The following is a 44,672-nucleotide window of genomic DNA, read 5'->3' on the forward strand; positions in this document are numbered from 1 at the left end:
CTTGTCGGCCACTTGGCGTGCGTCCTTGGCGGCGATCTGGCGGTGTTCTTCCGAGGTCGGCGCAAAGCGGCGCGACTGGCCGTGGGCGAGTTTCTGCCCGGCGAGCGTCCAGCCGATGGTGCCGTTGCGCAGGGCTGACACCGGGTTGGCCACGCCGGCGTTGATCAGCGACTGGGTGCCGATGATGCTGCGGGTGCGCCCGGCGCAGTTGACGATGATGCGGGTGGCCGGGTCGGGCGCCAGTTCACGGGCGCGCAGTACCAGTTCGGCACCGGGCACGCTGATGCCGGTGGGGATGCTCATGGTTTGGTATTCGTCGAAGCGGCGGGCGTCGAGCACCACCACGTCGGCCTGGCTGTCGAGCAGTGCTTGCACTTCTTCGGCGGCGAGGGAGGGCGTGTGCCGCTCACTCTCGACCAACTCACCGAAAGCTTTGCTCGGCACGTTCACGTCGATGAACAGTTCGCCACCGGCGTTGCGCCAACCTTCCAGGCCGCCTTCCAGCAGGCTGACCTGGGTGTACCCCAGTGCAACCAGACGCTCGGCGGCACGGGCGGCCAGGCCTTCGCCGTTGTCGTACACGGTGACCTGGGTATCACGCCGTGGAATGCGCGAATTCACCTCCAGCTCAAGCTTGGACAGCGGGATATTCGCGGCAAACAACGGGTGGGCTTCGGCAAACGGCGCTTCTTCGCGCACGTCCACCAGGGCGACTTCTTCATGGTCCAGCAGGGCCTGGCGAATCTGCGCGAAGCTGCGGGTCGATACGGTGGTCATAGGGCAGGGCTCTTTTCTTTGGACAAATCCCAGATGTTCGGGAGGAAGGCGTTGGAATAACCGGAGATAAACAGTTTCTCGCTGCCGTCGGGCTGATACACCGCGCGGCGCACGGCACCGATATTGGCGCCGTAGACATGGATGCTGATGGACACCTGGTCGCTGTGGGCATTGCTCACTTGATGGATATCGCCGACCTTGGGCGAGACCGCTTCCACCTGGCCTGGCACCAACTGGATGGGCTTACCTTCGGCAACCAGGCTGCCATCGGGGGCGCGTTCAAAACCCTGGGAGAATTCAGCGCCGCGCAACATGCCGATCAGCCCCCACACCCGGTGATCATGAATCGGCGTGCTTTGCCCGGGCCCCCACACAAAGCTGACGATGCTGAAGCGCTGGCGCGAATCGGCATGCAACAGAAATTGCTGGTAGCGCTCGGGGTCGGGTCTGGCGAATTCGTCGGGGAGCCAGTCGTCATGGCTGACCAGCTGCGCCAGGAGCTTGCCGCCACGGTGCAACAGGTCGCCTTCGCGTGGGTTGCCGTCAATCAATTCCGCCAGGGCGCCTATGAAGGCTCTCAGTCTCTCGGGGTGCTTGGCCTGGGTCATGACAACTCCATCGTGTGGTCGGTGGTGATGGGTTTATCTAAGCATAATGTTTATAGTTAATATGCTATTTTTTAATGATTAGCTTATAGCTGTAGGTAATTTAGAACCGGTCTGAATAGTGTTAGACGTTATCGATAGGTCGGTGGGCTATCCAGACCGTGTTCCGACAACTATGCTTCGCACACATCTTAATGACTGTTCTCTATGTGCGGCCCAAATGAAAATTGACGATATCGATGCCTTTGTCGAAGTGATTCGTTGCCAGTCCATTAGCCACGCCGCCGAGTCGCTGCAACTGACCCAGCCGGCCATCACCCGCCGCGTGCAGAACTTCGAGCAGGCGCTGGGGGTGGAGCTGTTCGACCGCAACACCAAGCCCCTCAAGCCTACGCTGATCGGCACTCGGGTGTATGAACAATGCCGGCTGATCCTGCGCGAAATGGATGCCCTGCGTGAGCTGGTCGCCACCGACGCGCCGCCCACCGGCCTGCTGCGCCTGGGCGTGCCGCAGACCATCGGCGATGTGGTGCTGCTCGATGCGCTCAAGCACCTGCGTACCGAATACCCCGACCTGCGCGCCCAGGTCGCCACTGGCTGGGGCAGCCAGTTGGTGGGCAAGATCGAGCGCGGCGAGCTGGACGCGGCGGCGGCGTTGTTCCCGGCAGGCAAGATCTTCCCGGACAATATCGTCGGTGAGTCCATCGGCAAGATGGAACTGGTGGTGGTCTGCGCCAAATCCCAGCTGCCGAAAAAGCCCTGCAAGCTGGCAGACGTGTACCAGAACGGTTGGATCCTCAACCCCGACGGTTGTGGTTTCCGCGCCGGTTTGCAGCGCACCTTGTCGGATCAGGGCCTGGCGTTGCGGGTCAACCTGGAAACCTTCGGCACCGAACTGCAACTGGGGCTGGTGGCCGACGGCCTGGGCCTTGGCCTGGTACCGCGCCCGCTGCTGGAACGCAGTGCCCACCGCGAGCACCTGGCGGTGATGCCCCTCAAGGATTTCAAACCGGTGATGGACCTGTGGCTGATCTACCCGCACTTTCTCGGCAACCTGCAAGGGCCGGTGGACGCCTTCGGCAAGCTGGTGGCGGCTTCACTGCACAAGGTCCGCAACGCCGCCTGACCCCTCGGGCGATGCGGCCCCTGAATTTTCGGTGGCCTCACGGCCGCCATCGCCGGCAAGCCGGGCTCCTACGGATTTGCGGCGTGCACAAGAATATCGATACCCGCAACCCTTGTAGGCGCCGGCTTGCCGGCGATGAGGCCCTTGGATTTTGCACGCATCTCGCGGCCGCCATCGCCGGCAAGCCGGGCTCCTACGGATTTGCGTCGTGAACAAGAATATCGATGCCCACAACCCTTGTAGGAGCCGGCTTGCCGGCGATGAGGCCTTTGGATTTTGCACGCATCTCGAGGCCGCCATCGCCGGCAAGCCGGGCTCCTACAGGGTGTTTGACGCTGTTATGGTTATGAAAAAAAATAATAATTAGCTTAGATTAAAATGTGCTTTTTATTATTTTTTTGCACCCCGTAGGCTTGCCTGGAAGTCCTTAAGGCCATCCAGGAAGTTTTGCCATGAGCAGCGTCACCTCGATTTCCAGCGTTTCCAACAACGTTCGCCAACGCGTCACCCCGGAAGAATGGGAAGTGCGCGTCAAACTGGCCGCCGCCTATCGCCTGGCGGCCTTGTACAAATGGACCGACCACATCTACACCCACTTCTCCGCCCGCGTGCCGGGCCCGGAGGAGCATTTCCTGATCAACGCCTTCGGCTTGCTGTTCGATGAAATCAGCGCCTCCAACCTGGTCAAGGTTGACCTCGACGGCACCATCGTCGACGACCCCACTGGCCTGGGCATCAACTACGCCGGCTACGTGATCCACAGCGCCATCCACGGCGCGCGGCATGACCTGCAGGCGGTGTTGCACACCCATACCCGCGACGGCATCGCGGTGTCGGCGCAGAAGGACGGTTTGCTGCCCATCTCCCAGCATTCCATCGGCTTCTCCGGGCGCGTGGCGTACCACGGCTACGAAGGCGTGGCGTTGGACCTGGACGAACGTGAGCGGCTGGTCGCAGACCTGGGTGACAAAAGCGTGATGATCCTGCGCAACCACGGCCTGTTGACCGCGGGTGTCAGCGTCGAGCATGCCTTTCAGCAACTGCAAGGGCTGGAGCGCGCGTGCAACATTCAGATCGCGGCGCAGGCGGCGGGGAATGCGGAGTTGATCTTCCCGCCGGCCGAGGTGGTGGCCAAGGTCGAGAAACAAGCCGAAGTGTTCAAGGCCGGCGATGGACCGGGTGTGGCGCGGCATTGGAACGCGCTGATCCGGCAGTTGGAGCGTACTGATACGGACTACAAAAACTGATCCACGGTACACAGCAGATCCAAAAATGTGGGAGCTGGCTTGCCTGCGATAGCATCAACTCGGTTCATCTGAACAACCGAGGTGTCTGCATCGCAGGCAAGCCAGCTCCCACATTTGATTTTGCAGTGTTCTGAATTAAGCGACCTGTTTGGCCTGTTCGCGCTCAGCAATCAGCTGGCGGGTGAGGGGGATCAGGCGCTTGCCGTAGTCGATCGCATCATTGAGCGGGTCGAAGCCGCGGATCAGGAACGTGGTGATCCCCAGGTCGTAGTAATCCACCAGTGCTTCAGCCACCTGTTCGGCGGTGCCCACCAGGGAGGTGGAGTTACCCTGCGCCCCGAGCAACCCGGCGATACCGGTCCACAGGCGCTTGTCCAAGCGTGTACCTTGCGCCGCTGCCGCGAGCAGTCGACGCGATCCTTCATTCGGCGGTTCGCGCCGCACAAAGCCATTTTTCTCAGCCAGCGCAGTGGCCTGTTGCAGGATGCTGTCGGCACGCGCCCACGCCAGTTCTTCGGTCTCCGCGAGGATCGGCCGCAGTGACAGACTGAAGCGAATCGTGCGCCCATGCTTGGCTGCTTCGGCGCGTACCTGGGTCACGATTTCGCGCACTTGCTCATAGGTTTCACCCCACAACGCATACACGTCAGCATGCTTGCCCGCCACCGCAATCGCGGCCGCCGAAGACCCACCGAAGTACAGCGGGATATGCGGCTGTTGCGGCGACTTTACCGTGGAGTGCGCGCCTTCGACCTGGTAGTAAGTGCCGTCGAAATCGAACGGTTGCTCGCTGGTCCATTCCTGGCGCACCACGCTCAGGTATTCGTCGGTGCGCGCATAGCGTTCGTCCTTGCCGATATGGCTGCCGTCGGCACGCAACTCACGGTCGTCGCCGCCGGTGATGATGTGCACGGCGGTGCGCCCGCCGTTGAACACATCCAGCGTGTTGAACTGGCGGGCGGCGAGGGTGGGCTGGGCAAAACCCGGGCGGTGGGCGATCAGGAACTTGAGCTTGCTGGTCACGCTCGCCGCGTGGGAGGCGATCAGCGTGCTGTCGGGGCTGTTGGAATGGAACGCCACCAGGGCGCGGTCGAAACCGGCTTCCTCGTGGGCGCGGGCCACGGTTTCGACGTAGTCCGGTTGCAGGGTCGGGCCGCTGCGCGGGTGGATTTCGGAAGCGTGGTGGCCGCCGATATAGCCGATGAATTCGATGCTCATGGTCTTTCCTTGTTCAGTGCGTGGTGGTCACCTCCACCGGGCAAGGGGTCGGTTATTCGCCTTCAAAGTAGGGGCAGGGGCAAGGCCTGTAAAATGCCGATTGGTTCTAACCTAATTATTAAAATAAAGAATGATCATTTTTTTGTGTATCAGTAATATGCATTTTGTGGCTGCATAAAAAATGCCCTTTGCATTCCCGCGGTTGAATTGGTGTTGAGAGTGGTTATCATCACGCCTCGTTCATCAGCCATTGGGAATGCCTTCATGACCACCGCCGATCCGTATGCGTTATCTGCCGAATTCTACGATGTGCTGTGCGAGCAGCAGTGGTTGCAACGCGGCGGGCCTATCGCCCGGGCGTTGCAGGAAGTGGACCCCAACGGGGTGATTCTGGATGTCGGCGCCGGCACCGGGCCGTGTGTTCAGGTGATCGCCGAGGCCTTGCCCAACGCGCGCATTCTTGCGGTGGAACCTTCGGCCGCCATGCGCGCGGCGTTGGTGGGGCGGATCATGCGCAGCAGCGATTTGCGCCAACGCGTCACCGTGTTGGCCGGCACCCTCGAGCAGGTCACCTTGCCGTCACGCCTGTCCGCGGCGGTCATCTGCGGCACCATTGGTTACCTCGATACAGCACAGCGCCACCACCTCTGGCAGCAACTGGCCGAGCGCCTGGATGAGCGCGGCCTCGTCATCGTCGACGTGATGATGCTCAAGGCGCCGCAAACGGTGCCGCTGATGCAGGTCGCCAACGCGGACATCGGCGAACACACCTACCACGTCGCCCTGCAGGGTGAGCCCGCCGGCGGCGACCTGATGCACTGGACCCTCGACTATCAGGTGCGTGCCGGCGAGCAGGTGCTGCGCCAGTTCCAGGCCGACCATCACTGGCACACCTTCGGCCTCGAACAGGTCGCCGAAGAGGCCGGCGCCGCAGGGTTTGTGCTTGAGCCTTTGGGCGATGCGCTGATCCCCGCCGCAGTCTTGCGCAAGCGCAGTTAATCCCGATTCGGGGGGCCGTTGCAGGTTACGGGCGGCGCCCCTTTGGCGGATCCCGTTAGATGGGCTTTTTCAGCATTTGGGGCAGGGTGAACACATGCAATCGGTTGTCGAGACTTCCCCCGCCAGCCCGCGCGCGGCGGTGACGCGGGATTGGCGAATTGTGCTGGTGGTGGCCGGTCTGTACCTGGCCCAGGGCTTGCCGGTGGGACTGGCGTTCCAGGCGTACCCCACGCTGTTGCGCAACATGGGCGCCTCCCTCGACCTGGTGGCGTTGACCCCGTTGGCGAGCCTGCCGTGGGTGGCCAAGCTGTTCTGGGCCGCTGCCGTGGAAAACCGCTGGAGCCCGCGCCTGGGGCGGCGTCGCAGCTGGATTCTGCCGTTGCAGGCAGGCTCGGTGCTGACCCTGGCGGCCATGGCGCTGGTGCCCTTTGATGTGCCGAACATGGGTCTGTTGCTGGGCCTGATTGCCTTGCTCTCGCTGTTCAGTGCCACCCAGGACATCGCCGTCGATGGCCTGGCCGCCGAGCGTTTGCCGAGCGCCAGCCTGGGGCGCGTCAACACCTTCCAGGTGGCGGGTTTCATGGTCGGCATGCTGCTCGGCGGGCCGGGCACGATGCTGCTGTTCGATCACTTCAGCGCGCCGCTGGTCTTTACCTTGTTGGCGGCTGTGGTGCTGCTGTGCAGCCTGCCGGTGCTGTTCTGGCAGGAGCCCGCTGCATTGCCGGCGGCAGACAAAGCCAGCCTGCGGCGCTTCTTCAAACGTCGGTTTTCCGGGCGCCTGACGGCCCTGGTGATGCTGGTGACTCTTGGCGGCTCGACGTTCTTCGGCCTGGCCAAATTGATCCTGCTCGATGATGGCTGGTCGGTGAGTGATGTGGGGGTGCTGGCCGGTGTCGGGCAGTTGCTCACCATCATCGTTGGCTGTGGCGTGGCCGGGTTGTTGCTGCGCCATTACTCGCGCTGGAGCACCTTGCTGACGGGCCTGGCGATGGTCGGTTCGGCCGGAGTGCTGTGGCTGGGTCTGGTGCTGCAACCGGGCCTGTCGGGCATGGGGTATGTGAGCGTGGCGACAGTGCTGGGCGGGCTGGGCATTGGTGTCACCAGCGTGGCGTCCTACACCTTGGCGATGCGCTTTGCGCAGTTGGGCGAACAGCCGGGCACGGACTGTTCGGTGTTCCAGGGCTTGCAGACCCTCGGCGATATCCTGGTGTCTTCGGTGGCCATCGGCGTGGCGGCCAGCTGGGGTTACGCCAGTGGCCTGGGCGTCGGCTTGCTGGCCCTGGCTGCTGCGCTCGGCATGCTCTGGCATGTGCGGCGCAGCACCCGTGGGCTGGGGTTGGACGACGCCTAAGGCATTTCAAGGGCCTGGGAGTGATTCACCCCCAGGTACCGGCTGACACAGCGCAATACCGCCTCACGCTGGGGCACCAGGTAAAAATGCCCGCCTTCAAAGTGGTGCACCTGCAGGCCTTCACGGGTTTCCTGTGCCCAGGCCTCGGCATCCCCGGGGTTCAGCTCTCGATCATCACGCCCCACCAGCACCTCGATGGGCACGTTCAAGCGCGCACGCTCGGGGGCGGGCCGGTACGTCTCGATCAACTGGTAGTCATTGCGCAAGATCGGCAAGGCCATGGCCTGCAGTTCCGGTGAGGTTTGCAAGGCCTTGGGGCTGCCACCCAACGCGGCAATGTCTGCCAGCAACCGCGCATCGTCCGCCAGGTGCAGGCAGCCGCCGTGATGACGTTCAGGGCCTTCGCGGCCTGACACCATCAAGCAGATCGGCAGCCTCAGCGCCTGGCGTTGCAAGGCCAGGCACAGCTCATGGGCCACCGCCGCGCCCATGCTGTGGCCGAACAGCGCATAAGGGCGGTCGAGCCATGCGGGCACGGCCGCCATCAGGGCATTCACCAGCGCATGCATGTGTGGGATCAACGGCTCATTGATGCGCTCTTCGCGCCCGGGCAATTGCACGGCGATCACTTCAATACTCGGCGGCAGCAGGCGCGCCCAATCGGCAAAAAAACGGGCGCCGCCGCCGGCATGGGCCAGGCAGAACAGGCGCTGGCGGGCCAGGGGGCGCGGTTCGAAACGGCGCACCCAGCGTTGCTGATGCTGTTGCAGGTGCAGGATTTCATTGAGCACGGGGCAGGTTCCTCGTTGGGGCAACCCAGGCCTGCATGGCCAGGGGCACCGGGGGCTCGGGGTGGATGGCTTGGGCGGGGCCCAGCACAGTGCCCAGTTGCTGCCAGGCTTTGCAGCAACTGAGGTGGAACTGTGCCAGGGCCGAGTCGTTGGGCTGTCCGATTGCGGCGTGTACCCGCAGCAAGGCGTGGGCGATGCTGTCGGGCCACAGGTCGCTGAACACCTCGCGCAAGGTCGGTGGCTGCGGATGACCGATCAGGCTGCTCACCGCCAGGTCCAGGGCTGGGGCGTCGCCGTCCATTTCCAGCACGCCCTGGGCATTGCGGTGCACGTGGGCGCGGGGGCTCCACAGCACGCTGGCGTGGGTGTCGGTCAGGCTCAACGTGCCGCCACGGGTGCCCAGCACAATACGGTGCAGCAACTGGGTGTGGTTGTCCGGATCGCCCGGGTGCATCTGGTTCTGCACCCGCAAATGCAGGGGGATTCCGGCCAGTTCGCCGCTGATGCTCATGAACGGCCCCACGGCTTCGGCGTGCAGGTTGAAGGCCCAGGGGCGCAGGCCGCCGAGGGCCTGGCCGAGCATCTCCACCAGCGGGAACAGCACGTGCACGCTGCAGGCGGCTTCGATGTACTCGGCTTCACGCAGGCTCAGCACATGGCGCGCCGCGTCGATAAAACACCGCACGGGCGCCAGGTCGCTGTAGAACGGATTGAGCCGGTACAGCACGCCGTGCTGCCGGGCCAGGCGCAGGCAGTCGACCACTTCGTCGTGATGCACCGGGTGCTCCTGGACCACGTTGATGCCTCGGGCCAGCAATGCCTTGGCCAGCTCGGTGCCATGGCCGCCGACCACCGCCGAACGCACGGCCACGCAGGCCAGGTCCACCTCGGGCAGCTCCTCGACATTGCGGTACAGCGGCACCTGCCAGCGCCGGGCACAGGCCTCGGACGCTGCGCTGCCGCGTCCCAGGATGCCCACCACGTGGTAGTGCGCCGGCAATCGCGCAAGGCCTTGCAGGTAGACATTGCCGAAGGTGGTGCCGCATACAATCACCCTTAATACCGTGCTCATAACACGCCTTCCTCTTCGGCCGTGGTCGTCTGCGCCGCCAGGTTGACGATGCTCAGGGCCTGGCACGCAGAGTCGGCTTGCACGGCCGTGATCACGTCGTCGGGCATCAGGCAGTCACCGGCCCAGTGCGCGCCACGCCAGGACGGATCGCGCAGCAACTGCAACGTCGCACACACCGCGACGCAGGCACTCAGCCCATAACTGTCCTGGCTGCTCAGTACCGCGCGTTGGCGCACGGCTTGCCCGCCACGCCAGCCGCTGAGTTCCACGCTCAGCCGGTAGTACGGGCGACGGCCGAGCAATTGCAGTTCAGCGGCGTGCACCAGTTGCGCCACCGCAGCGGGCAGGGCGCTCGGGTCCTGGCTCAGGCGTTGGCATGACGCAGCGATCAGCGCCGGGATCTCGGCCTGGTCGAATACGTTATGAAAGCTCGCCCGGGGCACACCAAGGGTGCGCGCCAGGCGTTGCAGTTCATCGGTGAGGTAGGCACTGCAAAACACCGCTTCGGGAAAGCCCGCCAGGCGCTGAGCCTGCTGCTCGATTGGCGATGCTTGCACACGGCCTTCTACCCATTGGGCGTTCGGCGTACCAAAGCCGCCCAGGGCGCTGAGCAACACATCGGCACCGCCGGCCTGGCTGCAATGCTCGCGGCCACCGGCGTGAATGTGCAGGCTACTGACCCGGTCGAAGCCCCGATTCGCCATCCAGCGCGGCAGCAACGCAGTAAGGCCCGGAAACACCCCGGCGCCGATGATTGAAGGCTGACGGGCACCCTGTAACGCCGTCAGCAACGCCGCATTGCCAAAGGCATCCACATACGCCGCACCCGCCGCCTGGGCGGCTTGGGCCACGCGGTCACCCACTTGCCACGACGGCCCCGCGCAGTTGAGGACCACCTGGCAGCCGCTGCAAAACGCCGCCAGTGCCTGTGGGTCGAATACATCCAACACCCCTCCATCGACATCTTCTGGCCAGCTTTGAGCCCGGCGCTGGCCTGCACGCACGTGCACGTCCGCCTGCCGCCGCAACTGAGCCAGCGCCGCGCTGCCCACGGCCCCTCCGGCGCCGACCAGTCCAACCAAACGCCGGCTCATGCGGGCACCTGCGCGCCCAGCAGCACGGGCAACAGTTGGCTGACATGGGGCGCCTGCATGCACGACACATGGTCGCCGCTGATGGTCTGCAAGCTGATGTCGCCCAGCGCCAAATCATTCCAGAAACCGCGCATATCGCCTTGCAGGCCCGGCAGGAAATGCAGGGTCTCGTCGTCGAGCAGGATGCGCAGGTCACCGGTAAACGGCGCCGGTTGGTAACGCGCCACGGCATTGAGGCTGTGGCGGAACACGCGGAACAGCGCCTGCACTTGTTCGGCTGGCATCGGCTCGGCTTGGGTCTGTACCTGAGCGGCGAGGGCTTGCAGACGCCTGTCGCTGGGTTGCTCGGCGAGCTGGCGGTAGCTGGCCGCGATGGGCGCCCATTCACCATCCAGCTGTTGCAGGCAATCGGCCGGGAGTTGCCGGCCGTGGCGCTCGATCAAGTGCGCCAGGGCACTGTGTAAACCGGCGTCGTCGACCGCATGCCCGGCCGCCTGGATATCGGCCCCGAGCAAGCGGCCGAAGGCGCGTTCCAGCAACAGTTCATCGGCGATTTCATAGCGGAAGCGGTCGCTGCTGATTATGCTCACGGTGCCCACCTGCGCACCGGCTTCCAGCAAGCAGCGGGCGACCTCAGTGGCCAGCAGGCCGCCCATGCAATAGCCCACCAATTCGAAGCGCAGGTTGCCGTGGGCCAGCAGTTCACTGGCATACCGTGCGCCCAACTGTTCGATCAATTGTTCGGCGTCCACCTTCAGGTACGCCGCTTCATCCAGCAGGCTCAGGCCCAGGATCGCACCTTGGCGTTGCGGCGCCGTGCGCAGGGCGGCGAGCAGGCTGCGGTAAGGGGCGAGGGTGCCGCTGCCGTCGTGCAGCAACACATGCACGGTGCTGCACGCCGGGTCGCGAGCCGGCGCCAGTACGCTCAAGCACGATGCGTCGGTGGCGTGGCCGGTGGGCGCTTGCGCCGGCGCATCCTGCAAGCGTGCGGCGATGGCCTTGACCGTGGGTTCACGCAGCACTTCGCGCAGCAGGCGATCCCATTCCCAGCCTGAGGTTTCCGGCAGTTGCTCGCGCATCTTGGCGACGATCTGCGCCACCAGCAGCGAGTCGCCACCGGCTGCGAAAAAGTCCTGGTCCCGGGCCAAGTCGGTGCAACCCAACGCTTGGCTCCAAAGCTTGGCGATACGTTGTTCCAGATCGGTTTGCGGCGCTTCACCGCTGTCCATCACGCTGCTGCCTTGAGCCTGCAGGCGCTGGGCCAGGCGTGCGCGATCGACCTTGCCATTGGCCGACAGGGGCAGGCTTTCGAGCACTTGCAGCTGGCTTGGCACCATGTAGCCGGGCAGGCGCTGGTGCAGGTAGTCCTGCAGTTGTTCACTCCCCAGCGCCACGCGACGCGCCGGGAAGCGTGTGACAAATGTGGTCTGGCCCGCGCAATCGAGCACGTCCTGGGCCTGGGGCCACGCGGCCACCAGTTCGGCGCCGGCGTCGCTGAACAACGCCTGCCATTGGGCGCGGCTGATAAAGGTCTGGTCACTGCCGGCGCGCAAGTCGGTGAAGCCGTCCAGGCCTTCCTTGAATTCCATGGAGGTCAGCAATGAAAGGATCTCGCGGGTGGCCTCCATCACCAGCAAGTGCCCACCGGGCGCTGCCAATTCGCGCAGGCTGTTCAACACCGTGGGCGCATGGCGGGCGTTGTGAAGCACGTTGGCGCAGACGATCAGGTCCCAGCTTCCCGCGTTCAGCCCCTGGGTCAGGGCATCGCTGTTGATGTCGAACAGGCCGAAGCGCACCCACGGTCGGTCGGCAAAATGCTCACGTGCTTCGTTGATAAAAAACGTCGAGACGTCGGTGAACAGGTAATCCACGGCAAACCCATCCAGGGCCGGGATCAAGTCGCGGCTGGTGCCGCCCACCCCGGCGCCGATTTCCAGCACCCGTAGCGGCAGGCCGAGGGCGGCGCGCTCACGGGCAATGTGCTGGGCGCTGGCGCAGATCACCTGGTTCATGCAGCGCATCAACAGGTTTTCGTGATAGGCCGCCAGCGCGGTGTCCATGCTGCCCTGGGGGAACAGCAGCGCCAGCGGGTCGACCTCGCCACTGAGCAACTGCGGCAGGCGCTCGCTGGACTCGTGCAAATAACGCAGCAGTTCGGCGCCATAGTTCAGGCGTTGCTCCAGGGCATTCATGGCCTGCCAGCACACGGCGCGCTGGTCGGCCGCGGGGGCTTCGCCCAGGCGGTAGCCGTCGGCGTCTTGCAACAGCCAGCCTTCGTTGACCAGCGCCTTGAGCCAGCGGCGCATCAGGCGTTGATGGGCCGGCGCAACACGGCATTGCTGCTGCACCTGGGCCAGGCTGTGGCGGGCCTTGGCATCGGTGAACAGCCCGGCGTCGCGCAGGGTCTTGAGGATGTCGAGCAGGGCGATACGGTTGGCCATCGCCACCCATTCGGCGAACAGGCTGCGGTCCAGCTGTTCGGTGGCCTGGGCGCCACATGCCAGGGCACTGTCGGCCAGGGGCGCGGCGCTGCTGTCGGTGTTCAGGTGGCGCGCCTCGACGAACGCGGCCAGGCGGCGCTCCATCGGGTTGTCACCGCTGAGCAGCACCACGCCGTGGGCCACGTCCGGGTGTTCGTTGAGCAGGCTTTCGATTTCGCTGAGTTCGATGCGGTGCCCGCGCAACTTGACCTGGGTGTCTTCGCGGCCGAGGAACTCGATCTGCCCGTCGGCACGGTAGCGGCCGAAGTCGCCAGTACGGTACAGCCGCGCGCCGCTGTGGGGGTGGCGGACAAAACGCTGGTCGCTGCGCTCGGGGTCGTTGAGGTAACCGTCTGCCAGGCCCACGCCGCCGATGTACAACTCGCCGGCCACGCCGTCCGGGCGGTCCTGGAATTGTTCGTCCAGCACATGGAACTGCTGGTTGGCCAAGGGGGTTCCGTAGGGAATGCTGCGGGCGTTGGCGGGGACGCTGTCGATCTCATGGCCAATCGACCAGATCGCCGCCTCGGTGGCGCCGCCCAGGCTGATCAAGCGCAACCCAGGGCAATGGGCCTTGATCGCACCCGGCAGGCTGACGGCGATCCAGTCGCCGGACAACAGCGCCACGCGCAGGCATTTGGGCGCGGCATAGGGTTCGGCCTCCAGGTAGCTGCAGAGCATCTGCATCTGCGCCGGCACCGAGTTCCACAGGCTGACCTGATGCAGGTTGATCAGGCCGGCCCAGTGCGCCGGGTCGCTGCGTTGGGCCGGGTCGGGCAGCACCAGCGTGGCGCCCGCGAGGAAGCTGCCGAACAGGTCGTACACCGACAGATCGAAGCCGAGGTTGGCCAGGCCGAGCACGCGGTCCTGTGCGCTCAACGCCACCCGCTGGTTGATATCGAGCAGGGTGTTGAAGGTGGCGCGGTGGCTCATCATCACGCCCTTGGGCCGCCCGGTGGTGCCCGAGGTGTAGATCACATAGGCGAGGCTGGCCGGATCGGTTTTCACCTGGGGCAACTGCTCGAAGGGCAATGGCGCCAGGCGCTCGACGGCGATTAACGTGGCATGCTCTGGCCAGATACGGTGTTCCGCCTGGGCGGTGTCGGTGAGCACGTAGCGGATGCCCGCGTCTTCAAGAATCGCGTCACGGCGTGCCTCTGGCTGGCCGCTGTCGATAGGCACATACACCGCGCCTCGCAACAGCGTGCCGAGTACGGCGGCCACCTGGTCCACCCCCTTGTCGAGCACGATGGCGACCTTGGCACCCACCTGGCAGCCTTCGCGGTGCAAGGCTTGCGCCACGGCGTTGGCCCGTTCGGCCAGGGCGTGGTAGCTGAAGGTGCCTTCATGGGTGATCAGTGCCGGGGCCTGCGGCGTGCGTTGCAGGCTGTCGACAAACCCGTCGTGCAGGCAGCCTTGGGGCCAGTCGACCTCGGTAGCATTGCTGTGCAAGTGGCGTTCGGCCATGGCCGCGGGCAACTGCGAGGGGCTCGCGGCCTGCCAACAGGCCGGCTGTTCGGCCAGCTCGCGCAGTAACTGTTCGAAGCTGACAAACGCGGCCTCCACCAGGCCTTCGGGGAACACGCCGCTGCGCACGTCCCAGTTCACTTGCAAGCCTTGCGGGCCTTCGCTGACCTGGCAGTCCAGCCACACCTGGGGCGTCTGGGTGATGCCATAGCCCAGGGTGGCACCGCGCATGAACGGGCGCGCTTCGCCCACGCCCAGGGTGCTGGTGAACACCACCGGCATCAGGCTGCGGCCGTGGACCCGGGCGCGCTCACGCAGCACTTCTATGCCGGAGAAGGCGCCATGCTCCAGGTCTTGCCACAGCTGTTCCTGCAAGGCACTGGCGCGTTGGTGAAAATGGCTGTCGGCGGGCGGCTGCACCGCCAGCACGTTCACCGCGGTGAAGTCGCCCAGCACCTTGTCGATGTCGGCGTGCAGCGGCGGGCGCTTGAGCACGGTGACACTCAGGCTGAACGCCGGTCGGCGTGACCAGCGCCCCAGTGTCTCGGCGAAGGCGGCAAGCACGGCGGCCGAGGGCGTGAGGCGTTGTTGCGCGGCGTGGGCGCAGAAGCGTTGCCACTGCGCAGGGGAGAGGCCGGTGGCATGGCGTTTGAAACGCGGCGCCTGGCCCTCTACCGGTTCCAGAGTGGGCAATTCGGGTGCCGGCGGCAATTGCTCGAGGCGTGCCAGCCAGTAGTCGCGGTCACGGCTGTGGCGGGCTTGCGCGGCGGGGGTGTCGAGGGCCGCGCGCTCGGCCAGCAGGGCATCGCGAAAGGTCAGTTCCAGCGCCGGCAGCGGCTGCTCGGGGGCGTGATAGAGCTGGTCCAGCTCCCCCAGCAGGCACTGGATGCTGACAAAGTCGGCCACCAGCAAATCAATCGACAAGTGCAGGCGACTGCCGTTGTTGCGTTGGCTCAGGCGCAGTTCGTACAGCGGCCAGGCGTCGGCGGCGTACACGCGGTGGGCCAGGTCTTCGCGGGTGGCCAGCAGCGCCAGTTGCTCGGCATCGGCAGGCAGTGCACGCAGGTCCTGGCTGTGCAGCGCCGGCAGTTCCACCTCGGGCAGTACCTGCTGGTGGCCAGCTTGGGCAATCACCGCACGCAGCATCGGGTGACGCAGAATCAGTTGGTGCCAGGCGCGCTCCAGGCGCTTGGGGTCGAGGGCCGGGCCATCGAGTTCCACATAGCCGTGGCAACCGACACCGCCGTAGTCGTAGGCATCGCTGCGACCCACCAGGTAGGCGGCTTGCACATCGGTGACGGCAAAGGGTTGGAACTGGTTGGCCGGGTCGGCAACCACCTCTGCCTGCTGCGGGCTGAACCACTGCAACAGCAGCTCCTTGTGCTCGCGCAGGCGTTGTTTGAGGGCGTCGTCCAAGGCGCCGGCCGGTGCGCGAAACCGCAGCTGGCCGGCTTCGGCCCACAGGCGGATACCCAGGGCTTCGCATTCAGCGAGAAAGTGCGACAGGTTCAATGGGGAATTCATAAGGTGCCTTCCTCGAAATGCTCGGCGTGTTGTTCGGTAGGGCTGCCCAGGTAGTCGCACAGGGCGGCGATGCTCGGATGAGCGAAGAGTTCGCGCAGGCTCAGCGGGGCCAGGCACACGCGGCGGCGCTTGAGGGTTTCCACCAGGCGCGTGGCGCTCAGGCTGTCGCCCCCCAGCAGGAAAAAATCACTGTGGCGCCCGGGGATCGGGCGTTGCAGCACCTCGCTCCAGATCTCCGCCATTTCCCGTTCCTGCGCACCTTGCGGGGCATCGCTGTGTTCAGTTGCGATGTCCGCCAGGCATTGACGCAGCGCATTGCGGTCGGCCTTGCCGTTGGCGCTCAAGGGCAGCTCGTTGAGCAGGTGCAGGCTGGCGGGCAGCATGTAGTCCGGCAGGCGCTGGCGCAGCTGTTGACGCAGCACTTCCAGCGACACCTCGCCGTCGACCACCACGGCGGCGGCCAGGCTTGGCGGGTTGCCCAGGGTTACCGTGAGCGCCTGGCGTACCTGCGGGCAGGCGAGCAGGGCGTTGTCGATTTCCCCCAATTCAATGCGATGGCCGCGCACTTTTACCTGTTGGTCGCGGCGGCCGAGAAACTCCAGGCTGCCGTCCGGCCAGTAGCGGCCCATGTCGCCGGTGCGGTACCAGCGCTGGCCGTCATGCTCGACAAAGCGCTCGGCCGTCAGCTCGGCTGCGCCGCGATACTCCATGGCCACGCCGCGCCCGCCAATCCACAGCTCGCCGGTGACCCAGTCCGGGCAATCGCGCCCTTGGCTGTCCACCACGCGATAGCACTGGTTGCCCAGCGGGCGGCCGTACGGGATCGATTGCCAGTGGCGGGGCAACGGCAGGCAAACGGGCTGGTAGTTGGACCAGATCGCCGCTTCGGTGGCACCGCCCATGGCGATCAACTGGCAGCGACCATGACTGGCCGCGTGCAGGCGCGCCGGCAGGTCGAGGCCGATCCAGTCACCGGACAACCAGGCCTGGCGCAGCGGCAAGGTGTCGGCCACGGTCAGCAACATGTCCAGCAGCATCGGCACCGAGTTCCACAGGGTGACCTGGTGTTGCTGGATCAGGCGCTGCCAGGCCGAGGCATCGCGGCGCTGCTCTTCATCCAGCAGCACCACGCTGCCGCCCACCGCCAGCACGCCGAAGAGGTCGTACACCGACAGGTCGAAGTCCAGCGCGGACACGGCCAGCAAGCGGTCTTCGGCACCGATGACGAAGCGCTGGTTGAGGTCGTCCAGAGTATTACAGGCGGCGCGATGGCTGATCTGCACACCCTTGGGCTCACCGGTGGAGCCGGAGGTGAAGATCACGTAGGCCGGGCTGTCGACGCTGACGGCGACGGGCGCGGGCAGTGCTTCGCTGTGCAGGGCCAGGGCCAATTGTTCGGCATCCAGGGTCAGGCGAATGGCTGCGCGCTGTTCGATGCGTTGGCGGCGCTCCAGCGGTTGGCGCATGCCCATCGGCACGTAGCAGGCGCCGGCGGCCAATACGCCGAACAGGGCGATCACCGCGTCAGCCCCCCGGGGCAGGTGCACGCCAATGGCGTCGGCGGGTTGCACGCCCTGGGCCTGCAGCCAGGCGGCCACCCGCAGGGCGCCTTCACGCAATTGCCCATAGCTGACGCGGCGCTCGCCGTCGATCAGGGCCAGGCGTCGGGAGGCGATGGCGAAGGGCGCGTCGAGCAGGGTCCGGGGGGCAATCTCGACGGCAGTGGCATTAGCCTGGGCGCGTATTTGCGCTTGGTTGCCTGGCAGTGGCAAGGCCAATGGCGCCTGCCAGTCGGCGTCGATCAGCCCGAGCAAAGCCTGAGTGTAGCTGGCAAAGGCGGCGTCCAGCAGGCCCTCGGGAAACAGCGCATCTACCGCATCCCAGCACAGCACCAGCGCGCCGCGATGTTCATAGAGCTGGTGGTCGAGCCACACCTGCGGGGTTTCCGACAGGCCGCCAGCGACGATGTCCGGGAAGCCTTCGGGCAGGTCTTGCAGCAGGTCATCGGCCAGCCCCAGGGTGCTGGTGAACACCACCGGCAATGCGGCGGCCTGCGGTCCGACTCGGCGGGCGCGTTCGCGTTGCACCCAGATGGATGAGCACGCTGCGTGTTGCAGCACATCGGCGACTTGCGCCTGCACCGCCTGGGCTTCGCTGAGGAAGCTGGCGTGGGCGCGCGGGTAGACACTCACCGGCGCCAAGGACGTGAAGTCCCCGAGCACCTGGCCAATCTGCGGGTGCAGGTCCTGGCGGTCGAACAGCGTCAGGTTGAGGGTGTGCGGCTGGCCGTCGCTCCAGCGCGCCAGGGTCTGGGCATATACGCTCAGCAACAGCACCGAGGCGGTGATGCCAGACTCGCGCGCCCGTTGGCGCAAGGCTTGCCACTGCGGCGCGGCCAGGCGGAATTCGCGGCGGCTGAAGTGCACCTCGCCCAACTGCTGCGGCGCGGTGTGCAACGGTAGCGCCGGCGGGCCGGGCAGGTCGTCCAGGCGTGCCTGCCAATAGGCCTGGGCGAGTGCAAGGCCCGCCGGGTCGGGTTGGACCTGCAGCACGTAATCGCGAAACGACAGGTCCAGCGCAGGCAGTTGCGTGTGCGGCTGGGTGTAGAGCAGCGCCAGTTCCGCCAGCAGGCGCTTGATGCTCAGGCCGTCGAGGGTCAGGTAGTCGAAGAACAGCCCGACACGCCAGCCGTGCTCGCCATAGCTGACGGCATGCACCTCGAACATCGGCCACTGATGGCGCGGGCGCGATGCCCAGCACTCGGCCAGGCGCTGACGGGCGGCGGCCGCGTCAGGCGCCTGGTGCCGATGCACCTGCATCGGCGGCACCTCGGGCAGGATCACCTGCTGGTCATCGCCCACCAACTGCGCACGCAGCATTTCATGGCGCTGAATGAGGCGGTCCCAGGCCTGTTCGAAGCGTGGAATGTCCAGCGCTGCGCCGTCCAGTTCGATCAGGTAGGTGGTGCCGCACGACAGCGGCAGGCCCTGGCTTTGTCCGCGCCAATAAGCTTGTTGCACTTCGGTGAGCGGGAAGGGTTGATGGCGTTGGCCGGGGTTGGCCACCAGGCGTTGCTCGGCCTGTACACCGGGGGTTTGCAACTGCGCCACGAACTCCGCCAGGCGCGGCGTGGCAAACAGCTGCCGCAGGCTCTGCGCATTGGCCAGGCCAGCGCGGCGCAGGCGTGCGCTGCATTGGGTGGCGAGCAGGCTGTCGCCGCCCAAACGGAAGAAATCACTCTGGCGATACACCTGGGCACCGGGCAGCAGCTCGGCCCAGATCGCGGCAACCTGTTGCTCGCGTTCACCGCACGGCGCTTCGTTGGCGGTGGCATGTTGCGGGTGAGCCTGCTCGGCCAGTGTCACCAGTGCGTGGCGGTCGAGTTTGCCGTTGGCACTCAGGGGCAGCGTGTCCAGCAACAGCCATTGGCTGGGCAACATGTAGTCGGGCAGTTGCGTGCCGAGGGCCTGGCGCAGTTCCTCGGTGCACAGCGCCCCTTCGGTCGGGACCACCGCCGCCAACAGGTGCAACGGCGTACCCACCGCCAGGGCCACCGCCTGGCGGATGCGCGGTTGCACGAGCAGGGCGTTTTCGATTTCGCCCAGCTCGATACGGTGGCCGCGCACTTTCACCTGGTGGTCGCGGCGGCCGAGGAATTCCAGGCGGCCATCGGGCCAATAGCGGCCCAGGTCACCGGTGCGGTACCAGCGTGCGCCCTGGTGTTCAACGAAGCGCTCGGCGCTCAGGTCCGGCGCACCTCGGTAACCGTCGGCGACGCCCGCACCGCCGATCCACAGCTCGCCCGCCAGCCAATCCGGGCAGTCGCGGCCCAGGCTGTCGACCACGCGATATTGCTGGTTGCCCAACGGCGTGCCGTAAGGGATCGAGCGCCAGTGCGCCGGCAAGGGCAGGTCCACCGGTTGATAGTTGGACCAGATCGCCGCCTCGGTGGCGCCGCCCATGGCGATCAAGCGGCAACCGCCGTTGCTGGCCGTGTGCAGGCGTGCAGGCAGGTCGAGGCCGATCCAGTCGCCGGACAGCCACGCCATGCGCAGCGGCAGCGTGTCGGCCACGGTCAGCAGCATGTCGAGCAGCAACGGCACCGAGTTCCACAGGGTGACCTGGTGTTGCTGGATCAGGCGGTTCCACATCGAGGCGTCGCGGCGTTGCGCTTCGTCCAGCAGCACCACGCTGCCGCCCACGGCCAGCACGCCAAACAGGTCGTACACCGAGAGGTCGAAGTCCAGTGCTGACACGGCGAGCAAGCGGTCGTTTTCAGTGATGGAGAAACGTTGGTTCAGGTCGTCCAGAGTATTGCAGGCAGCGCGATGGCTGATCTGCACGCCCTTGGGTTCGCCGGTGGAGCCGGAGGTGAAGATCACATAAGCCGGGCTGTCGGGGCTCACCGCCACAGGTGCCGGCAGCGGCGCGAAGGCCAGGGCGTGATCCAGCCAGGCAGGGTCGATCAGCGTGTCGATGGCGGCACGTTGGCAGATGCGTTCGCGACGCGCCTGGGGCTGGCTCGGGCTGAGGGGCACATAACACGCGCCCGCCGTGAGTACGCCATACAACGCCAGCACCGCACGATGGCCACGGGGCAGGCACACGCCCACCGCGTCACCCGGTTGCACACCCTGTTCCAGCAGCGCTGCAGCAATCCGCAGGGCGCCCTGTTGCAGCTGTGCGTAGGTGATGCGCTGGTCGCCATTGATCAGGGCCAGGCGCTCACCGCTGATGGCAAACGGCGCTTGATGCAGCGTGCGTGGAGCAATCGCGGTGGCGGTGGCGTTGACCTGTTGGCGCACCTGGTGCTGCTGCGCTGGCAAGTGTGCGAAGGCGGGCGCATCCCAAGCATTGTCGTGTTGCAGGTTGTGGAGCAGGTCCAGGTAGGCGCCGAACATGGCGTCCAGCAGGCCCTCGGGAAACAGCGCGTCCTGGGCATCCCACGCCAGTAGCAGGGCGCCGTCCTCTTCGTAGACCTGGTGGTCGAGCCACACCTGCGGCGTCTGGGAAATCATCTGGGTGAGGGCGCCGAGGGTTTGCGCGTCCCTTTGGCCCAACAGCGGCGTGCCGAGGTTGCAGGCAAACACCACCGGCGAAAAACTGCGCTGGCCCGCACCACGTAGGGCGAGGTCGCGTTGCACCTGCACCCCGGAATAGTCGGCGTGGGCCATGTCGCGGTGGAACTGCGCCTGCACCTGCATCAGTTGCTGGGCGACGCTGCCGGGCTGGCGCAGGTCGACTTCGAGCAACAGCAGGTTGGTGAAGTCCGCCACGACTTGATCCAGCCCCGGCGTGTCGCCCTGGCGATCGAACAGCGGCAGGTTGAGCAGAAAGTGCGGCACCTCGCTCCAGCGCCCCAGCACCTGGGCGAAGGCCCCGGCGAGCAGCATGGCCGGGGTGAGCTGGCGCTTGGCGGCGGCCTCCCGCAGGCGTTGCCACACCGCTGGCGTGAGGCGTTGCTGGCGACGGGTAAAGCGCACCTGCTCGATGGCCTCGGGTTCGCAGGCCAAAGGCAGGGCGGGGCCGGCGGGCAGGTGGTCCAGTCGCGCCTGCCAGTACTGCGCGGCGCTGGCTTTAGGGGCCGGGCGTTGGGCCAGGTAGTGCGCGAAATGCCAATCGCGCCCGGCCTCGGTCAGGCGTTCGCCACGGTACAGCGCGGCCAGGTCACGCAGGATCAGGTGCAGGCTGTGCACGTCCGCCACCAGCAGGTCGAGGTCGAAGTGCAGGCGCGTACGGCCCTCGGGCAGCAGGCTAAGTTGCAGCCCGGCGACTTCGCCGTGTTCGACCGCCAGTTGCCGGTGGGACAGGCTGTCACGCGTCGCCTGCAAGGCCTGTTCCCGGGCCGCCGGTGCCAGGCCGCGCAGGTCGTGAACCTGCAGCGCGGACATGCCGTCGTCGAGGATCTGCTGGCGGCCTTCGTCATCAAACCGCGCACGCAACATGCCGTGCCATTGCTGCAACCCTTGCCAGGCAAAGGCTAGTTGCTGCGGGTCGAGGGCGTCGCCGTCCAGCTCCAGGTAAGCGTGACAACCGACGCCGCCCAGCACCTGCTCGGCGCCTCGGCCAATCCAGTAGGCGTGTTGCACGTCGGTGAGGGCGAAGGGCGCGGCAGGGTCGATCACGACAGCCGCGTTGGCCGCTTTACGCGGGGTGGCCGTGAGGCGTGGCAGCCAGTGGGCGAGGGTCGGTTGTTCGATCAGGTCGGCGAAGGTCACGGGGGCGCCGGCCTGGCGCCATTGGTTGACCAGGCGCATCAGGTGCAGGGAGTCCAGTCCCAGCTCGATCAGGTTGGCTTGATCGTCCAGCGCCGGGCCACCGTGCAGCAGCGCGCCAATCTGTTCGCGCAGGTGTTCGACCGTCAGCGCACTCATGGCTGCACCTCCGCGGCGCGCTGGGTTTCAACGGCCAGCACGCGCACATGGGGGGCGATGCTGGCGAGTTTTTCGCGGGTTTCTTCCAGTTCCCGTTCGGGCAGCGACAACGAGACAATCCCCGCGCCGGCCTGCACCCAGGCCTGGCCCTGGTCTTCGAACACGCTGCGCAATACCAGGGCGGCGTCGAGGCTGCCGTCGCTGTCGGCGATCAGCACGCAACCGCTGTAGAGGTCGCGGCTGCGGCCCTCGTGCTCGGCAATCGCGGCGATGGCTTCACGCTTGGGAATGCCCGATGCGGTCACGGCGGGGAACAGCGCGGCGAAAGCGTGCCAGGCATTGCAGTCGGGCTTGAGCCGGCCTTTGAGGCGCGAACTCAGGTGCTGCACGCTGCCTCGCCGCGAGATGCCCATGAACTCGCTGACCCCCAGGCCTTGTGGCTCGCAGATCGGTTGCAGCTCTTCAAACGCCAGCTTGACCGACACCGCGTGCTCGGCGATTTCCTTGGGGTCCTGGTACAGCGATTGGCGCAGGCGCGCTTCCTCTTCCACGTCACGGCCCAGCGCGCGCGTGCCGGCCAGGGGCTGGGTGCTCACGGCGCCGCCGGCACTGACTTCCACCACGGTTTCCGGGCTGAAGCCTACGCAGGAGAACCCGCCCTGATGATGGATGAACGAGCGCGCCGGCGTGTTGGCGCGCCGCCCGGCGCGGTAGCTGGCCACCAGATCGACGCGACCGTCGAGGGGCACTTTGCGCGACAGGATGATCTTCTGGTAATCGCCACGGACGATCTGCGCCACGGCGCTTTCGACCTGGCTGCAATACCGCGCAGCGTCATGCCCGGCGACGTCCACTAAGGCGGCGCGGGGCAACGGTTGATCCAGGGCGCACTCGGCGTCCAGCGCCTGCACGCGGCTTTGCGCGGCGGCGAGGGCGGCCGGTTGCAGGGCGCGAATCAGCGCGCAGCCTTCGCGCAGGCGGATCTCCAGGGTGGGGATGTCCAGGTGCAGCAGCGGGCGTGTGCTGGGCAGGTCTGCCAGTTGGTAAAAGCGTCGCGCCAGTTCAAAGGTAGCAGTGCCGTAGGCGCGCCACTGTTCGAAGGGCAGGGCCTGGGCGGCTTTTTCCAGGGCCAGCGGGATGTCGTCGGCGGGCCAGCTCCAGCGCTGGCCGGCCACGCTCAATTGCACGGTGCTGCCGCTGAGGCGTACCTGGGCGATGCTGCCCACACCGAGGGACCATTCGCCCTGGTGCTCGTAAAGGGTCAGGTCCTCGGGCAGGTAGACACCGGCCAGGGCGGCCGCCAGGTCCTGCGGTTCGGCACTGATCGGCACGCGGCATTCCAGGTAGCGCTGGCGGGGTTCGGCATTGCATTGGAAGCGTTGCTGCAATTGGCGTTTGTCGAGTTTGCCGACGCTGGTCAGGGGCCAGCTGTGCAGGATTTCCAGTTGGTCCGGCCACTTGTGGCGCGGCAGGCCGAGGCCCTGGAAATGCTGGTGCAGGGTGCTCAAGGCAAAGGGTTGCGGCGTGTGCAGGATCACGCAGGCGCACACCCGTTCGCCCAGGCGTTCGTCGGTGAGGGCGACCACGGCGGCGTCTTGCACCAGCGGGTGTTCGCGCAGCAGTTGTTCGATTTCGGCAGCGGCGATTTTTTCGCCGGCGCGGTTGATCTGTTCCTTGATCCGCCCCTCGACCACCAGGTTGCCGTCGGCGGTCCAGCGCGCCAGGTCGCCGGAATGGAAGAAGCCTTCGGCGTCGAACACCTGGCGGTTGTGGGCGTCGGCACGGTAATAGCCGGCGATGGTGTAGGGGCCGCGCACGATCAGCTCGCCGACTTCGCCGGGGGCGACGGGGGTGCCATTCGCGTCCACCAGGCGCACGTCGTCGGCGCTGCACAGGGGCCGGCCTTGGGTATTGAGCACCACCGATTGCGGGTCATCCAGGCGGGTGTAGCAGAGCAAGCCCTCGGCCATGCCGAACACTTGTTGCAGGGCGCAGCCCAGGGCGGGCGCGACACGTGCGGCAACGTCGCTGGACAGCCGCGCGCCGCCGACCTGCAACAGGCGCAGGCTCGACAGGTCACTGTGGTCCCACTCGCGCGCCTGCAGCCACAGCTTCACCAGGGGCGGCACCAGGGCGGTGTGGGTCACGCGGTGGCGGGCGATCAGATCGAAGGCTTCATCGGCCCCGGCCGTGCGCGAGAACACCACGCGACCGCCGCTGGACAAGGCACCGATCAGCCCCGGGCAAGCCAGTGGAAAGTTATGCGCGATGGGCAGGGCGGCGAGGTACACCGAGTTTTGGTCGAACCCGCAGAGTTGCGCAGACGCCATGGCGTTGTAGGCGTAATCGGCATGGCTGCGCGGGATCAGTTTGGGGGTGCCGGTGGTACCGCCGGACAGCAACAGCAACGCGGTGCTGTGGGGGTCGACCTTCGCCGGTTCGCGCAGCGCGCCGTTGACGCTGGCCAGGGTCACGCCTTGAGCGGCCACGGCACCGGCGATGATCAACTGTTTCAGGGACGGGCACAGCGCCAATTGGCGTTCGGCCATGGGCCGGTAATCAAAGCCCAGGAAGCGCTCGGCGACGATGTAGGCACTGGGTTCGGCCAGCTCGCACAGGGCCTGGATTTCCCGTTCGCGGTGCGCCGGCATGGCCAGGATCGGCCATGCGCCCACCCGCAACAGGGCGAACAGGGTGCGGGCGAAGTCGATGCCGTTGGGCAGTTGCACCAGTACGCGGTCGCCGCTGTGGATGCCGAGGTCGGCCAGCCCACCGGCGAGGCAACACACTTGATGTTCGAAGTCGCGGTAGCTCAGTTGTTGCTCGCCTTCGATCAGGGCGATGCGTGGTCCGAAGGTGCGTGCCCAGCCTTGCAGGTGCTCATTCAGGCTTTGGGGTTGCCACAGGCCGCCTCCGGTCAGGTGCTGGGCTTGAGTGTCGCGCCAATGAAGAGGGTGCATGGTTCGGGCTCCTTGTGAGGGTCGCTGGAAAGCTGGTTTGTTGAGAATCATTCTCCTTATTCAACGAATGGACTGCCCGAAACCGAACGTCATGGCCCTGATCCGAATTTTTTGGTTACAACCTTATGCCCAAAAGTGCGCAGCGCCGGGCCAGCAATAATTCCCATCCGGGGCCTGTGCGAACCGATCAGGGGAGCCGTCGACCGGCCGCTTGATCAATCATCCCGGGACACTCGAATCAGGCTGGGGATGGCGATGAAAACTGAACAGGCCGACGCGCCAACGCCGAGCTGGCGTTGGCTGCTACGGGGCCAGGGGCGACGATTGGGCCTGGCGGTGGCCATGGCGGTGCTGGCAGCGGCGGTGGAGTTGCTGCCGTTTTTCCTGCTGGCCCAAGCGGTGAACCGCGTGGTGCAGGGCGGGCCTGGCGTGGGGGCTGACCTGTTCACCCTGGCCGGCTGGATGGCGGCGGCCCTGCTGGGCAAATACCTGCTGTACACCCTGGCGTATTACCTGAGCCATGTGGCGGCGTATCGCGTGTTGCTCAACACCCGGCGTGCGTTGGTGCGGCATTTGTCGTGGGCGCCGCTGCCGTGGTTGAGCCGCTTGAGCAGCGGCGAACTCAAGCAGCGGGTGATCCAGGATGTGGAGCGCATGGAGCAATTTATCGCCCACCACAGCGTCGAGTGTGTGGCGGCGTTGTTGAGCCCGATCTGGGTATTCATCGCCCTGTGCCTGCTCGATTGGCGCCTGGCGTTGTGTGCCTTGTTGCCGGTGCCGTTGGCGCTGCTGGCCCAGGCCTGGATGATGCGCGGCCTGGGTGAGCGGCTGGCGCAGTACGCCGGGGCGGTGGATGACCTGGACGGCGCGACCCTGGAGTTCTTGCGCAGTGCACCGTTGATGAAAGCCTTCCGCCAGGACGCCCGTTCGTTCAAGCGCATGCGCGAGGCCTTGGCCCATTACCGGCAATTGATAGGCCGCATGATCGGCATGACGGTGCCCGGCTGGTCGGTGTTCGTGGTGTTGCTGGGGGCCAACGTCGTGGTGCTGTTCCCCGTGGGGTTGTGGTTGTACGGCGCGGGGCAGTTGACCCAGGCCGAGCTGGTGCTGGTGTTGATCCTGGGCACCGGCATGCTGCGGCCGTTGTTACGGGTGGCGCGGCTCAATTCCCAGGTGCAGGAAATCATGGGCGGCGTGCGTCGGTTCGCGCCGTTGCTGGTGTGGCCGCAGCCTGCGGGCGGGCGAGATCAAGCCTTGAGCCCGCCGCTGGAGGTGATGTTTGAAGGGGTGTCGTTCAGCTATGACCCGCAGCCCGTGTTGCAACACATCGACCTGCACTTGCCTGCCGGGCAGATGACTGCGTTGGTGGGGCCCTCTGGCAGTGGCAAAAGTACCCTGGCCTGGTTATTGGGTGGGTTGCTGGACGCTGAAAGCGGGCAGGTGCGGGTGAACGGTGAGCCGTTGTCGGCACTCAGCGAGGCTGCCCGCGCAGCGACGGTTGGGGTGGTGTCCCAGGACGCGTTCATCTTCCAGGGCACGTTGCTGGATAACCTGCGCATCGGCAGTCCCGACGCGACCCTCGAACAAATCGACAGCGCCCTGCGCGTGGCCCAGGCCGAGGACTTTGTACGGGCCTTGCCAATGGGGCTGAACACGCCGATGGATGAGCGTGGCGTACGTTTGTCCGGGGGCGAACGCCAGCGTATCGGCCTGGCCCGGGCGCTGCTGGCGCAGACGCCGATCCTGGTGCTGGACGAGGCCACGGCCTTTGCCGACAGCCGTACGGAGCAGCGCTTTTACCAGGCGCTGCGCGCCACCTGGCCGGACAAGACCTTGCTGGTGATTGCCCACCGCCTGACCAGCATTTGCGACGCCGAACAGATCGTGTTGCTGGAGCGCGGGGTAATCCAGGCATCGGGCACTCACGGCCAGTTGCTCGCGCGCAGCGGCACTTATGCCACGCAATGGCAGCACCAGTTCGACAGCGAAGACTGGACCATCCGAGAAGGGAGTACGCAGCATGCACGGGTTGATTGAAGGGCTGCGCCAAGTGGTGAGCATTGCCGATACGCGCTCGCCGCGCCTGTGGTGGGGCTTGGGTTTTCGCGTGTTGGAGCGGGCGTGTGCGATTGCGCCGTTCTTTCTCGGGTTTGTGTGGCTGCTTGAACCCGCGATGCCTTCACTGGTGTGGCTGGGCGTGGGCTTGGCGGCACTGTTGGTAGCGCAGTTGGTGTGTTCGCACTTCGGCCAGCTCAACAGTTTTCTCGGCGGTTATGAGTTGATGCACGGTTACCGGCGCCACTTGCTCGACCATGTGGCGCATCTGCCGTTGGGCGCGCTTCGCCAAGAGAGGATCGGGCAACTGGGTGAGCGCTTGACGGAAGACGTCAAGCGTATCGAAACCATTTTCACCCACGTGCTCGGTGAGTTGCTGGCATCGCTGGCGGTGCCGTTGCTGTTCATCGGCGTGCTGGTGTGGGTGGACTGGCGCCTGGCCCTGGCGCTGCTGGTGACGTTGCCCTTGGCGTTTGTGTTGTTGAACCGCTTGAGCGGGTTTTTCCTGGCGGCGGGCCGGCGCAAGCAGCACAGCTTTATGCAGGCGGCGGGGGTGCTGGTGGAGTTTATCGGCGGGCTGCGCACCTTGCGTCTGTTCAATCGCGCCGGGGCGTGGCGCGAACGGTTGGACCAGCAGTTCGGCGAGATTGAACGTCACAGCCTGGGGGTGGAAGTGTGGGGCGGCAGCGCCATCCAGTTGTACCGGTTGTGCGTGGACTTGAGCCTGGTGCTGCTGTTGCTCGTGGCGGGCCTGCTGGCGAATGCCGAGCAACTGCCGGCGCTGACCTGGATGTTGTTCGCGCTGGTGGCGCCGCGTTTGCTCGACCCCTTGCTGGATGTGGCGGCGTACCTGAGCGAACTGCGCGGCCTGGCCCAGGCGCAAGCGCGGTTGCAGGCCTTGCTGGAGATGCCTGAGGTTGCCGAGCCCTCGCAGCCGGTGGCGCCACAGGGCCACGGCGTGCGTTTTTGCGAGGTGGGCCTGCGTTATCCCGAACAGCCGGAGTGGGCGTTGCAGGGGTTGGATTTTGCCGTGGAGCCAGGGCAGATGCTGGCGATTGTCGGGCCTTCCGGCGCCGGTAAAAGCAGCGTGCTGCATTTGCTGGCGCGCTTTTATGACCCGCAGCAGGGGCGTATTGAACTGGGGGGCGTGGACGTGCGCGACATGCGCCTGGACCAGCTGTACGCCGCGTGCAGTTTCGTGTTCCAGGACGTGCAACTGTTTGACGCCAGCGTGCTCGACAACGTGCGCCTGGGCAAGCCCGACGCCAGCCTGGCGCAGGTGAGGCACGCCTGTGCCCAGGCCGGTTGTGATGAGTTTATCCAGCGTTTGCCCCAGGGGTATGACACGCCCATCGGCGAGAACGGCCAGCGGTTGTCGGGGGGCGAACGTCAGCGTTTGTCGATCGCCCGGGCGTTGCTCAAGGACGCGCCGATTCTGTTGCTGGACGAAGCCACGGCGTCGGTCGACCCGCTGGCGCAGCATGAGATCCAGCGCGCGCTGTCACGCCTGGCCCAGGGCCGTACGCTGATCATGGTGGCGCACCGTTTGCGCACGGTGCGCCATGCCGATGTGATTCTGGTGCTGGACCAGGGGCGTATCGTCGAGCGCGGCCGCCACGCGCCGTTACTGGCACGTGGCGGGCTGTATGCCGAGTTGTGGCAACAGCAGGCGGGGTAAGGGTTATTCCAGCGCGCCGCGCCGGGCATCGCGCGGCAGTACGCCGTACTGTTTGCGAAACGCCACGCTGAAGTGGCTGATGTTGCTGTAGCCGAGCATCGAGGCGGTGTCGGTCACCCCATGGTGCTGCAGCAGTTGGCGCGCCTTGCCCATGCGTTCGCGCTGGAACAGCGCGTAGATGCTCACATCGAACATGGCCTTGAACCCACGCTTGAGCTTGAGCTGGTTGAGCCCGGTCTCGCGGGCCAGTTGCTCGATGGTGGGCGCGGCGCTGAGGTCCATCAGCAGGCGTTCGCGGGCGGCCAGCAGTTGCTTCTGTTCACGCCGGGAAATCTGCTCGCTCTGGTCCTTGGGGTTGAAGGCCTTGAGATGCCAGGCGAGGAATTCCAGGCTGGCCGAATGCACCAGCAGCGGCGAGGCTGAATCATCCCCCAGCAGGCGTTCCAGGCGCAGGGCGGCGTCCTTGATGCGCTGGTTGCCGTGGGTGGTGTGCAGGCAGAAGTTGCCTTCGATGCTGTCGCCCAGCCGCTGGTAATCCTCGCCGGCCAGTTCGCTGAGGCGCTGGGGCGTGATGCGCAGTTCGAGGTTGCGGTGGGCGGGAGCAAACGCCAGCTCGAAGCGTTCGGCAGGGGCGAAGCTGGTCATCAGTTGGTCTTTGCCCAGGTGCAGGTCTTTGCGGCCGACGCGCACGTCGATATCGCCGTTGAGCATGCAGCTGAAGTGCAGGTGAGGGTTGTCGTCGATGGTGCTGATGCGCACCGCGTCCGTGGCGTTGAAGGTCACCAGGGAGACTTCCAGGCCGGGTTGGACCACTTGGGTTCGCACGTGACAGCCAGGCGGGCCGGCCTGGGGCGCGGTTTCGTCAAAGAAGGTGGAAGCGCGAAGCTGGTACATGGTCGTCCTCGCAGGCAACCGCCCAGGTGACCTGGGCAGGGGGCAGACGGCTCGCAAGTGTCCTTGTTCCTGCGCGGACCCCTGTTACGGAGAGGCCAGCGCATTGCCCGGAAATCCCTGCGAGCTTTCAAGATGGATCGCAGGCTATTACTAATCGTTCTCATTTGCAAGGTTGTAACGTTAGTCTCAGAACTCCATGCCCACCCGCACGCCCAGGGTACGCGGCTGGCCGGCGATGACCATGCCGTTGGCCATGGCGCGGGTGAAGTAGGTGGTGTCGCCCAGGTTCTTGCCGAACAGGCCGATGGTCCACTGCTTGAGGCGATAATCGATGTTGGCGTCCCACAGGGTGTAGGCGCCCTGGGACAGCGTGGCGTTCGGGTATAGATAGGATTGGCCCTGGCGCGTCAGGCCGGTGCCGACGGTGATGTGGTCGGTGGCCGCCCAGTCCATCGACATGCCGTAGCTGTGCTTGGGTGTGCTGGGGAATTGCTTGCCGGAATAGTCCACCGCGCCACGGTTGTAGTCGTCGAACTGCGCCTCAAGCAACGCGGCGTAGGCATTGACCTGCACCGACTCCACCGGACGCACCGTGGCGGTCAGTTCCAGGCCTTTGTTGTGGGACTTGCCGGCGTTGCTGGTGGAGGTCTGGCCGCCGCCGTCCTCGACGATCACCTGCTGGTCGCGCAGGCGGGTGTAGAACACGTCGGCGCCGACTTCCCACACCTTGCTCGGCGCGCGGTAGCGGTAGCCCAGCTCGGCGTAGCTGCCGTATTCCGGGTGGTAGGCATCGCCAGCCGCGCTGGCGGTGGTGGAGTAGGTGTTGAAGCCGGACGCCTTGTAACCGCGCGCCAGCACCAGGTAGGTGAAGTGCTGGTCGTTGGGGCTGAACTCCAGGCTGAAACGCGGCAGGGCCACGGTTTCGCTGACCTTGCGGTCGTTGAACGATTCCAGGCTGGCGAAGCTGGTGTCGGGCACGCCGTCGCCATTGCTGTCGAACATGCCGCCCTGCGTGCTGCTCCAGTCCATGGTGCGGCGGTTGTGTTCCACCCGCAGGCCGACGGCGGCACGCCATTGCGGCTGGAAGCGCCAGCCCAGCTCGCCGAAGGTGGCGACGGTGTCACCCTCGACCTTGGCCTTGGTGGCACTGAGGAAATACGGGCTGAGGTCGAAGGTGTAGGGCGCGTCGCGGCGCACATGGGACAGGAAGCCGCCCACCAGCCAATCGATGTTGCCCTTCTGGCCGTTGAGTCGGGCTTCACCGGTGTACTGGCGGGTCTTCATGTCGTAGCCGGCGGTGCCGCCGAAGATCGATTTAGGCAACCAGTAATCCCACTCGGTCTGGTTGGCGCCGACGTTGACCACCAGTTGCGTGTCATCGGCAAAGCGCTTGCGGTATTCGCCGGTGAACAGGGTGTATTCGGTGTTGTTGGTGCCGGCGTCGGTGGCGTTGGACTGGTACTTTTTCGCCAAGTCGCGGGTGGCGAAATAGTCGTTGTCGCCATGGGTGTTCATGTGGTGCAAGCCGAAGCGCCACTCGCCGCCGTCGTCGTCCAGGTGCAGCAATTTGATACGGCCGAAACCGCTGTCCCAGCCGGCAGTATCGTGGCGGCCTAGGGTGGCGTTGGCGATCATGCCATCGTTCTTTTCGCCGCCGACGGTCACCCGCACGGCGGTGTTTTCAGTGAGGGGCAGGTTGCCGGTGACTTCGGCGCGCTGCTGGTTGTGGGTGCCGTATTCGAGCTTGACCTTGCCACCCGCCGTGAACTCCGGGTCTCGGGTGCGCAGGGCCACCAGGCCGCCCATGCTGTTTTGCCCGTACAGGGTGTTTTGCGGGCCGCGCAGGATTTCCACTTGGTCGATGTCGTACAGCTGGCCGAGCACCAGGCCGTTCATGGGCACGCCGTCGATGTACACGCTGTTGCTGATGCTATCGCCCTCATCATCGGAAAAACCCAGGCCACGAATGGTCAGCGACGGCGTGTGCTGGGTGAAGGTGCTGAAGTACAGGTTGGGTTGGCGCTGGGCGACTTCGCCAAGGGTGTCGAGGTGGCTGTCCTCGATTTTTTCGCCCTTGACCACGCTGACGCTGTTGGTGGTCTTGAACTGCGGCGTGTCCTGCTTGGTGGCCGTGATGACGGTGGCATCCAGCTCATCGACGGTCACATCGGCGGCCATCGCCGATTGCATCAGTGGCAAGGTGCAAGACAAAAACAAGGCACAGCGTACGGCTTGGGAGAGGGAAGAGCGTTCCATGGTGTCCACGCCTGAAGGAGAATGGCGCAAATGATACGGGTTCTCATTTTCCGCACTACCCGATTCGGGTCTTAAATCACCCGATTGCAGTGCAACGTAGCTAGCCTTTTGCCTCCTTAAGCGCAATGGTCGCGGGAGACGGCGCGTTCAGGGCCCCGGCACGGTCTGCCAGGTAACGCGCTGGCGGTTGGCCGACGGCTTTGCGGAACATGGTGATAAAGCCGCTGGCGTTCTCATAGCCCAGGTCCAGCGCCACCGTCTGTACGCTCTGGCCCTTGGCCAAGCGTTGCAACGAGAGGATCACGTGCAACTGCCGGCGCCAGCGGCCAAAACTCAGGCCCAGTTCCTCCAGCAACAGGCGCGTCATGCTGCGTTCGCTCATGCCGATGCGCACCGCCCACTGGCCGAGCGTGGCCTTGTCGGCGGGTTCGGCCAGCAGGCTGTCGGCCAGGCGGCGCAAGCGCGGGTCCTGGGGCATGGGCAGGTGCAGGGCCTCGATGGGCGCGGCCGCCAATTCATCCAGCAGCGTATTGATCAAACGGCCCTGGGCACCGTCCTCGTCATACAGCAGCGGGAAACTCACGGCCTTGCTGATCAACTCATGTAACAACCCTGACACCGCCAGGGTGCAGCATTGCGGGGGCAGGGCGCAGGCGGCGTCGGGGTCGATCAGCAGGCAATAGACTTCTGCTTCGCCCGAGCCGCGAGCCGCATGGGAGACGCCGCCGGGAATCCACAACGCGCACTGCGGCGGCACGATCCAGATACCCGCTTCGATCTCGCAATGGATGACCCCGCGCAGGGTGTACAGCAACTGGCCTTTGCGGTGGGCGTGCTGCGCATGCTCCCAGGTGTCCGACGTGCTGGTGGCGCCCACGGCCACCACGGCGCGGGGGAATTGATCTGCATCCCTGACCATCGAGCGGTCATGCATTTCAAGGCGGTGGTGTTTCATGGCGGAGATCGCAGGTTGGCTGAATTGCGAAACAGTCTGGCTATTCTGTGCAATGCCGTCCAGCGGGCCGATCGATACAGTGAGATCCATTCTCAACAAGGAGCTCTGCCATGCGACTCGACAGCACAACATTCCCGGTGGTGAAAATCGTTTTCGACGCTCCCAACGAAGGCGGCCCGGCTGACGCTTTCCTGGTCTTCGAAGGCCTCCTGGCCCGGCAGCAAGCTTTTGTGCTGCTGCATGAAAAAGCCGTGGATGAAAGCAATCACGAACACTCCCACGAAGAGCGCAAGCACGCGTCAATCTGGATGAAGAAAAACAAGCAGGCGCTGCGGGCCTACGTCAGAGGCATGATCCAGGTCGAGCCAAGCGCCGCCAAGCGCCTGGCCCTCAAGCCGTTTGCCGTGACCTTCGGCAAGGCCTGGGGCTATCCGCTGCTGGTGGTAGAGTCCCAGGACCGCGCCTGGGCGCTGGCGCGGGATGTGCTGGATGAGCAGGTGTCGGATGTGGCGCATTTCTAAACAACGCCACACGTCCCTTGTAGGAGCCGGCTTGCCGGCGATAGGGTCTCGGGTTTTGCATCGCACTCAGGGACGCCATCGCCGGCAAGCCGGCTCCTACAGGTTTACCGAGGTGTTGTTCAGTCCACCTAAATCGCCCGCTTCAGGTATCCTCCGCGCCCCGCATATCACCGATTCAAAGACAGATGACAGGACAAGACATGCAGGCGATGCTTTCGTCGATCCTCGACGAAGTGCGCCCCCTGATCGGCCTCGGTAAAGTCGCCGACTACATCCCCGCACTCGCCGACGTGCCCGCCAACCAGCTCGGTATCGCCGTGTACGGCAATGACGGCTCGGCCTATTGCGCCGGCGATGCCGACACCTTGTTCTCGGTGCAGAGCATTTCCAAGGTATTCAGCCTGGTGCAGGCCATCGACCACGGCGGTGAAACCATCTGGGAACGCCTGGGCCATGAGCCTTCCGGGCAGCCGTTCAATTCCCTGGTGCAGCTGGAATTCGAACGCGGCCGGCCACGCAACCCCTTCATCAACGCCGGTGCGTTGGTGATCTGCGACATCAACCAATCACGCTTTGCCGTGCCGATCTTGTCGATGCGCGATTTCGTACGACGCCTTTCAGGCAACCCGCAGATCCTGGTCAACAGCGTGGTCGCCGACTCTGAAGCCCAACACGGCGCACGCAACGCCGCCATGGCCTACCTGATGAAATCCTTCGGCAACTTCCACAACGACGTGGACGCCGTGCTGCACAGTTACTTCAACTACTGCGCCCTGCAGATGAGCTGCCTGGACCTGGCCCGCGCCTTCAGCTTCCTGGCCAACGAAGGCGTGAGCGCCCACAGCGGCGAACAGATCCTCACCGCGCGCCAGACCAAGCAAGTCAACTCGATCATGGCCACCAGCGGGCTGTATGACGAAGCGGGCAACTTTGCCTATCGCGTGGGGTTGCCGGGCAAGAGTGGGGTAGGCGGCGGGATCGTCGCGGTGGTACCGGGGCAGTTTACGGTGTGCGTGTGGTCGCCGGAGTTGAACACGGCGGGGAACTCGCTGGCGGGGATGAAGGCGTTGGAGTTGTTGAGCGAGCGGATAGGGTGGTCGGTGTTTTGAGATGAGGCTGTTCCCATGCAGAGCGTGGGAACGAGCTATTTTGCGCATGACATCAAACTGCCACTTTGCGCCGCTACGCTGAAGGCTACTCCCAAGGATATGCACCATGAAACGGACTTTCACTGCCTTCGCCTTTCTATTGCTGCTGTCGCTCGCCAGCATCGCATCTGCCGATATACCGGCGTCACCCGCCGCCCGTGCTTTCATCGCCAAACAGCACATGGGCAAGAACCTGCAGCAGTTTGCACAATTAGCAGCGAGGACGACGGTGACCTACGCGATGGTTGCCGAAAAGATCGGGCCGGCCGGGGCCAGGAAGGCGCTCGATGAGCAAATCACGCAATTGCTACCCAAGTACCAGCCACAGTGGGATTTGAACCTGGCTGAGGCTTACCAGCAATCGTTTACCGATGAGGAGATGGCGTCCCTCGCCGCCGAGGGGCAGGCCTCGAAATACGCCAGCAAAGTGACTGCCAAGCAGCAAGAGGTAAGTGATCGCATGAAGGCTAAATCAACGCCTATTCTTAAGGCGTTGATCACAGATGCATTAGCGGCGTTGATGCCCCTGGGCGTTTAATAACTAGGCGGTGCTGCCCGGTCAGACTCGGGTTTTGCGCGGCTTAACAAACAAATCCAGCATCAGCCACAACGCCCCGGCGGTGATGGCGATATCGGCAAGATTGAACACGCCGGTATGCGTCGGGCCCACGTTCAACACCATGTAGTCGACCACATGACCGTCGCGGAACACGCGGTCGATCAGGTTGGCGATACCGCCCAGGGCGATGGCGTACAGCGGCAGGACTTTACGCAGCGGTTGGCTCCAGTTGGACAGCGACCACCACAGCGCCCAAACCACTACGACGGCAACCCCTACGATAAAAATCAGCTGCTTGAGCTGTGGCGGCAACGCTGCGCCCAGGCTCAGGAAGGCGCCGGGGTTGAGGCTCAATTCCAGTGCCAGGTTGAAGGGGGTTGTGCCGAATTTGAAGCTTTGGGTTTGCAGCGAAATCAGGGCCAATAGTTTGACCAACTGGTCGGCTGCAATAAAAGCGATGCCGGCGAGGAGGGCAAAGGTACGGCCTCGCAGTAGGGACGACGTGCTCAAGCGGTAACTTCCTGTTCCGGGTCGATCGATAGCGCCCGAAGATAGCTCAGGCGCCTCGAGCCGTCTACGCGAAGTCCGCTCACAACAAAAAGGGGGTCTCATCCTTGAGATCTGAAGGCCGCGAGCCTACGCCAGGTTTGTGACGAAATGATGAGCGCAGGATCAGCTCACATTGAGCCGATCCAGCAGGCTGTACCACGCCACTCCAGCGCCAATGTAAAACCGTTGCAACCCATGCATCGGCAAACGCTGCAACGGCGTAACCGGGTAGGCAAACTCCGCGTTGCTGTCACACAAACGCCCGGCCAATTGCTGCCCCAAACTGGTACACAACGCGATACCTCGGCCATTACACCCCAACGCCAACGTGAGCCCCGGTGCCGGTTCATGGACGTGGGGCATAAAGTCCCGCGTGATCGCGATCCGTCCCGCCCAGCGGTACTCGAATTCCAGTGGGCCCAGTTGCGGAAACAGCAGCGCCAGTGAGCGCTCAAGGTGAGCGAAATCCGTGGGGTCAGTGGGGTCGTTGAACAACCCACGCCCGCCCATAAGCAAGCGCCCATGGCTGTCCTTGCGAAAATACAGCAAGAGCCGCTGCGCGGTGGACACCGTTTCCTGCCCCGGCAAAATGCTCTCGGCCGCACGCCCACTCAACGGCTTGGTGGCGACGATAAAACTGTTGGCCGCCAGGATGCTCTGGGCCATGCCCGGCCACAGGTTGCCGCTGTAGCCATTGGTGGCCAGCACCACACGATCCGCCGCGACCTGGGCACCGCCAGCCGTCTGCAACTGCCAGCCGGAACCCTGGCGTTGCAAACCCGTTACCGCACTTTGCCCATGAATCCGTACACCCGCTGCCAACGCCGCGCCCACCAAACCACGCGCATAGGCCAAGGGTTGGATCGCCCCGGCACGACCATCCAGCCAGCCACCGGCAAAGGCCTCGCTGCCCATGCGCGAAGCTACCGCTGTCGCATCCAACGCCTGCACTGGCACGCCGCGTCGCGCCCATTGCTCGGCCCGTGCGTGCAACCCGGCCACGCCTTTTTCGGTGTATGACACTTGCATCCAACCCTTGCGCACCGGGGCGCAATCGATGCGGTGTTTTTCGATCAACCTGAACACCAGGTCGGCCGAATTCGACACGGTGGAAATCAACGGCTCGGCACGCTCTGGCCCGTACATCTTCACCAGCTGTTCCGGGTCGTATTTGAGTGTCGGGTTGACCTGCCCACCATTGCGCCCGGAGGCGCCCCAGCCCGGCTCGTTGGCTTCCAGCACGCACACACTTACGCCGCGTTCGGCCAAGTGCAGGGCGGTGGACAGGCCGGTATAGCCGGCGCCGACAATTGCCACATCCACCTTCACCGACTCACCCAGCGCCGGGGTTGGCACGGCCGCCGGTGCGGTCGCTGACCACAATGACTTCATGACAGGCTCCGCGTATCGCCGGTGGGGTGCAGCACGCGGCGCAGGAAGTCCTGGGTGCGCGGTTGCTGCGGGTTGCCCAACACTTGCTCGGCTGGCCCGCTTTCAACGATGTAGCCACCGTGCAGGAAGCACACGCGGTCGGCCACTTCCCGGGCAAACCCCATTTCGTGGGTGACCACGATCATGGTCATGCCTTCGTCGGCGAGGGTGCGCATCACCGCCAGCACGTCGCCCACCAGCTCAGGGTCGAGGGCTGAGGTGGGTTCGTCGAACAGCATGGCTTCGGGTTTCATCGCCAGTGCGCGGGCGATGGCCACGCGTTGTTGCTGGCCGCCGGAGAGTTGTTCCGGGTAGGCATCGGCCTTGGCGCTCAGGCCGACTTTCTCCAGCAACACGAGGGCTTCTTCGCGGGCCTGCTGTACGGGTTCACCCTTGACGTACACCGGGCCTTCCATGACGTTTTCCAGCACGGTGCGGTGGGGGAACAGGTTGAAGCGCTGGAACACCATGCCCATGCGGCTGCGCAGGGCGTGCACGGTCTTGCTGCCGCGCTGCACGGTTTCGCCGAACACATTGATGTGCCCGCCGTCGTAGGCTTCCAGCGCATTGATGCAGCGCAACAGGGTGGATTTACCCGAGCCCGACGGCCCGATCAGGCACACCACTTCGCCCTTGGCCACGTCCAGGTCGACGCCGTGCAGCACGCGGTGGCTGCCGTAGTGTTTTTGCAGTTGGCGAATCTCGATCATGCTTTTTTCCTCCGGCCCAGGTGCTGTTCCATGCGGCGCAGGCCATACACCAGCGGCAGGCTCATCAGCAGGTAGAGCAGGGCGACCAGGGTGTAGACGGTCATGTTCTGGAAGGTCGACGAGGCGATCAGTTGGCCCTGGCGCGTCATCTCCGCCACGGTGATGGTGGACACCAGGGACGAGTCCTTGAGCATCATCACCAGCGTGTTGCCATAGGGCGGCAGGGCGATGCGAAACGCTTGGGGCAGGATCACCCGGCGCATCATCAGCACCGAGCGCATCCCCAGGGCTTCGGCGGCCTCACGCTGGCCCTGTTCCACGGCAATGATGCCGGTGCGGAAGTTCTCGGCCTGGTACGCCGAGTAGGCGATGCCCATGCCGATCACTCCGGCATAGAACGCGGTGAGGTGCACGCCCATGTCCGGCAGCACAAAGTAGATGTAGAACAGCTGCACGATGATCGGCAGGCCACGGATCACGTTGATGATGGTGCTGGCGGTCCACGACAGCGCACGGATCGGCGACAGCTTGAGCAACGCCAGCACCAGGCCGATGGCACTGCTGAGCAGGAACGACAGCACGGTGATCTGGATCGTCACCCAGGCGCCTTGCAGCAGGATCGGCAAGAAGTCCTGGGCGTTTTGCAGGAACTCGGTCGGGTTCATGGGCGCACCTGGGTATCAAGCCCCCACTTCTTGAGGATGCTGTCCAGGGTGCCGTCGGCCTTGATGCTGGCGATGGCGCTGTTCAGGCGTTCCAGGGTCTGGGTGTCGCCCTTGCGCACCACCAGGCACACTTCGCCGACGTTGGTGGGTTTGTAGTCGGCGGCCAGTTTCACGCCTTTAAACAGCTTCTGGCGGATCTGGTAGGCCACCACCGGCTGGTCGCCCACGGCGGCCTTGATGCGGCCCAGGGACAGGTCGCGGACCATCTCGCCGATGGAGTCGTAGGTGCGGATTTCCTTGAAGATGCCGAGCTTGTTTAGTTGGTCATAAAAGATGGTGCCGGCCTGCACGCCGACCACCTGGTCTTTGAGGGGGGTCAGGTCGGGGTAGCTGGCGTTGTCGTCGGCATTGATGATCAGGCCTTCACCGTAGGCGTACACCGGGGCGCTGAAGTCGACGACCTTGGTGCGTTCCTCGGTCTTGAGCATGCCGGCCGAAATGAAGTCCAGCTTGCCGGAGGTGAGGGAGGGGATCAGCGCGGCGAAGTTGGTCTGTTCGATCTGGCTGGTGAAGCCGCCAGCCTTGCCCACGGCCTCGGCTACGTCGACCATCACCCCCTGAATGCTGTTGCTCTTGATGTCGAGGAAGGTGAACGGCGAACCACTGGCCGTTGCACCGACTTTGTACGAGGACGCACTTTCTGCGTGCACGGCGCTGGCGCAGAGCGTGGCGCACAGGGCGAAGGCAAGGCGGCGAAACAAGGGCGAAAGACTGTTCATCGGGTTACTCCAGAAGGAAAACGGAAAGTCAGTACCGCAAGCGGCTGCCGATGAAAACGCAAGCTCTATGCCATTTCGATTGATAAAAATCGTATTTCGCTATATAAAATCGACAAAATGAACCATTCGTATCGATATGCGATATTTAGTGGTCTATTTTTGTGTTTTACGGTAGAAATATCGCCACGCCTGAGCCACCTACGCCGCGAGTCCGCCATGTCTGAAGAACGCAACAGTTTGCACAACCAATCCCTGGAAAAAGGCCTGTCGGTGCTCAAGGCATTCAGCGCCCAGCGCCGCAGCATGAGCCTTGCAGAGGTGGCCGAGGCGGCCGGCATGACCAAAAGTTCGGCCCAGCGCATGGTGTTTACCCTCGAAAGCCTGGGTTACCTTCGGAAACACTCGCGCACACGCCATTACCAACTCACACCTCGGGTGCTGGAGCTGGGCTTCAGCTACCTGGATGCGCATTCGTTGATCGAAGTGGCCAACCCGTTTCTGTCGGAACTGACCCGGCTGACCGGCGAAACCTCGTGCCTGACCGAGCCTGCGGGCTACGACATGACCTACATCGCGCGGTTCGTCAGCTCGGGGTTTGTGCCGGTGCACATGCCGATCGGCTCGCGGGTGCCGATGTACTGCACGGCGTCGGGGCGCGCCTATTTGAGCGCGCTGCCGCAGGAGGAGGCGCTGGTGCTGATCGAAAATAGCCAGCGCATTGCCCACACCAGCCAGACACTGACGGACGTCGAGCAGATTCTGCAATCGTTGCAACAGGTACGCGAGCAGGGCTACGCAGTGAATGGCCAGGAACTGTTCCTGGGTGACATGACCATCGGCGCGCCCGTGCTGGGTGCGAATGGTCGGCCGGTGGCGGCCGTGCACGTGGTGGCGCCGACCAGCCGCTGGACCAGGGCGGATGCAGAGCAGCAGCTGGCGCCGGCGTTGTTGCAGTGTTCGCGAGCGCTGAGCAACTCAGCCCGGAACCTGGAATAACTCCACCCTCACATCCGCCGCCAATCCACTGTAGGAGCCGGCTTGCCGGCGATAGCGGTGTGTCAGTCAGCACATAGGGCACTGGAAGACCGCTATCGCAGGCAAGCCAGCTCCCACAGTTGATCTCATTGGGCTTGAGGGTATCAACTGACACACCACCATCGCCGGCAAGCCGGCTCCTATAGCAGCCCAAACAAAAAATGCGCCCCGTGGGGCGCATTTTTTGGTCAGCAATTGCCTATCAGGCAGTCGCATCCCACGCACGATCACCGTGCTCGTCCTTGATGCGGGTCGGCAGGCCCATCACGTCCAGCGCCTTCAGGAACGGCTCAGCCGGCAGTTCCTCGACGTTGGCCATGTGCTTCACGTCCCACTCGCCACGGGCTACCAGCAGCGCAGCGGCCACCGGTGGCACGCCTGCGGTGTAGGAGATGCCCTGGCTGTCAGTTTCAGCGAAAGCTTCTTCGTGACATGCCACGTTGTAGATGAACATCTCATGCGGCTGGCCGTCCTTGGTGCCCTTGACCAGGTCGCCGATGCAGGTCTTGCCGGTGTAGCCAGGGGCGAGCGAAGACGGGTCGGGCAGCACGGCCTTGACCAGTTTCAACGGCACCACTTCCAGGCCTTCGGCGGTAGTGACCGGCTTCTCGGAGAGCAGGCCGAGGTTTTTCAGTACGGTGAACACGTTGATGTAGTGTTCGCCGAAGCTCATCCAGAAACGCACGTTGGGCACGTCGAGGTTTTTCGACAGCGAGTGCACTTCATCGTGGCCGGTGAGGTAGAGGTTCTGCGAACCGACAACCGGCAGGTCATCAGTGCGTTTGACTTCGAACATGGTGTTGCTGGTCCACTGGCTGTTCTGCCAGCTCCACACCTGTCCGGTGAACTCGCGGAAGTTGATTTCCGGGTCGAAGTTGGTGGCGAAATATTTGCCATGGGAGCCGGCATTGACGTCGAGGATGTCGATCGAATCAATGCGGTCGAAATGCTGTTGCTGCGCCAGCGCGGCATACGCGTTGACGACACCCGGGTCGAAGCCCACGCCGAGGATGGCCGTGATGTTCTTCTGTTTGCACTCTTCCAGGTGGTTCCATTCGTAGTTGCCGTACCACGGCGGGGTCTCGCAGACCTTGCCCGGCTCTTCGTGGATGGCGGTGTCGAGGTACGCAACGCCCGTGTCGATGCAGGCACGCAGTACCGACATGTTGAGGAACGCGGAACCCACGTTGATGACGATCTGCGAGTCGGTCTCACGGATCAGGGCCTTGGTCGCTTCCACGTCCAGGGCGTTCAGCGCGAAGGCTTGGATGTCGGCGGGCACCTTGAGGCTACCCTTGGCCTTGACGCTGTCGATGATGGCCTGGCATTTGGAGATGTTGCGCGACGCGATAGCAATACGACCGAGTTCGTCGTTGTGCTGCGCGCACTTGTGGGCCACCACCTTGGCGACACCTCCTGCACCAATGATAAGAACGTTCTTTTTCAATTGCTTTATCTCTCCTTTATCCGCCAGCTTACGAAAGGCTGGACAGGTAGTCGTCGTAACCAAATTCACGAACCACTTCGACGGTACCGTCGAGTTGTTTCACTACGATGGACGGCATTTTCAGGCCGTTGAACCAGTTTTTCTTGACCATGGTGTAGCCTGCGGTGTCGATGAACGACAGCCGATCGCCGATGGCCAGCGGACGATCAAATTGATACTCACCGAAGATGTCCCCGGCCAGGCAGGATTTGCCGCACACCATATAGGTGTGTTCGCCTTCGCTTGGCGCCAGCTTGGCGTTCAGGCGATAGATCAGCAGGTCCAGCAGGTGGGCTTCGATGGAGCTGTCTACCACGGCCAGGTTCTTGCCGTTGTAGAGGGTGTCGAGCACGGTGACTTCCAGGGAAGCACTGTTGGTGATCGCCGCTTCGCCGGGTTCCAGGTAAACCTGCACGCCGTACTTCTCGGAGAACGCCTTGAGGCGGGCGCAGAACGCGTCCACGGCATAGTCTTCACCGGTGAAGTGGATGCCGCCGCCGAGGCTGACCCACTCGACCTTGTGCAGCAGCGCACCGAAGCGCTCTTCGATCACGCCGAGCATCTTGTCGAACAGGCTGAAGTCGCCGTTCTCGCAGTTGTTGTGGAACATGAAGCCGGAAATCTGATCGATCACGCCTTCGATTTTTTCCGGATCCCATTCGCCCAAACGGCTGAACGGGCGCGCCGGGTCGGCCAGCAGGTAGTCGGAGCTGCTCACCTGCGGGTTCACACGCAGGCCACGGGTCTTGCCCTCGGAACGTTCGGCAAAGCGCTGCAGCTGGCTGATCGAGTTGAAGATGATCTTGTCGCAGTTATCCAGCATCTCTTCGATTTCATCGTCGGCCCAGGCCACGCTGTAGGCGTGCGCCTCGCCTTCGAACTTCTGGCGACCGAGCTTGAGCTCGTACAGCGACGACGACGTGGTGCCGTCCATGTACTGCTGCATCAGGTCGAACACCGACCAGGTGGCAAAGCACTTGAGCGCCAGCAACGCCTTGGCGCCGGACTGCTCGCGTACGTAAGCGATCTTCTGCATGTTGACCAGAAGCTTCTGTTTATCGATGAGGTAGTACGGCGTTTTGATCATTTTTGAGAGCCTGCGGCGGTGCCTGCCAAAAAAGGACACGCATTGTGCCCGCACTTGGATCGAATCGAAAGGTTAGCGGGCGGATTTTGCCTGCATCACATTTGAAAGCGCCTACAAGTCTGGCGAATTCTCGTGACTGTTTGACGCGTGGCGGCGCAAATACTCGGCCATGGCGGCAAAGCGTTGGCGTGTTTCATGTTCGAAGAGGCGGTTGGCCAACGGGTCCAACAGCCAGCCGATCCAACGCGGGCGCAGGCGTACATTAAAGGTATAGATCAGCTCTGAGGTGGCGTTGTCTAGATCACGGTGACGCATGGAGGCTGACCACCCGTCGAACCAGCCGGCAGGTTCCACCAAGACGGCGGCGGCCACTTTGGCAGGCACATAGTTGACGAAGCGTGTGCGCATCGCGAACCAGCGTTTCCAGCCACGCCCTTGGTTAAAGGTAATTGCGCCCTTGTACGGATGGCTGCCGCCGCCTTCCACGCCCGCGCGCGACAGCAGCGTGTCCCACTGCATACGCACACTGTGGTTATGGAACGCCTCGAATGCCTCGGCGGCACTGGCCGGCATGATCAGCGTGATGCGGCGTTGGCTCATGGGGTGCTCTCGACGATGGTGGTGGTGAAGCCCCAGCGTTGAAACTCCGCGGTGAATTCATCCAACTGCAGAAAGCCCAGGCAAGGGAACGCGCCGGTTTGTGGGAGCTGGTTTTTTGCAAGTTTCAGCGCGAGCAGCAAGGCAGCCATGCAGGGTATTTCCGGGCCGTCGCCACCGGGTGCGGTGAGGTGCCAAGTGAGCGAGCCAGGTTGGCCATCGCTGCGCAAGCCTTGCACCTTGACTTGCATCGCGCCGGTCTCGCTGCCGAAGCGGTCGAGCACACGGCTGGAGAAAGCGTCGAGCTGGGCGGCGTAGCGGCTGATCGGCAGCGGCAGGCCGAGCCGACGCAAAGCGGCAGCCAACCACAGGGCGAGGTGTTGGACGGGCAGTTCAAGGGCGGCATGAAAGGCCACGTCACGCACGCCCGGGTAGCGCAGCGGAAAGAGCGCGAGGTCTGGCACATCGCAGGCGGCGCCCCAGCGCTTGCCGATCTTCGCGAAGCTGAAGTGGCGCAGGTCTTGCCAGCCGAACTGACGGGTCCAGGCACCGTCGTTCCAGCGCTCGAATTCCAGGCCCGCATAACCGAACACGGCCTGGATAGTTGCGACGCCACGGCTGGCTTGCTGGCCGGGGGCGATGACGGTCTGGAGGCTGTCGATGCGGCTGAAAGAGTGGGCCAGGTGATCGACCACGGCAGAGGACAAGCCGGGTACGCTGCTGGCGCCGGAAATCGCCAGCACACCCGCCGCTTTTGCCTGCTCATCCACGTTCGCGGCGAACTGCGCGACAAAGTCGCGGCCGTCTGCCAGGTCCAGGTAATGCGCCCCGGCTGCACATGCCGCCTTCGCTACTCGGTAATCCTGACCTTGAAAGGGCCCCGCGCAATGAATGACCAGGCCGGGTTTGGCTTCAATCAGGCGCTGCTCAAAATCGGCGGCGCTGACATCCAGGGGCAGCGTGGCCACGCTCTGCCCGTCATCCAAGGCATGCAGGCCTCCACGCGAACTGCGACTGGCGGCGACCACCTCGATACCCGGTTCAAACGCCAGGCGTCGACAGATCCGCAGCCCGAAATTGCCCAGGCCTCCAATGACAATGACGCGCATGGTTCTTCCTTGAGGGGGGAGGTGAGGGCGGCAGTATAAAGGGTGACCCATCGCCTTCGCAGCCTCGCTAAAG

Annotated in this window: 32 protein-coding genes and 1 pseudogene (1 of these 33 cut by a window edge); 11 read left to right on the forward strand and 22 right to left on the reverse strand. The window is 64.4% G+C overall.

Annotation, left to right across the window (positions count from 1 at the left end; genetic code table 11):
- Positions 1 to 777, reverse strand: partial view of a rhodanese-related sulfurtransferase gene (locus HX792_RS08315; protein ID WP_176995612.1) — the beginning only. It extends 807 nt beyond the left edge of the window; only the first 777 of its 1,584 coding nucleotides appear in the window; the start codon lies at positions 775 to 777; its stop codon lies beyond the left edge, outside the window.
- On the reverse strand, positions 774 to 1,385 hold the full coding sequence (locus tag HX792_RS08320) for a cysteine dioxygenase (protein ID WP_176995613.1): 612 nt from the start codon (positions 1,383 to 1,385) through the stop codon (positions 774 to 776). The genes HX792_RS08315 and HX792_RS08320 overlap by 4 nt, the downstream gene beginning before the upstream one ends.
- Before the next feature lie 217 nt (positions 1,386 to 1,602).
- Between HX792_RS08320 and HX792_RS08325 the strand changes: the two genes are divergently transcribed.
- The 3 genes from HX792_RS08325 (at position 1,603) to HX792_RS08335 (ending at position 3,755) form a co-directional block, all read left to right on the forward strand.
- Positions 1,603 to 2,508, forward strand: coding sequence for a LysR family transcriptional regulator (locus HX792_RS08325; RefSeq protein WP_176995614.1), 906 nt, complete (start codon positions 1,603 to 1,605; stop codon positions 2,506 to 2,508).
- 208 nt (positions 2,509 to 2,716) lie between these two features.
- On the forward strand, positions 2,717 to 2,875 hold the full coding sequence (locus HX792_RS08330; RefSeq protein WP_176995615.1) for a hypothetical protein: 159 nt from the start codon (positions 2,717 to 2,719) through the stop codon (positions 2,873 to 2,875).
- An 85-nt stretch (positions 2,876 to 2,960) separates the two neighbouring features.
- A complete protein-coding gene (locus tag HX792_RS08335) occupies positions 2,961 to 3,755 on the forward strand; it encodes a class II aldolase/adducin family protein (protein WP_176995616.1) in 795 nt (264 codons plus the stop codon).
- Between the two features lie 135 nt (positions 3,756 to 3,890).
- On the opposite strand, the gene HX792_RS08340 is transcribed toward HX792_RS08335, so the two are convergent.
- On the reverse strand, positions 3,891 to 4,973 hold the full coding sequence (locus HX792_RS08340; RefSeq protein ID WP_176995617.1) for an LLM class flavin-dependent oxidoreductase: 1,083 nt from the start codon (positions 4,971 to 4,973) through the stop codon (positions 3,891 to 3,893).
- Positions 4,974 to 5,237: 264 nt separating this feature from the next.
- Between HX792_RS08340 and HX792_RS08345 the strand changes: the two genes are divergently transcribed.
- Positions 5,238 to 5,972, forward strand: a complete 735-nt coding sequence (locus tag HX792_RS08345) for a trans-aconitate 2-methyltransferase (RefSeq protein ID WP_176995618.1) — start codon at positions 5,238 to 5,240, stop codon at positions 5,970 to 5,972.
- 94 nt (positions 5,973 to 6,066) lie between these two features.
- A complete protein-coding gene (locus HX792_RS08350; protein ID WP_176995619.1) occupies positions 6,067 to 7,323 on the forward strand; it encodes an MFS transporter in 1,257 nt (418 codons plus the stop codon).
- Here the strand turns inward: HX792_RS08350 and HX792_RS08355 are convergent.
- The 7 genes and pseudogenes from HX792_RS08355 to HX792_RS30580 form a co-directional block, all read right to left on the reverse strand.
- Positions 7,320 to 8,114: an alpha/beta fold hydrolase gene (locus HX792_RS08355; RefSeq protein ID WP_176995620.1), complete on the reverse strand. Its 795-nt coding sequence runs from the start codon at positions 8,112 to 8,114 to the stop codon at positions 7,320 to 7,322. The two genes, HX792_RS08350 and HX792_RS08355, sit on opposite strands and share 4 nt — an antisense overlap.
- Positions 8,104 to 9,186, reverse strand: coding sequence for a Gfo/Idh/MocA family oxidoreductase (locus HX792_RS08360; protein ID WP_176995621.1), 1,083 nt, complete (start codon positions 9,184 to 9,186; stop codon positions 8,104 to 8,106). Before HX792_RS08360 ends, HX792_RS08355 begins: the two co-directional genes overlap by 11 nt.
- Positions 9,183 to 10,280 carry a saccharopine dehydrogenase NADP-binding domain-containing protein gene (locus HX792_RS08365; protein ID WP_176995622.1) on the reverse strand — a complete coding sequence of 366 codons (1,098 nt, stop codon included), beginning with the start codon at positions 10,278 to 10,280 and terminating at the stop codon, positions 9,183 to 9,185. Before HX792_RS08365 ends, HX792_RS08360 begins: the two co-directional genes overlap by 4 nt.
- Complete coding sequence (locus HX792_RS08370) at positions 10,277 to 15,751, reverse strand: non-ribosomal peptide synthetase (protein ID WP_176995623.1); 5,475 nt, start codon at positions 15,749 to 15,751, stop codon at positions 10,277 to 10,279. Before HX792_RS08370 ends, HX792_RS08365 begins: the two co-directional genes overlap by 4 nt.
- The gene (locus HX792_RS08375) at positions 15,748 to 22,125 is read right to left on the reverse strand and encodes a non-ribosomal peptide synthetase (protein WP_176995624.1); all 6,378 of its coding nucleotides are present in this window, start codon (positions 22,123 to 22,125) and stop codon (positions 15,748 to 15,750) included. Before HX792_RS08375 ends, HX792_RS08370 begins: the two co-directional genes overlap by 4 nt.
- Positions 22,122 to 23,456: a salicylate synthase gene (locus HX792_RS30575; protein WP_371319342.1), complete on the reverse strand. Its 1,335-nt coding sequence runs from the start codon at positions 23,454 to 23,456 to the stop codon at positions 22,122 to 22,124. Before HX792_RS30575 ends, HX792_RS08375 begins: the two co-directional genes overlap by 4 nt.
- 54 nt (positions 23,457 to 23,510) lie before the next feature.
- Positions 23,511 to 25,085 (reverse strand): annotated as a pseudogene (locus tag HX792_RS30580) ((2,3-dihydroxybenzoyl)adenylate synthase); the annotation flags it as partial.
- Between the two features lie 255 nt (positions 25,086 to 25,340).
- Here HX792_RS30580 and HX792_RS08385 point away from each other — a divergent pair.
- Positions 25,341 to 27,122, forward strand: coding sequence for an ABC transporter ATP-binding protein (locus HX792_RS08385; RefSeq protein ID WP_176995626.1), 1,782 nt, complete (start codon positions 25,341 to 25,343; stop codon positions 27,120 to 27,122).
- Positions 27,106 to 28,818, forward strand: coding sequence for an ABC transporter ATP-binding protein (locus HX792_RS08390; protein ID WP_176995627.1), 1,713 nt, complete (start codon positions 27,106 to 27,108; stop codon positions 28,816 to 28,818). The genes HX792_RS08385 and HX792_RS08390 overlap by 17 nt, the downstream gene beginning before the upstream one ends.
- Positions 28,819 to 28,821: 3 nt before the next feature.
- Here the strand turns inward: HX792_RS08390 and HX792_RS08395 are convergent, their stop codons facing one another.
- The 3 genes from HX792_RS08395 to HX792_RS08405 all read right to left on the reverse strand — a co-directional run bounded on the left by HX792_RS08395 (position 28,822) and on the right by HX792_RS08405 (position 32,923).
- Positions 28,822 to 29,712: an AraC family transcriptional regulator gene (locus tag HX792_RS08395; protein ID WP_176995628.1), complete on the reverse strand. Its 891-nt coding sequence runs from the start codon at positions 29,710 to 29,712 to the stop codon at positions 28,822 to 28,824.
- Positions 29,713 to 29,898: 186 nt separating this feature from the next.
- On the reverse strand, positions 29,899 to 31,968 hold the full coding sequence (locus HX792_RS08400) for a TonB-dependent receptor (protein ID WP_176995629.1): 2,070 nt from the start codon (positions 31,966 to 31,968) through the stop codon (positions 29,899 to 29,901).
- Positions 31,969 to 32,068: 100 nt separating this feature from the next.
- Positions 32,069 to 32,923 carry a helix-turn-helix domain-containing protein gene (locus tag HX792_RS08405; RefSeq protein WP_176996166.1) on the reverse strand — a complete coding sequence of 285 codons (855 nt, stop codon included), beginning with the start codon at positions 32,921 to 32,923 and terminating at the stop codon, positions 32,069 to 32,071.
- A 110-nt stretch (positions 32,924 to 33,033) separates the two neighbouring features.
- Here HX792_RS08405 and HX792_RS08410 point away from each other — a divergent pair, with 110 nt between their 5' ends.
- The 3 genes from HX792_RS08410 (at position 33,034) to HX792_RS08420 (ending at position 35,130) form a co-directional block, all read left to right on the forward strand.
- Complete coding sequence (locus HX792_RS08410; protein WP_176995630.1) at positions 33,034 to 33,444, forward strand: hypothetical protein; 411 nt, start codon at positions 33,034 to 33,036, stop codon at positions 33,442 to 33,444.
- Positions 33,445 to 33,644: 200 nt separating this feature from the next.
- Complete coding sequence (glsB, locus tag HX792_RS08415; protein WP_176995631.1) at positions 33,645 to 34,553, forward strand: glutaminase B; 909 nt, start codon at positions 33,645 to 33,647, stop codon at positions 34,551 to 34,553.
- A gap of 106 nt (positions 34,554 to 34,659) precedes the next feature.
- A complete protein-coding gene (locus HX792_RS08420; RefSeq protein ID WP_176995632.1) occupies positions 34,660 to 35,130 on the forward strand; it encodes a hypothetical protein in 471 nt (156 codons plus the stop codon).
- A 21-nt stretch (positions 35,131 to 35,151) separates the two neighbouring features.
- Here the strand turns inward: HX792_RS08420 and HX792_RS08425 are convergent, their stop codons facing one another.
- The 5 genes from HX792_RS08425 to HX792_RS08445 form a co-directional block, all read right to left on the reverse strand.
- Entirely contained in the window at positions 35,152 to 35,661 is a 510-nt protein-coding gene (locus tag HX792_RS08425) for a signal peptidase II (RefSeq protein WP_176995633.1), read from the reverse strand.
- 162 nt (positions 35,662 to 35,823) lie between these two features.
- Positions 35,824 to 37,092, reverse strand: coding sequence for an FAD-binding oxidoreductase (locus HX792_RS08430; RefSeq protein WP_176995634.1), 1,269 nt, complete (start codon positions 37,090 to 37,092; stop codon positions 35,824 to 35,826).
- Positions 37,089 to 37,841 carry an amino acid ABC transporter ATP-binding protein gene (locus HX792_RS08435; protein ID WP_176995635.1) on the reverse strand — a complete coding sequence of 251 codons (753 nt, stop codon included), beginning with the start codon at positions 37,839 to 37,841 and terminating at the stop codon, positions 37,089 to 37,091. The genes HX792_RS08430 and HX792_RS08435 overlap by 4 nt, the downstream gene beginning before the upstream one ends.
- Complete coding sequence (locus HX792_RS08440) at positions 37,838 to 38,506, reverse strand: amino acid ABC transporter permease (protein ID WP_176995636.1); 669 nt, start codon at positions 38,504 to 38,506, stop codon at positions 37,838 to 37,840. Before HX792_RS08440 ends, HX792_RS08435 begins: the two co-directional genes overlap by 4 nt.
- Complete coding sequence (locus HX792_RS08445; RefSeq protein WP_176995637.1) at positions 38,503 to 39,285, reverse strand: ABC transporter substrate-binding protein; 783 nt, start codon at positions 39,283 to 39,285, stop codon at positions 38,503 to 38,505. Before HX792_RS08445 ends, HX792_RS08440 begins: the two co-directional genes overlap by 4 nt.
- A gap of 216 nt (positions 39,286 to 39,501) precedes the next feature.
- Between HX792_RS08445 and HX792_RS08450 the strand changes: the two genes are divergently transcribed.
- Entirely contained in the window at positions 39,502 to 40,281 is a 780-nt protein-coding gene (locus tag HX792_RS08450; protein WP_176995638.1) for an IclR family transcriptional regulator, read from the forward strand.
- Positions 40,282 to 40,522: 241 nt separating this feature from the next.
- On the opposite strand, the gene HX792_RS08455 is transcribed toward HX792_RS08450, so the two are convergent.
- The 4 genes from HX792_RS08455 to HX792_RS08470 all read right to left on the reverse strand — a co-directional run bounded on the left by HX792_RS08455 (position 40,523) and on the right by HX792_RS08470 (position 44,599).
- Positions 40,523 to 41,767: a saccharopine dehydrogenase family protein gene (locus HX792_RS08455; RefSeq protein ID WP_176995639.1), complete on the reverse strand. Its 1,245-nt coding sequence runs from the start codon at positions 41,765 to 41,767 to the stop codon at positions 40,523 to 40,525.
- Between the two features lie 28 nt (positions 41,768 to 41,795).
- Positions 41,796 to 42,893: a carboxynorspermidine decarboxylase gene (nspC, locus tag HX792_RS08460; RefSeq protein ID WP_176995640.1), complete on the reverse strand. Its 1,098-nt coding sequence runs from the start codon at positions 42,891 to 42,893 to the stop codon at positions 41,796 to 41,798.
- A 111-nt stretch (positions 42,894 to 43,004) separates the two neighbouring features.
- The gene (locus HX792_RS08465) at positions 43,005 to 43,493 is read right to left on the reverse strand and encodes a hypothetical protein (RefSeq protein ID WP_176995641.1); all 489 of its coding nucleotides are present in this window, start codon (positions 43,491 to 43,493) and stop codon (positions 43,005 to 43,007) included.
- Complete coding sequence (locus tag HX792_RS08470; RefSeq protein WP_176995642.1) at positions 43,490 to 44,599, reverse strand: saccharopine dehydrogenase family protein; 1,110 nt, start codon at positions 44,597 to 44,599, stop codon at positions 43,490 to 43,492. Before HX792_RS08470 ends, HX792_RS08465 begins: the two co-directional genes overlap by 4 nt.
- Between the last annotated feature and the right edge of the window lie 73 nt (positions 44,600 to 44,672).

It is taken from the genome of Pseudomonas sp. B6002 (assembly GCF_013385985.1).
Lineage (GTDB): Bacteria > Pseudomonadota > Gammaproteobacteria > Pseudomonadales > Pseudomonadaceae > Aquipseudomonas.

Coding starts and splice junctions, on each gene's coding strand:
- glsB (WP_176995631.1), top strand. CDS start 33,645: ATGCAGGCGATGCTTTCGTCGATCCTCGACGAAGTGCGCCCCCTGATC.
- HX792_RS08405 (WP_176996166.1), bottom strand. CDS start 32,923: ATGAAACACCACCGCCTTGAAATGCATGACCGCTCGATGGTCAGGGAT.
- HX792_RS08400 (WP_176995629.1), bottom strand. CDS start 31,968: ATGGAACGCTCTTCCCTCTCCCAAGCCGTACGCTGTGCCTTGTTTTTG.
- HX792_RS08470 (WP_176995642.1), bottom strand. CDS start 44,599: ATGCGCGTCATTGTCATTGGAGGCCTGGGCAATTTCGGGCTGCGGATC.
- HX792_RS08385 (WP_176995626.1), top strand. CDS start 25,341: ATGAAAACTGAACAGGCCGACGCGCCAACGCCGAGCTGGCGTTGGCTG.
- HX792_RS08365 (WP_176995622.1), bottom strand. CDS start 10,280: ATGAGCCGGCGTTTGGTTGGACTGGTCGGCGCCGGAGGGGCCGTGGGC.
- HX792_RS08325 (WP_176995614.1), top strand. CDS start 1,603: ATGAAAATTGACGATATCGATGCCTTTGTCGAAGTGATTCGTTGCCAG.
- HX792_RS08435 (WP_176995635.1), bottom strand. CDS start 37,841: ATGATCGAGATTCGCCAACTGCAAAAACACTACGGCAGCCACCGCGTG.
- nspC (WP_176995640.1), bottom strand. CDS start 42,893: ATGATCAAAACGCCGTACTACCTCATCGATAAACAGAAGCTTCTGGTC.
- HX792_RS08360 (WP_176995621.1), bottom strand. CDS start 9,186: ATGAGCACGGTATTAAGGGTGATTGTATGCGGCACCACCTTCGGCAAT.
- HX792_RS08345 (WP_176995618.1), top strand. CDS start 5,238: ATGACCACCGCCGATCCGTATGCGTTATCTGCCGAATTCTACGATGTG.
- HX792_RS08410 (WP_176995630.1), top strand. CDS start 33,034: ATGCGACTCGACAGCACAACATTCCCGGTGGTGAAAATCGTTTTCGAC.
- HX792_RS08440 (WP_176995636.1), bottom strand. CDS start 38,506: ATGAACCCGACCGAGTTCCTGCAAAACGCCCAGGACTTCTTGCCGATC.
- HX792_RS08430 (WP_176995634.1), bottom strand. CDS start 37,092: ATGAAGTCATTGTGGTCAGCGACCGCACCGGCGGCCGTGCCAACCCCG.
- HX792_RS08390 (WP_176995627.1), top strand. CDS start 27,106: ATGCACGGGTTGATTGAAGGGCTGCGCCAAGTGGTGAGCATTGCCGAT.
- HX792_RS08420 (WP_176995632.1), top strand. CDS start 34,660: ATGAAACGGACTTTCACTGCCTTCGCCTTTCTATTGCTGCTGTCGCTC.
- HX792_RS08350 (WP_176995619.1), top strand. CDS start 6,067: ATGCAATCGGTTGTCGAGACTTCCCCCGCCAGCCCGCGCGCGGCGGTG.
- HX792_RS08445 (WP_176995637.1), bottom strand. CDS start 39,285: ATGAACAGTCTTTCGCCCTTGTTTCGCCGCCTTGCCTTCGCCCTGTGC.
- HX792_RS08375 (WP_176995624.1), bottom strand. CDS start 22,125: ATGAGTGCGCTGACGGTCGAACACCTGCGCGAACAGATTGGCGCGCTG.
- HX792_RS08370 (WP_176995623.1), bottom strand. CDS start 15,751: ATGAATTCCCCATTGAACCTGTCGCACTTTCTCGCTGAATGCGAAGCC.
- HX792_RS08395 (WP_176995628.1), bottom strand. CDS start 29,712: ATGTACCAGCTTCGCGCTTCCACCTTCTTTGACGAAACCGCGCCCCAG.
- HX792_RS08340 (WP_176995617.1), bottom strand. CDS start 4,973: ATGAGCATCGAATTCATCGGCTATATCGGCGGCCACCACGCTTCCGAA.
- HX792_RS08320 (WP_176995613.1), bottom strand. CDS start 1,385: ATGACCCAGGCCAAGCACCCCGAGAGACTGAGAGCCTTCATAGGCGCC.
- HX792_RS08450 (WP_176995638.1), top strand. CDS start 39,502: ATGTCTGAAGAACGCAACAGTTTGCACAACCAATCCCTGGAAAAAGGC.
- HX792_RS08465 (WP_176995641.1), bottom strand. CDS start 43,493: ATGAGCCAACGCCGCATCACGCTGATCATGCCGGCCAGTGCCGCCGAG.
- HX792_RS08335 (WP_176995616.1), top strand. CDS start 2,961: ATGAGCAGCGTCACCTCGATTTCCAGCGTTTCCAACAACGTTCGCCAA.